The 54,520-nt window shown below is 71.2% G+C and carries 60 protein-coding genes and 1 pseudogene (2 of these 61 only partly in view); 28 read left to right on the forward strand and 33 right to left on the reverse strand.

Features of this window, described 5'->3' with window-relative positions:
- The 3 genes and pseudogenes from orn to EWH70_RS33690 all read right to left on the reverse strand — a co-directional run.
- A protein-coding gene (orn, locus tag EWH70_RS33680; protein ID WP_130479638.1) for an oligoribonuclease crosses the window boundary here: on the reverse strand, window positions 1–103 show its beginning. 506 nt of this gene lie to the left of the window's left edge; the window shows 103 of its 609 coding nt (coding positions 1–103); the start codon lies at window positions 101–103; its stop codon lies beyond the left edge, outside the window.
- A 51-nt stretch (window positions 104–154) separates the two neighbouring features.
- Window positions 155–994: pseudogene (locus EWH70_RS33685) on the reverse strand (S1C family serine protease); the annotation flags it as partial.
- Window positions 995–1,031: 37 nt separating this feature from the next.
- Window positions 1,032–1,880 carry a serine hydrolase gene (locus EWH70_RS33690; protein ID WP_130479640.1) on the reverse strand — a complete coding sequence of 283 codons (849 nt, stop codon included), beginning with the start codon at window positions 1,878–1,880 and terminating at the stop codon, window positions 1,032–1,034.
- A 130-nt stretch (window positions 1,881–2,010) separates the two neighbouring features.
- Between EWH70_RS33690 and EWH70_RS33695 the strand changes: the two genes are divergently transcribed.
- Both EWH70_RS33695 and EWH70_RS33700 read left to right on the forward strand, forming a co-directional pair.
- Window positions 2,011–2,601 carry an RNA polymerase sigma factor gene (locus EWH70_RS33695; protein WP_130479641.1) on the forward strand — a complete coding sequence of 197 codons (591 nt, stop codon included), beginning with the start codon at window positions 2,011–2,013 and terminating at the stop codon, window positions 2,599–2,601.
- Window positions 2,594–3,649 carry a hypothetical protein gene (locus tag EWH70_RS33700; RefSeq protein ID WP_130479642.1) on the forward strand — a complete coding sequence of 352 codons (1,056 nt, stop codon included), beginning with the start codon at window positions 2,594–2,596 and terminating at the stop codon, window positions 3,647–3,649. The genes EWH70_RS33695 and EWH70_RS33700 overlap by 8 nt, the downstream gene beginning before the upstream one ends.
- On the opposite strand, the gene EWH70_RS33705 is transcribed toward EWH70_RS33700, so the two are convergent.
- A complete protein-coding gene (locus tag EWH70_RS33705; protein ID WP_130479643.1) occupies window positions 3,646–4,965 on the reverse strand; it encodes a M20 family metallopeptidase in 1,320 nt (439 codons plus the stop codon). The two genes, EWH70_RS33700 and EWH70_RS33705, sit on opposite strands and share 4 nt — an antisense overlap.
- A gap of 9 nt (window positions 4,966–4,974) precedes the next feature.
- A complete protein-coding gene (locus EWH70_RS33710; protein WP_130479644.1) occupies window positions 4,975–5,895 on the reverse strand; it encodes a TIGR03620 family F420-dependent LLM class oxidoreductase in 921 nt (306 codons plus the stop codon).
- 94 nt (window positions 5,896–5,989) lie between these two features.
- On the opposite strand from EWH70_RS33710, the gene EWH70_RS33715 reads away from it, so the two are divergent.
- Genes EWH70_RS33715 through EWH70_RS33725 form a run of 3 tightly spaced genes read left to right on the forward strand, consistent with a single transcriptional unit; the run spans window position 5,990 to window position 7,753 of the window.
- Window positions 5,990–6,550 carry a TetR/AcrR family transcriptional regulator gene (locus EWH70_RS33715; RefSeq protein WP_130479645.1) on the forward strand — a complete coding sequence of 187 codons (561 nt, stop codon included), beginning with the start codon at window positions 5,990–5,992 and terminating at the stop codon, window positions 6,548–6,550.
- A 55-nt stretch (window positions 6,551–6,605) separates the two neighbouring features.
- Window positions 6,606–7,178 carry a Uma2 family endonuclease gene (locus tag EWH70_RS33720; RefSeq protein ID WP_130479646.1) on the forward strand — a complete coding sequence of 191 codons (573 nt, stop codon included), beginning with the start codon at window positions 6,606–6,608 and terminating at the stop codon, window positions 7,176–7,178.
- Window positions 7,175–7,753 (forward strand): Uma2 family endonuclease, encoded by a 579-nt coding sequence (locus EWH70_RS33725; RefSeq protein WP_130479647.1) that lies wholly within the window; start codon window positions 7,175–7,177, stop codon window positions 7,751–7,753. The genes EWH70_RS33720 and EWH70_RS33725 overlap by 4 nt, the downstream gene beginning before the upstream one ends.
- A gap of 52 nt (window positions 7,754–7,805) precedes the next feature.
- On the opposite strand, the gene EWH70_RS33730 is transcribed toward EWH70_RS33725, so the two are convergent.
- The gene (locus tag EWH70_RS33730; protein ID WP_240687371.1) at window positions 7,806–8,645 is read right to left on the reverse strand and encodes a ribosomal RNA small subunit methyltransferase A; all 840 of its coding nucleotides are present in this window, start codon (window positions 8,643–8,645) and stop codon (window positions 7,806–7,808) included.
- Between the two features lie 282 nt (window positions 8,646–8,927).
- Between EWH70_RS33730 and EWH70_RS33735 the strand changes: the two genes are divergently transcribed.
- Together EWH70_RS33735 and EWH70_RS33740 are read left to right on the forward strand one after the other, a co-directional pair.
- Window positions 8,928–9,638, forward strand: coding sequence for a M50 family metallopeptidase (locus tag EWH70_RS33735; RefSeq protein ID WP_130479648.1), 711 nt, complete (start codon window positions 8,928–8,930; stop codon window positions 9,636–9,638).
- A gap of 41 nt (window positions 9,639–9,679) precedes the next feature.
- A complete protein-coding gene (locus EWH70_RS33740; protein ID WP_130479649.1) occupies window positions 9,680–10,930 on the forward strand; it encodes an aldehyde dehydrogenase family protein in 1,251 nt (416 codons plus the stop codon).
- On the opposite strand, the gene EWH70_RS33745 is transcribed toward EWH70_RS33740, so the two are convergent.
- From EWH70_RS33745 to ccrA, 9 genes are all read right to left on the reverse strand, one after another.
- The gene (locus tag EWH70_RS33745; RefSeq protein ID WP_130479650.1) at window positions 10,927–11,382 is read right to left on the reverse strand and encodes a hypothetical protein; all 456 of its coding nucleotides are present in this window, start codon (window positions 11,380–11,382) and stop codon (window positions 10,927–10,929) included. The two genes, EWH70_RS33740 and EWH70_RS33745, sit on opposite strands and share 4 nt — an antisense overlap.
- Window positions 11,379–12,422, reverse strand: coding sequence for a DNA polymerase III subunit beta family protein (locus EWH70_RS33750; protein ID WP_130479651.1), 1,044 nt, complete (start codon window positions 12,420–12,422; stop codon window positions 11,379–11,381). Before EWH70_RS33750 ends, EWH70_RS33745 begins: the two co-directional genes overlap by 4 nt.
- A 157-nt stretch (window positions 12,423–12,579) precedes the next feature.
- On the reverse strand, window positions 12,580–13,251 hold the full coding sequence (locus EWH70_RS33755) for an HD domain-containing protein (protein ID WP_240687372.1): 672 nt from the start codon (window positions 13,249–13,251) through the stop codon (window positions 12,580–12,582).
- Window positions 13,252–13,324: 73 nt separating this feature from the next.
- The gene (locus tag EWH70_RS33760; protein ID WP_130479652.1) at window positions 13,325–13,963 is read right to left on the reverse strand and encodes a hypothetical protein; all 639 of its coding nucleotides are present in this window, start codon (window positions 13,961–13,963) and stop codon (window positions 13,325–13,327) included.
- Between the two features lie 5 nt (window positions 13,964–13,968).
- Window positions 13,969–14,973, reverse strand: coding sequence for a hypothetical protein (locus EWH70_RS33765; RefSeq protein ID WP_130479653.1), 1,005 nt, complete (start codon window positions 14,971–14,973; stop codon window positions 13,969–13,971).
- 161 nt (window positions 14,974–15,134) lie between these two features.
- Window positions 15,135–16,130, reverse strand: coding sequence for an adenylate/guanylate cyclase domain-containing protein (locus tag EWH70_RS33770; protein WP_130479654.1), 996 nt, complete (start codon window positions 16,128–16,130; stop codon window positions 15,135–15,137).
- 5 nt (window positions 16,131–16,135) lie between these two features.
- Complete coding sequence (locus EWH70_RS33775; protein WP_130479655.1) at window positions 16,136–16,585, reverse strand: universal stress protein; 450 nt, start codon at window positions 16,583–16,585, stop codon at window positions 16,136–16,138.
- A gap of 46 nt (window positions 16,586–16,631) precedes the next feature.
- Window positions 16,632–17,687, reverse strand: a complete 1,056-nt coding sequence (locus EWH70_RS33780) for a coiled-coil domain-containing protein (RefSeq protein ID WP_240687373.1) — start codon at window positions 17,685–17,687, stop codon at window positions 16,632–16,634.
- 44 nt (window positions 17,688–17,731) lie between these two features.
- Complete coding sequence (gene ccrA / locus EWH70_RS33785) at window positions 17,732–19,072, reverse strand: crotonyl-CoA carboxylase/reductase (protein ID WP_130479656.1); 1,341 nt, start codon at window positions 19,070–19,072, stop codon at window positions 17,732–17,734.
- A gap of 185 nt (window positions 19,073–19,257) precedes the next feature.
- Here ccrA and EWH70_RS33790 point away from each other — a divergent pair, with 185 nt between their 5' ends.
- From EWH70_RS33790 to EWH70_RS33805, 4 genes are all read left to right on the forward strand, one after another.
- On the forward strand, window positions 19,258–19,638 hold the full coding sequence (locus tag EWH70_RS33790; protein ID WP_240687374.1) for an SPW repeat protein: 381 nt from the start codon (window positions 19,258–19,260) through the stop codon (window positions 19,636–19,638).
- 179 nt (window positions 19,639–19,817) lie between these two features.
- The gene (locus EWH70_RS33795; protein WP_130479658.1) at window positions 19,818–20,402 is read left to right on the forward strand and encodes a TetR/AcrR family transcriptional regulator; all 585 of its coding nucleotides are present in this window, start codon (window positions 19,818–19,820) and stop codon (window positions 20,400–20,402) included.
- A gap of 59 nt (window positions 20,403–20,461) precedes the next feature.
- Window positions 20,462–21,313, forward strand: coding sequence for a hypothetical protein (locus EWH70_RS33800; RefSeq protein WP_130479659.1), 852 nt, complete (start codon window positions 20,462–20,464; stop codon window positions 21,311–21,313).
- Window positions 21,314–21,409: 96 nt separating this feature from the next.
- Entirely contained in the window at window positions 21,410–21,676 is a 267-nt protein-coding gene (locus EWH70_RS33805) for a PqqD family peptide modification chaperone (RefSeq protein WP_130479660.1), read from the forward strand.
- A gap of 4 nt (window positions 21,677–21,680) precedes the next feature.
- Here EWH70_RS33805 and mce read toward each other — a convergent pair whose 3' ends face one another.
- Entirely contained in the window at window positions 21,681–22,124 is a 444-nt protein-coding gene (mce, locus tag EWH70_RS33810; RefSeq protein ID WP_130479661.1) for a methylmalonyl-CoA epimerase, read from the reverse strand.
- Window positions 22,125–22,241: 117 nt separating this feature from the next.
- Here mce and EWH70_RS33815 point away from each other — a divergent pair, with 117 nt between their 5' ends.
- Both EWH70_RS33815 and meaB read left to right on the forward strand, forming a co-directional pair.
- The gene (locus tag EWH70_RS33815) at window positions 22,242–23,420 is read left to right on the forward strand and encodes an acetyl-CoA C-acetyltransferase (protein WP_130479662.1); all 1,179 of its coding nucleotides are present in this window, start codon (window positions 22,242–22,244) and stop codon (window positions 23,418–23,420) included.
- Window positions 23,420–24,385: a methylmalonyl Co-A mutase-associated GTPase MeaB gene (meaB, locus tag EWH70_RS33820; RefSeq protein WP_205669374.1), complete on the forward strand. Its 966-nt coding sequence runs from the start codon at window positions 23,420–23,422 to the stop codon at window positions 24,383–24,385. The genes EWH70_RS33815 and meaB overlap by 1 nt, the downstream gene beginning before the upstream one ends.
- On the opposite strand, the gene pdxR is transcribed toward meaB, so the two are convergent.
- Window positions 24,372–25,754 (reverse strand): MocR-like pyridoxine biosynthesis transcription factor PdxR, encoded by a 1,383-nt coding sequence (gene pdxR / locus EWH70_RS33825; RefSeq protein WP_130479664.1) that lies wholly within the window; start codon window positions 25,752–25,754, stop codon window positions 24,372–24,374. The genes meaB and pdxR overlap by 14 nt on opposite strands.
- 37 nt (window positions 25,755–25,791) lie before the next feature.
- On the opposite strand from pdxR, the gene EWH70_RS33830 reads away from it, so the two are divergent.
- Entirely contained in the window at window positions 25,792–26,256 is a 465-nt protein-coding gene (locus EWH70_RS33830; RefSeq protein WP_420809117.1) for a carboxymuconolactone decarboxylase family protein, read from the forward strand.
- A complete protein-coding gene (locus tag EWH70_RS33835; protein ID WP_130479665.1) occupies window positions 26,253–26,981 on the forward strand; it encodes an isocitrate lyase/PEP mutase family protein in 729 nt (242 codons plus the stop codon). Before EWH70_RS33830 ends, EWH70_RS33835 begins: the two co-directional genes overlap by 4 nt.
- Before the next feature lie 427 nt (window positions 26,982–27,408).
- Here the strand turns inward: EWH70_RS33835 and EWH70_RS33840 are convergent, their stop codons facing one another.
- The 5 genes from EWH70_RS33840 to EWH70_RS33860 are packed head-to-tail and all read right to left on the reverse strand — an operon-like array spanning window position 27,409 to window position 32,269.
- Window positions 27,409–28,407, reverse strand: coding sequence for an ABC transporter substrate-binding protein (locus EWH70_RS33840; protein WP_130479666.1), 999 nt, complete (start codon window positions 28,405–28,407; stop codon window positions 27,409–27,411).
- A gap of 28 nt (window positions 28,408–28,435) precedes the next feature.
- Window positions 28,436–29,482 (reverse strand): ABC transporter permease, encoded by a 1,047-nt coding sequence (locus tag EWH70_RS33845; protein ID WP_130479667.1) that lies wholly within the window; start codon window positions 29,480–29,482, stop codon window positions 28,436–28,438.
- On the reverse strand, window positions 29,479–30,243 hold the full coding sequence (locus EWH70_RS33850; protein WP_130479668.1) for an ATP-binding cassette domain-containing protein: 765 nt from the start codon (window positions 30,241–30,243) through the stop codon (window positions 29,479–29,481). Before EWH70_RS33850 ends, EWH70_RS33845 begins: the two co-directional genes overlap by 4 nt.
- On the reverse strand, window positions 30,240–31,286 hold the full coding sequence (locus EWH70_RS33855) for a class I mannose-6-phosphate isomerase (RefSeq protein WP_130479669.1): 1,047 nt from the start codon (window positions 31,284–31,286) through the stop codon (window positions 30,240–30,242). Before EWH70_RS33855 ends, EWH70_RS33850 begins: the two co-directional genes overlap by 4 nt.
- Window positions 31,283–32,269, reverse strand: a complete 987-nt coding sequence (locus EWH70_RS33860; protein WP_130479670.1) for a LacI family DNA-binding transcriptional regulator — start codon at window positions 32,267–32,269, stop codon at window positions 31,283–31,285. The genes EWH70_RS33855 and EWH70_RS33860 overlap by 4 nt, the downstream gene beginning before the upstream one ends.
- Window positions 32,270–32,478: 209 nt before the next feature.
- Between EWH70_RS33860 and EWH70_RS33865 the strand changes: the two genes are divergently transcribed.
- From EWH70_RS33865 to EWH70_RS33875, 3 genes are all read left to right on the forward strand, one after another.
- Window positions 32,479–33,387, forward strand: coding sequence for an ABC transporter ATP-binding protein (locus tag EWH70_RS33865; protein ID WP_130479671.1), 909 nt, complete (start codon window positions 32,479–32,481; stop codon window positions 33,385–33,387).
- Entirely contained in the window at window positions 33,384–34,475 is a 1,092-nt protein-coding gene (locus tag EWH70_RS33870) for an ABC transporter permease (protein ID WP_130479672.1), read from the forward strand. Before EWH70_RS33865 ends, EWH70_RS33870 begins: the two co-directional genes overlap by 4 nt.
- Before the next feature lie 128 nt (window positions 34,476–34,603).
- Complete coding sequence (locus EWH70_RS33875; RefSeq protein ID WP_130479673.1) at window positions 34,604–34,960, forward strand: DUF3817 domain-containing protein; 357 nt, start codon at window positions 34,604–34,606, stop codon at window positions 34,958–34,960.
- A 2-nt stretch (window positions 34,961–34,962) separates the two neighbouring features.
- On the opposite strand, the gene EWH70_RS33880 is transcribed toward EWH70_RS33875, so the two are convergent.
- Window positions 34,963–35,463 carry a MarR family winged helix-turn-helix transcriptional regulator gene (locus tag EWH70_RS33880; RefSeq protein ID WP_130479674.1) on the reverse strand — a complete coding sequence of 167 codons (501 nt, stop codon included), beginning with the start codon at window positions 35,461–35,463 and terminating at the stop codon, window positions 34,963–34,965.
- A gap of 80 nt (window positions 35,464–35,543) precedes the next feature.
- Here EWH70_RS33880 and EWH70_RS33885 point away from each other — a divergent pair, with 80 nt between their 5' ends.
- Entirely contained in the window at window positions 35,544–35,837 is a 294-nt protein-coding gene (locus tag EWH70_RS33885) for an MTH1187 family thiamine-binding protein (protein ID WP_130479675.1), read from the forward strand.
- 31 nt (window positions 35,838–35,868) lie between these two features.
- Window positions 35,869–36,840, forward strand: a complete 972-nt coding sequence (locus EWH70_RS33890) for a tetratricopeptide repeat protein (RefSeq protein ID WP_130479676.1) — start codon at window positions 35,869–35,871, stop codon at window positions 36,838–36,840.
- A gap of 334 nt (window positions 36,841–37,174) precedes the next feature.
- Here the strand turns inward: EWH70_RS33890 and EWH70_RS33895 are convergent, their stop codons facing one another.
- Window positions 37,175–38,620 carry a neutral zinc metallopeptidase gene (locus EWH70_RS33895; RefSeq protein WP_130479677.1) on the reverse strand — a complete coding sequence of 482 codons (1,446 nt, stop codon included), beginning with the start codon at window positions 38,618–38,620 and terminating at the stop codon, window positions 37,175–37,177.
- Window positions 38,621–38,741: 121 nt separating this feature from the next.
- Here EWH70_RS33895 and glgP point away from each other — a divergent pair, with 121 nt between their 5' ends.
- A complete protein-coding gene (gene glgP, locus EWH70_RS33900; protein WP_130479678.1) occupies window positions 38,742–41,258 on the forward strand; it encodes an alpha-glucan family phosphorylase in 2,517 nt (838 codons plus the stop codon).
- A 22-nt stretch (window positions 41,259–41,280) separates the two neighbouring features.
- Complete coding sequence (locus EWH70_RS33905; protein WP_130479679.1) at window positions 41,281–42,522, forward strand: SGNH/GDSL hydrolase family protein; 1,242 nt, start codon at window positions 41,281–41,283, stop codon at window positions 42,520–42,522.
- Window positions 42,523–42,526: 4 nt separating this feature from the next.
- Here the strand turns inward: EWH70_RS33905 and EWH70_RS33910 are convergent, their stop codons facing one another.
- Both EWH70_RS33910 and EWH70_RS33915 read right to left on the reverse strand, forming a co-directional pair.
- Window positions 42,527–42,922 (reverse strand): rhodanese-like domain-containing protein, encoded by a 396-nt coding sequence (locus EWH70_RS33910; protein ID WP_130479680.1) that lies wholly within the window; start codon window positions 42,920–42,922, stop codon window positions 42,527–42,529.
- Window positions 42,919–43,452 carry a cysteine dioxygenase gene (locus EWH70_RS33915; RefSeq protein WP_130479681.1) on the reverse strand — a complete coding sequence of 178 codons (534 nt, stop codon included), beginning with the start codon at window positions 43,450–43,452 and terminating at the stop codon, window positions 42,919–42,921. Before EWH70_RS33915 ends, EWH70_RS33910 begins: the two co-directional genes overlap by 4 nt.
- Window positions 43,453–43,802: 350 nt before the next feature.
- Here EWH70_RS33915 and EWH70_RS33920 point away from each other — a divergent pair, with 350 nt between their 5' ends.
- The 4 genes from EWH70_RS33920 to EWH70_RS33935 all read left to right on the forward strand — a co-directional run bounded on the left by EWH70_RS33920 (window position 43,803) and on the right by EWH70_RS33935 (window position 47,725).
- A complete protein-coding gene (locus EWH70_RS33920) occupies window positions 43,803–44,567 on the forward strand; it encodes an ABC transporter ATP-binding protein (protein ID WP_165436535.1) in 765 nt (254 codons plus the stop codon).
- Between the two features lie 57 nt (window positions 44,568–44,624).
- Window positions 44,625–45,404: an enoyl-CoA hydratase/isomerase family protein gene (locus tag EWH70_RS33925; protein WP_130479683.1), complete on the forward strand. Its 780-nt coding sequence runs from the start codon at window positions 44,625–44,627 to the stop codon at window positions 45,402–45,404.
- Complete coding sequence (locus tag EWH70_RS33930; RefSeq protein ID WP_130479684.1) at window positions 45,401–46,366, forward strand: class I SAM-dependent methyltransferase; 966 nt, start codon at window positions 45,401–45,403, stop codon at window positions 46,364–46,366. The genes EWH70_RS33925 and EWH70_RS33930 overlap by 4 nt, the downstream gene beginning before the upstream one ends.
- A gap of 165 nt (window positions 46,367–46,531) precedes the next feature.
- Window positions 46,532–47,725, forward strand: coding sequence for a class I SAM-dependent methyltransferase (locus tag EWH70_RS33935; RefSeq protein WP_130479685.1), 1,194 nt, complete (start codon window positions 46,532–46,534; stop codon window positions 47,723–47,725).
- Between the two features lie 73 nt (window positions 47,726–47,798).
- Here EWH70_RS33935 and EWH70_RS33940 read toward each other — a convergent pair whose 3' ends face one another.
- Entirely contained in the window at window positions 47,799–48,464 is a 666-nt protein-coding gene (locus EWH70_RS33940) for a response regulator (protein ID WP_130479686.1), read from the reverse strand.
- Window positions 48,465–48,481: 17 nt separating this feature from the next.
- Between EWH70_RS33940 and EWH70_RS33945 the strand changes: the two genes are divergently transcribed.
- Window positions 48,482–49,033 (forward strand): copper resistance CopC family protein, encoded by a 552-nt coding sequence (locus EWH70_RS33945; protein ID WP_130479687.1) that lies wholly within the window; start codon window positions 48,482–48,484, stop codon window positions 49,031–49,033.
- On the opposite strand, the gene EWH70_RS33950 is transcribed toward EWH70_RS33945, so the two are convergent.
- Window positions 49,030–49,605, reverse strand: coding sequence for a helix-turn-helix domain-containing protein (locus EWH70_RS33950; protein ID WP_130479688.1), 576 nt, complete (start codon window positions 49,603–49,605; stop codon window positions 49,030–49,032). The two genes, EWH70_RS33945 and EWH70_RS33950, sit on opposite strands and share 4 nt — an antisense overlap.
- Before the next feature lie 82 nt (window positions 49,606–49,687).
- Between EWH70_RS33950 and EWH70_RS33955 the strand changes: the two genes are divergently transcribed.
- Entirely contained in the window at window positions 49,688–50,245 is a 558-nt protein-coding gene (locus EWH70_RS33955) for a dihydrofolate reductase family protein (protein WP_165436532.1), read from the forward strand.
- On the opposite strand, the gene EWH70_RS33960 is transcribed toward EWH70_RS33955, so the two are convergent.
- The 5 genes from EWH70_RS33960 to EWH70_RS33980 form a co-directional block, all read right to left on the reverse strand.
- Entirely contained in the window at window positions 50,220–50,624 is a 405-nt protein-coding gene (locus tag EWH70_RS33960) for an NlpC/P60 family protein (RefSeq protein ID WP_165436533.1), read from the reverse strand. The two genes, EWH70_RS33955 and EWH70_RS33960, sit on opposite strands and share 26 nt — an antisense overlap.
- A 4-nt stretch (window positions 50,625–50,628) precedes the next feature.
- Window positions 50,629–51,630, reverse strand: coding sequence for a hypothetical protein (locus tag EWH70_RS33965; protein WP_130479690.1), 1,002 nt, complete (start codon window positions 51,628–51,630; stop codon window positions 50,629–50,631).
- Window positions 51,631–51,657: 27 nt separating this feature from the next.
- Window positions 51,658–52,899, reverse strand: coding sequence for an MFS transporter (locus EWH70_RS33970; RefSeq protein ID WP_130479691.1), 1,242 nt, complete (start codon window positions 52,897–52,899; stop codon window positions 51,658–51,660).
- A gap of 95 nt (window positions 52,900–52,994) precedes the next feature.
- Window positions 52,995–53,924, reverse strand: a complete 930-nt coding sequence (locus tag EWH70_RS33975) for an asparaginase (protein WP_130479692.1) — start codon at window positions 53,922–53,924, stop codon at window positions 52,995–52,997.
- Window positions 53,921–54,520: the 3' portion of a Clp protease N-terminal domain-containing protein gene (locus EWH70_RS33980; RefSeq protein WP_130479693.1), read on the reverse strand. Its footprint extends 75 nt past the window's final position; 600 of the gene's 675 nt are visible here — the last part of the coding sequence; its start codon lies beyond the right edge, outside the window — the gene reads right to left on this strand; the stop codon is at window positions 53,921–53,923. Before EWH70_RS33980 ends, EWH70_RS33975 begins: the two co-directional genes overlap by 4 nt.

Here is a 54,520-nt window from a genome sequence, read left to right on the forward strand (position 1 = left end):
TCAGCTCGGAGTCGGTCACCAGCGCCGCGATCTCGATGAGGGCGTCCTTCGCCAGGTCCAGCCCGGTCATCTCGCAGTCGATCCACACAAGACGGTCGGTCACCGGAGCACCCTAACCCTTCGCGCCCGGTTTCCCGGGCGCGACCTGCGGGAGTCAGGTGTTCTCGAGTTGCTCGGCGATGGTCTTGGCGTCGTTGATGGGGATGGCGAAGCCGATGCCGATGCTGCCGCCGTCGCCGGGGGAGTAGATCGACGTGTTGATGCCGATGACCTGGCCCGCGGCGTTGACGAGGGGGCCGCCGGAGTTGCCGTGGTTGATGGCGGCGTCGGTCTGGATGGCGGTGTAGCTCGGGCCGCTCCTGGTGCCGGTGCGGTCGTAGGGTGACTGCTGCCGCTGGCCGTTGAGTTCGGCGAGGTCGCGGCCGGTGGCGCTGACGATGCCGGACGTGACGGTGTTCTGCAGGCCGCCGGGCGAGCCGATCGCCACGACCTGTTCACCCACCTTGACCTGCGAGGAGTCCCCGAGGGTGGCGGCCTGCAGGTTCGTGGCGCCCCTGGCCTTGAGCACGGCGATGTCGGCGGCGGTGTCGGCGCCGAGCACGTCGGCCGAGTACCGCGTGCCGTCGGCGAGGGTGACGGTGACCGGCCCGGTCGCGCCCTGGACGACGTGGGCGTTGGTGAGGATTTTGCCGTCCGGGGTGAGGATCACGCCGGAGCCGATGGCCTGGCCGTTTCCGGTGCTGACGCTGATCTGGACGACGCTGGGCAGCACCTTGGCGGCGACGCCACTGACGTCGGTCCCGGTGTTCAGGCTGGCTGTCTGCGCGGTCGCGGTGGTGGACGGCGAGGTGCCGGTGGCCGGCTGACCGGTCCAGTCGACGAGCGCGGCTCCGCCGACACCGCCGACGAGCGCCGCGGTGACTGCCGCGGCTGATGCGATCACGGCCGTGCGGCCGCCCCTGCTTCGTTTCTCGGTCATGGTCCCAGCGTGGGCTTCGTGGCTGGGAACCAGCTGTGAGCTTGGCTGCGAATTACCTGAGAGTCGCCAGCACCGCGCTCGTCAGCTTCGTCGTGCGCCTGCTGGCGGCGGCCCACGCGCTCGTCGCCGGGTGCTGGGTGAGCACCGCGACGAGGTAGCGCTCGCCGACCACGCCGGTGGTGTGCAGGATCTTGCCGGTCCGGCAGCAGGACCAGCCCTGCTTGACGGCCCATGGTTCGTCGCCCGCGGCGTCCGGGATGCCGAAGTACTGGTCGAATCCGTCGGAGGACCCGGTGGGGGTGGCTTCGCGCAGTGCCGCCAGTACGGTCTCCCGGGCGGCCTCGTCGACGTCGTCGTAGAGGTGGCGATAGATCGACACGACGTCCCGGGCGGTGGTCCTGGTGTCGCCCCAGCGGCCCGGGTCGGCGGGCGGCTGAGTGTGGGCCAGGCCCATGCGGTCGGCCCATCGGGTGACGATGCGGACGTCACCGTGCCGCATCCACAGCGCGCTGGCGATCTGGTCGTCGCTGCCGGACAGCATGCGCCGGACCGGGCCGGGCGCGTCGCCCCGTTCGAGTGCTTCGAGCGCGATGAGCAGTTTGACCAGGGAAGCCGACGTGAACTGGCGGTCCGCGGACTCGGTGAGCACCAGGTCGGCGCGTTCGCGGTCATAGACGGCGACGCCGATGGTGGCGTCGCCCGCGGCGGCGGCGAGGTCGGGTGGTTCGACCGGCTCCGGTCGCGGCGTGGACGGTGTCCCGGTGGGTTGTGTCGTCGTCGGCCGGTCCGCGATGGCGTGGGGTGCCCTGGATGCGGCCGGGTCGTCTGCCCCGACAATGAGCATGGCCACGACGGCACCGGTCACGAGCCCGGCGGCGACGGCCCAGCGTGCGGCGATCATGGCCCCTGAATGTGCGTCGCCGTTCCGGCGCTGCCGGTGAGTGATCCATGTCACTGATGGGGGACGCTCGCACGGGCTACGGACAAGTGCGTGCGTGACAGGAACGATCGGCCGGCGTGCGGAGGTGGGGATGACGGTGCCGTCCGTCGGCAGTCCCGCGGACCATCCCGACCTGGCCGGTGCCGACCCGGGCACGGCGTTCGCGCGGCTGTTCGACACCTATGCGCCCCAGCTGCGGGGCTACCTGGCTGGGCGGGTGGGTTCCGACGCGGCCGAGGACCTGGTGGCGGAGACCTTCCTGACCGCGATCCGCCGCAGGGTGACCTACGACCCGGCCGCGGCCTCGGTCCGGGGCTGGCTCTACGGCATCGCCACCAACCTGCTGCGTAACCACGTCCGCCGGGAGATCCGCGGCTACCGGGCGACGGCACGGGCACGTAACCGGCTGGTCGAGCAGGCCGATCCGGCGGACGCCGTCGCGGTGTCCAGAGTGGACGCCGAGACCCAGATGCGCAGCCTGGCCGGCGCGCTGGCGCGGCTGCGGGCCGAGGACCGTGACGTGCTGCTGCTGTCGTCGTGGGCAGGGCTGGAACCCGGTGAGATCGCCGTGGCGCTGGACATTCCGGCGAGCACCGTCCGATCGAGGCTGCACCGGGTCCGGCACAAGCTGCGTGCGCTGCTGCCGACCACTGACGAATTCGGGGATGACCAGAATGGCTGATGAGCTCGACGACGCACTCCGCCGCCTGCGTGCCGAGCACGACGACGGTCCGGACGACCTGTCCGCCGTGCGGGCTCGGGTGCTTGCCGCGGCGGAGCGCGGTGAGCCGGTGCTCGGGCCGCGGCGCAGGCCGCGCTGGGCCGTGGTCGCTGTCGCGGCCGCAGCTGCCGTACTGGTGGCCGGGGGTGCCGTGGTGGTGCTCGCGCCGTCAGAGCCACGACCGGAAGAGGTCCAGCCCGCCGCTCCTCCACAGTGGACAACGGCCTGGCAGGTGCTGGACGCGGCCGCGGTCGCGGCGAGGCGCCCGGCGCCGCCGCGGGTCGCCGGTTACCGCTGGGTGGAACGGCTGCGGCGGGAGATCAAGCTCGAGGGTCCCCGCTGGTCCAGTCCCACCGCCATCGAGTACGCCCAGCGGGAAGAGGTGTGGGTTCCGGACGAGCCGACGGGACTCTGGCGGCTGAAGCGCACGCAGGTGGCACCGCCCCGGCAGGTCGGCGGCGGCCCGCCGGCCACGACACCGGTGGGCGCGGTCCCTGCCACCGGCGAGTGGACCGCACCCTGCGGGCGTTTTCCGCCTGACGGCTCGTTCGACAGCAACTGCGACGTGATGCGGGTGGAGGCCGACCCGCGGTACGACTTCGCCCCGGGCCCGCTGCGGCAGCCGTTCACCAAATGGCTGCACAAAACCACCAGCGTCCTGGGAACCGACCCGGTCGGCCGGTTCCGCGTGGCGGCCGAGGTGCTCACGCGTGGTCTGCTGCCGCACGAGCACCTCGGCGAGCTCTACCTGGCGATCGCCGACATCCCCGGGGTGCGAGTGGCCGACGGTGAGGTTCTGCTCGAGGGCCAGTACGGGGTCGCCGTCGGTATTACGGACGGGCAGGTGGAGCGCCAGATCGTCGTCGACCCGGCGACCGGGCGGTTCCTCGGCGAGCGCAAGGTGGCGATCGGTCCCGAGGCCGCGCCGGGGTTGGCGCCGGGCACCGTGCTGTCGTCGGTCGCGGTACGCACCGGCTCGGTCGATCAGCTCGGCAAACGCCCCGGTTAGTCGAAGAACGCCGGAACGTCGAGTGCGCCGCCTGCCGCGTCGAACTCCGCGTGCACGGCGGCCCGCAGCTCGGCGTCGCCGAGGTAGTCGGCGGCGGTGAGCGCCAGCCCGACCGCGCCGTCGACGACCGCGCGATCACCGGACGGCGAGCCCGCCGCCGCGGCGAAGTCGGTGGTGTGCAGGGCGACCGTCGGCTCCGATACCGCGATCATCGGGTGGATCGCGGGTAGGCGGTAGCTGAGGTTGCCCAGGTCGGTCGAGCCGGTCAGGAACGCCGGGATCACGCCCGGCGGCAGCGGCTTGCGCCCGCACGCCTGCTGGTGCACCGACCAGCGTCCGGCCAGCGCCGTGTTGAAGCGGATCGGCAGGTAAGCGGGCTGGGCGTCCCAGTGCAGCTCGACGCCGCAGCCGGTCAGCCGCGCGGCGCCGTGCGCGATCTCGGTCATCCGCTCGGCCAGTACCTTCAGCGTGGCCGGGTCGGCCGAGCGCAGGTAGAACAGCAGCGCGGCCCGGTCGGGTACCACGTTGGGCCGCGATCCGCCGTCGGTGAACACGCCGTGCACGCGGTCGGTGTCGGGCAGGTGCTGGCGCAGCGCGGCGACGCCCTGGTACGCGGTGACGGCGGCGTCGAGCGCGTTGCGTCCCATGAACGGCTGGGCCGAGGCGTGGGCGGCGACGCCGTGGAACACCATTTCCAGCTGCCGCCTGCCGAGGAACGGGTGCAGGGCGATGTCGTGGCTGAACGGGTGCAGCATCACCACGGCGTCGACGTCGTCGAACACCCCGGCCCTGGCGAGCGTTTCCTTGCCACCACCGCCTTCCTCGGCGGGGGTGCCGATCAGCGACACCCTGCCGCCGAGCCGTTCGGCGACCGTCGCCGCGCCGAGGAAGCCGCCCGCTGCCGTCGCGCAGATGATGTTGTGCCCGCAGCCGTGCCCGATCCCGGGCAGTGCGTCGTACTCGGCCAGCACCGCGATGTGCGGGCCGTCGCCGGGGGTGGACGTGCTCAGCGCCGTGTCCAGCCCGCCGACGCCGATCGTCACCTGGTGGCCGTGTCCGCGCAGCAGCTCGGCCAGCGCCGCGACCGAGCGGTGTTCCGCGAAGCCTTCCTCGGGGTGCGCGTGCAGGTCCTGGCTCAGCTCGACCAGTTCGGCCGCCCGGTCCCGCACCGTGGTCTCGACCTGCTCGCGGGTCTGCTCGTCGACCCCGGCGTGGTCGGAGCCGAGCGGCTCGGCCGCCGCGACGGCCTCGGCGGTGGCTTCGGTGAGGGAACGCAGGAACTCGTCGCTCGGGGGAACCGGGTGAGATGGCGTCATCGCCGCATCCTAGTTCCGGAGCGCGGGCCCCAGTTGCTCGATCACGCGAGCCTGCTCCGCGAGTGACGCGCCGAAGTTGCCGTAGACGATGACGTGGTCGGCTCCGGCGTCCAGGTGCTCACCGATCCTGGCCGCGACGGCTTCGGCGTCGCCGTGGGCGAACGCGGCGTCGACGACCTCGTCGGTGCCGCCGTCGGCGAGGTCGGCCCTGGAGTAGCCGAGGGCGGCGAGGCTGCGTTGCTGTGGCGAGTCCGGCATGGTGAACAGCGGCGAGCTGCGGGCGGTCACGCGGGCGGATTCGGGGTCCGGGTCGAGGATCGCCGAGACGCCGACGACCAGCAGCTTGTCCGGCCCCAGGTGGTCGCGGGTCTGCTTGGTGTGGGCGACCGGGAGGCTGCTGGGCAGCGCGCCGTCGGCGTGGTCACGGGACAGTTCCAGCATCCTCGGGCCGAGCGCGCCGACGATGGTGGGGAACGGGATCTCCGGCCGGACCGTGCTGTCGGCGGAGGCACGCATGGTCTCCAGGTACTCGCGCTGCGCGGTGACGGGGCTGGCCGGGAACGTCTGGCCGCTGGCCTCGACGACGAACCGGTGGCTGACGCCGACGCCGAGCACGAACCGGCCCGGGTGGGCGTCGGCGAGCGTCGCGGCCGCGGCCTGCATCACGGCGGGGTGGCGGGCCCAGATGTTGGCGACGGCGGGCCCGGCGACGATCGTCTCGGTGGCTTCCAGCATCAGGCTCAGCCGGGTGAACGCTTCGCCGCCGCCGATGCCCTCGTTGGTCCAGATCGAGCCGAAGCCGGCCTGCTCGGCGCGGACGGCGGCGTCCCGCCAGGCCGAGGCAGGCGCGGACGGTCCGGCGAAGGCGAAGCCGAGTCCGACACGGCCGAGCCGCTGCCTGGCGTGCTCGACGGCTAGGTTGGCGGTCATGGGTCCTCCTGTCCTAAACGGGGCGGGCGCCCCGCTTAGGACTATACGGAACGATCGCCCCGGTTAGCCACGGGGTGAGGCAGGACTGCGCGCGATGACCGAGCCGAAACCGCTGCGTGCCGATGCCCGGCGCAACCGGGAGCGGGTGCTGGCGGCCGCCCGCGAGGCGTTCGCGTCCGACGGGCTCGCGGTGCCGCTGGACGAGATCGCGCGCAGGGCAGGCGTCGGCGCGGGCACCGTCTACCGGCACTTCCCCACGAAGGAGGCGCTGTTCGAGGCGATCGTGGTGGACAACCTGCGCGTGATGGCGGACCAGGCACGCACGCAACTGGACGCGGCCGACCCGGGCGCGGCGCTCATCGGCGTGCTGCACTACATGGTGGAGCGCGGCTCGGGTAACCGCGCGTTGTTCGAGGCGCTCAACCAGGCGGGCTCCGACAGTACGGCGAGGGTCGGGGCCGAGGTGCTCGACGTGCTCGGCGACCTGCTGGCACGGGCGCAGGCGGCGGGCCGGATCCGGCCGGACCTCACCGCGCGGCAGGTGAAGGCGATGCTGGTCGGGCTGAACGCCGCCGTCGAATGGCTGGGCGACGTCACCGCGGAGGAGCGGCGGCTGCTGGTCGACCTGGTGTGTGACGGCCTCGCCACCCATTGATCACGCTGGATGCGTGGGATACTGCGACGGCAGTTGAGTGAGGAAGGTGGGCGTGATGACCGTGACCTGGCCCGACCACCTGCTGACTATCGACGACTGGGCGGCGCTTCCCGAGGACACGAGGTTCCGGATCGAGGTCGTCGAAGGAGTCCTGGTCGTGGCGCCCCGCCCGATGTCGTTCCACCAGCGGGCCGTGACTCGGTTGAGTTACCTGATCAACGAACAACTTCCGCAGCCCTACTCGGCACTGTCCGAGGTCGATGTCGTTGTCGAGGAGCGGCCGCTGACCGTGCGGGCTCCGGACGTGATCGTGACGACGACGGCGTTGGCGGACACCAACCCCGCTCGTTTCGCTGCCGCCGATGTCCTGCTCGCGCTCGAGGTGCTGTCCGAAGGCAGCGTGCGGACCGACCGGGTGATGAAGTTCGCCGAGTACGCCGAGGCGGGGATTGACCAGTACTGGATCGTGGATCTGGACGCGCCGGTGAGCCTGACGGCGTTCCGGCTGGTTGACGGGGCTTACGAGAACTCCGGCGAGTTCACCGGTGAGGCGGCGCTGCCGTTCGACGAGGTGACGCTCTCGCTGGACCTGGAGGCTCTCACCACCAGTCGCGCGCAGCGTCCGTGACGACCGTGACCTGGCCCGACCACCTGCTGACCCTCGACGACTGGGCGGCGCTTCCCGAGGACACCAGCCGACGGTACGAGCTGGTCGAGGGGGTGCTGCTGGTGTCGCCGAGGCCGGCTGCCCTGCATCAGCGAGCCATGTGGCGCCTGGCGGCGCAGCTGGAGCCCGGGCTCCCCGGTCGCTGGGGTGTGCTGACCGAACCCGAGTTGGTGATCGAGTCGCGCACGCCGGCGTCCGTGCGGGTGCCTGACCTGGTCGTCGTACAGGCCTCCGGCATCAGCGAGGACCGCGTGCGGTGGGAGCCCGACGCCGTCGCGATGGTCGTGGAGATCCTGTCGCCCGGGTCGTTGCGGACCGACCGGGTGATGAAGTTCGCCGAGTACGCCGAGGCGGGGATTGACCAGTACTGGATCGTGGATCTGGACGCGCCGGTGAGCCTGACGGCGTTCCGGCTGGTCGACGGGGCCTACGAGAACTCCGGCGAGTTCACCGGTGAGGCTGTGCTGCCGTTCGACGACGTGACGCTCTCGCTGGACCTGGACGCCCTCACCACCAGCCGCGCGCAGCGTCCGTGAAGGGGGCACTCACGGCATGAGACGCCGTGAGGGCCCCCTTCACGGCAGGGCGTCAGCGGTTCAGGTGCTTCGGCAGCGGCGGCCAGTGCAGGCCGCGGTCCTCGGCCAGCCGCCTGGCCAGGTGCGCCCAGCGGTCCGGCCGGACGGTGCCGGCGGGGGCGGCCGGGTCGATGCCCGCGGCCTTGAGGACGCCGTGGGCCCTGCGGCCGGCGAGCACGGCCGACATCGCCTGACGCGCGGGCAGCCGCGGTGCTCGGTACGCGGCGGACAGCACCGTCCACAGTGCACGTTGCGCGAGACCGGACAGCGGCTCGCCGCGGCGGATGGTCAGGTGTGCCGAGGCGACCTTCGGCGCGGGGCTGAAGCAGCGTGGCGGGATCCGGTCGACGAGGTCCAGCTCGAACCGGGCCGCCCACCAGGCCGCCTCCAGGTCGCGGGGCACGGCCGCGGTCACCCGCTTGGCGAAGCCCCACTCGACGATGATCGCCGCCCGGCTCAGTGCGGTCCTCGGCGGCGTCAGCAGCCGCCGGAACAGCGCCGTCGACACGGCGTAGGGAATGCTCGACACGACAAGAAAAGCCTTACGTGGCAGGGGAAAGGTCCGGACGTCACCGGGGATGACCTTGACGTTGCCGCTGTCCGACATGCGAATGCCGAGGCGGCGGACGAACTCCGGGTCACGCTCGACGGCGATCACCCCGGCACCGGTGCGGGCCAGCGGGGCGGTGATCGCGCCGTGGCCTGCACCGAAGTCGACGACGAGGTCGCGTTCGGTCACCTCCGCCGAGCGGACCAGCCGGTCCGCGACGTGGGCCGCGGCGAGGAAGTGCACGCCGGACGGGTTCGGCGGCGGGTGATTCTTGGCAGGCTGAGATGGCCCGTATGCGGGCATGGGTCGCTCCAGTCATGAATGCGGTGGAGCGCGCGGTTGGTCGGCACGCGCGCGGGACTGCGTCATGACGTAGCGACAGGCAGCACAAATTACGGTGTCAGTGCACCGGAAATCTCAGCGAAGAAAAGCAGACAGCCGCTACGTCAGCGCTCGAAACGAGGCCGGAAGTAGCCGGTCACTGCTGCTGCGAAACATGCCATACCCGGACCGTAACACGGGCGGCAACCGGTTTTCCGGGCTGGCGTCACACCGATCCGACCCCCGGTGTGGTGGGGTGGCCGGGTGGAAGGGTCACAGGTCTGGGAGCTGTTCGACGCGCAACCCGATCCGCCGGGCCCCGTCGCCCTGATCACCGGCGCGGCGGCACTGGTGCTGGTCATCTCCGGGTCGCCGTGGCGGCTGGCCCGCAACCTGGTGACGATCGTGCACGAGGGCGGGCACGCGCTGGTCGCCCTGCTGGCCGGACGGCGGCTGCACGGCATCCGCCTGCACTCGGACACCTCCGGGGTCACCGTCTCCCGGGGCAAGCCGACCGGGCCGGGCATGGTCCTCACCTCGCTGGCCGGCTACCCGGCGCCCGCCCTGCTCGGCCTGGGCTTCGCCGCGCTCGTCGCGGCCAACCGCATCTCGGTGCTGCTCACCGTCGCCGCCGTGCTCCTGCTGGGCGTGCTGGTGATGATCCGCAACGTCTACGGCGCGTTCACAGTCGTGCTCACCGCCATCGCGCTCGGCTGCGTCGCCTTCCTCGCCCCACCCGGCGTGCAGGCCGTCGTCGTGTACTTCATCACGTGGTTCCTGCTGTTCGGCGGCGTACGGCCGGTGTTCGAGCTGCAGGCCAAACGCCGTCGCGGAGCGGCGCGGGACTCCGACGCCGACCAGCTCGGCAGGCTGACCGGCGTACCCGCCCTGCTGTGGGTCGGGATCATGCTCCTGGTCGCGCTGGGCAGCGTGTTCGTCGGTGGAAGCTGGCTGATCGAGCCCGCGCTGAGCTGAGCAATAGACTGGGCCCCTGCCGAGCCGGAAGGTGACCGAGGGTGTCCGAGAACGCTGTTGCCAGTGTCAGCGAAGCCGTCGAACAGTGCGCGCGTGCCGCCAAGCAGGCCGCGCCGAGCCTGGCCACGGCCCCGGACGACGCCATCGACGGCGCCCTGCGCTCCATGGCGGACCGGCTGCTGGCCCACCGCGACGCCGTGCTGGCGGCCAACGAGGCGGACGTCGCCTCGGCGAAGGCCGACGGCATGAGCGCCGGGCTGCTGGACCGGCTCACCATCACCGAGCAGCGGCTCACCGGCATGGCCGACCAGCTGCGGCTGCTCGCCGGCTCGCCGCACCCGGAGCGCTCGATCGACGTGTCCACCTTGGACGGAGGGCTGCGGCTGGTCGAGCGGCGCCGCCCGGTCGGGGTCATCGGCGCCAACTACGAGGCTCGGCCGAACGTGACGGTCGACGTCGCCTCGCAGCTGGTGAAGTCGCGCAACGCGGGCGTGCTGCGGACCGGCTCGGCGGCTCTCGGCTCGGCCACGAGCCTGCTGACCACCGTCGTCGCCCCGGCGCTGACCGAGTTCGGCATCGACGCCGGCGCGATCCAGCTGGTCCCGCGCCCCGAGCGGGAGGCCGCGGCGGCGCTGGTCGCGCAGCCGGACCTGGTGCCGCTGGTCATCCTGCGCGGCAGCGGCGACAGCACCCGGTCGCTGGCACTGGAGGCCGCCCGGCACGGCGTGCGTACCCTCGCCCACGCCGACGGCGGCGGCGTGCTCTACGTCGACGAGGCAGCCGACCTGGAGACCGTGCGCACGCTGGTGACCGGCAGCCTCGACCGCCTGGGCGTCTGCAACCGGCTGAACCTGCTGCTGGTCAACGCGAAGGTGTACGACCGAGTGTGGCCGGTGGTGTCGGCCGCGCTGGCGGAAGCCGGTGTGCGGGCGTCGCTGCCGCCCCACGATCACCCCATCGGGTACGAGTGGGCGCTGGACTCCGACCGGGAGGCCACCGTCACCGTGTCCACTGTGGACTCCCTGGTGGAGGCCGCGCGGGTGGCCAACGAGCAGACCTCCGGACTGGCCGCGGGAATCGCCACCGAGGACGCCGCGGCGGCCGAGGAGTTCTTCGACGCCTACACCGGGACCGGCGTGTTCTGGAACGCGCCGACCCGGCTGCTGGACGGCTTCAAGCTGCTCGGCGTCCCGGAGACCGGGATCAACCTGGACCGGGTGCCCGGCCCGCGCGGCCCGGTCACCTACACCGACCTCTACGTGCGTCAGTACGCGGTGCTGCCCGCTCGTTAGTGGGTCGGCAGGCGTTCGGTCGAGCCGTCGGCCAACGCGGTCGCCACGTGCTCGATCCCGGCGCGGATCAGCTCGCCGTAGTCGCCGTCGGGCAGGTCGGCGACGCGCTCGCGGGCCGCGTCCAGGTGCCGCCGGGCCGGGCCGAACGCGCCCAGCCTGCGGTAGTCGTCGGCCAGGTTCAGGTGTAGTGACGGGTAGAAGCCGCGGACCCGCAGCGCCCCGTCGTGCCGCTGCGCGCGCTCGTCGGTGAGCGTGTCCGCGGCGTCCAGCGCGCGGATGTCCCAGGCCAGCGACTCGGCGGCCTCGTCGTGGACGTCGGCCAGGTAGTGGGCGAGCGTGCAGCGGTGCAGCGGGTCGCCGGCGACGCCGATCCTGTCCCACAGCTCAAGCAGCCGCTGCCGGTCACCGGCCCGCATGGCGGTGGCGATCGCGGTCATCGTGTCGTCGGTCATCCGGCGACCGTCCTTGTCGGGTCGAGGGTGGGCATGGCGAGGGTGGTCAGGTCGCCGTCGGTCGCGGAACGCACGACGACGGGCTGGTCCGGTCCGGTGATGTCGAGCATCACGTCCGGTCCGATGCTGGTGCCGACCGCCGCCCGCAGGATGTGCGGCTGGAACGCGACGCGGACGCGCCTGCCGTCGACGGTCGCGGCGATCCGCCTGGACGGCTCACCGGTGAGGCGGGCGCGCAGGCCGGTGGCGTCGGCGGTGAGCACGACGGTCTCGCCGCCGTGCCGCACGACGTCGAGCAGCGCCTCGCGGCCCACCAGCACCCTGGTCGACGCCGGCGTCAGCGCGTCGAGAACGGCGCGGTAGTCGGGAAAGTCGCCGTCCACGACGCCGCAGTCCCTTGACTCGCCGGACATCGCGGTCAGCGACAGCGCCCCGGCCGCGGGTGCCAGGGTGACCCGGTCCTGCTCCCGCAGCCACGGCACGGTCCGGGCCAGCGCGGCGGCGTCGAGCACAGCCGCGAACTCGCCACCGGCCTGGACGGGGGTGAGCGCGCGGGTCGACAGGCGGTACCGGTCGGTCGCGGTGAGCACGGCGGCGCCTGCGTCGGCTTCGAGGAGAACCCCCGCCAGCACGCCCTCGGCGCCTGCGGCGGGCGTCACCTGCTCGACCGCCGCCGCGAGCACCGGACCGGCCAGCACCAGACCCGGCGGGAGCAGCGAACGCTTGACCACTTCGGCCAGCTCAGCCGCGCGGTCGGCCCGTTCGCGCAACGCGTCCACGTGCCGGTCCAGTAGCTGTGCGGCCCGCGCCGGGTCGGCGTCGAGGATCCGTGTCACGTCCGGCAGCGGAACGTCCAGCTCGCGTAGCCGGCGAATGGCGATGGCACGTTCGCGCTGACTCGCGGAGTAGTACCGGTAGCCGGTCGCGGTGTCGACCGAGGCTGGCGGCAGCAGGCCGCAGTCGGCGTAGAAGCGCAGCGCGCTGGGGGTCAGCCCGCTGGCCCTGGCCAGGACCCCGATGGTGATCAGTTCGTCGCTCACCGGGCCATCATCGGGTCTCAACCAACTCGAAGGTCAAGACACGGCGCGGCGTGTGGGATGCGGCACGCGCGGTACTCGCCCGGGCAGGCCGAGAAGCACGTGAAGGCCACCTTCACCACGTCACACGTAATGAAGGTGGCCTTCACGAACTCGAAGGTCAAGACACGGCGCCGAGCAGTTCCTCCACCGCCGGGTCGTCGACGGCTTCCTTGATGCACTGCCACAGCTCCAGGTTGGCCAGCGCCCACCGGGAGTAGGACTCGGCCGCCTCCGGGTTGTAGAAGTAGTACCCGTCGTCGTGCACCTCGCGCTGCTCGCCGACGATCTTGTGGGCCAGCTCCCGCAGCGTGATCCCGTTCTCCGTCAGGTACCGGTGGGCCAGCATGACGGGCGTGATCGGCAACGCCTTGAACAACGTGTCGGCGTCGCTGAGCGCCTGCGCCTCCAGGCTGATGTCCGGACCGCGGTTGGCCATCTCCGCCTCGTCGACGATGGCGTCGATCCGCCGGGCCACCGCGTCGGGAACCCCGGCTTCGAGCAGGATCTCCATCCGCAGGTCGCGGCCCTCGGCCGCGGCCGAGTTGCGGCGCACCAGGTAGTTGACGTCGTGCACCAGCGCTGCGGCGGCGACCACCCCCTGGTCCGACCCGTTGTGCCGGGCGAACCCGACGGCCTTCTCCCGCACGAAGCTCACGTGGTGCCAGCCGTGGAACGGCAGCTTGGCCGCGTACGCCCGGCACAGGTCGTGGACCCTGGCCTCGATCACCGCCAGGGCACCGGGCGACACCGTGTCGAAGGTTGCCGATATGACGTTGTCTCGGGCGTGCATGAACCCCTCCATCCCGCTGGACGAAAACACACGCGGGTGGAGTGATGGTAAACGCCTGAGAGGCGAAATGCTCCTATAGGGTGGCCAAAAGCTCCCCCAACCGAGTCTCGACCGGGACATGCTTCTGACCCGTTCGGGTGACGGGGTCGTAGGACAGGCTCCATTTGTTCACCGGTCGTGACTTCACCAGAAAAGTCATCGTCCGGTCACTGGCCTTGGGAATCCGGTGGAACTCGTGGGCCAGCAGGGTCCCGCAGGTGCCCGCGGGATAGACGTCGCCGGTGCTGAGCACCGCCGAGGTCACCAGCCCGGAATCCTCGTCCAGCGTCGTGTCGTACCGCTCGTGCAGATAGCTGCCCCGCAGAATCGTCGTGCAGAAGTGGTACCTGTGGTTGTGCACCGAGTCGGCGTAGCCGGGACGCCAGTCCTGCTGGCGCTTGTACTCGTGCAACCAGAACGAGAACGGCTCGGCCGGCTCGTCGCGCAGGCACCACGCGAAATGGGTCGTGGTCTCCCGCGACCTGGCGACCAGTGCCTCCGCCTCCGCGGCTGGCAGGTCACACAGGTGGGTACGTAGCTGCTCACGCAGCCCGGGGCGGCGTACCCAGCGGGTGAACGGTTCGGCGACCGTGCGCCAGTGGTCCGGTAGGGGCGCACCCGTGGCGGTGATGGCGTCAGCCAGCTCCGCCAGGGCGGACGGACGGGTGGGCACGACTATCAGCTCCCCAGTTCGGCAGCGGTGGAGAATTCCTTGCGGAAGGCACGGAATTTGCCCTCCAGTTCGTGGAACTGCTCCTCGGACAGCGGTTCCCCGGTGATCTTGGTGAACAGGCCGAGAAAGTCCTGCCGGGTGGTCTCCGGGGTGATCTGGAAATGCCTCGCGGCACGCGAAACACATGTGCGTAGGAGTTCCGCGCGCTGCATGTTGTAGATGAACGACCCCTCGGAGAAGCGAAGCGTCCGGGGGTACAGGGTGGTGGCCGACCTGGCGTCGCTGTACAGCGTGATCCACACGCTGTCGTCGAAGATCTCCAGCCGGTCCAGCGGCGGGTCGTCGACGACGGTCAGGTCGATCCTCGTGCACCGGCTCCTGGCGTGGTACAGGCCGACCAGGCCCACCCGCACCTCGTCGTGCAGCCGCTGCTGGATGTCGTCGTAGTCGGCTTCGGCTCCCTCCTTACGCAGCAGATACCGTGCCCTGCCGCTGATCGTGGTCGCTTCCCTCGGGTCGGCCAGCACCGCCCGCATCTCCCATTCGGCGTGCGAGTGCAGCAGCCGCGCCGCGGCGTGCCGTCCGGCGAAACCGCGGAACAGGTACTGCCTGCTGCGGGCGAGATCGGCCATCATCAGCTCGTTGAACTTCGGATCCGGCTCGCTCGTCGCCTCGAACACGTGGGTGGGAAAGAACTCGCTGTTCAGCGATCTGTATTCGGCACTGAGTTCGTGTAGTGCCTTCTTGCTTTCCTCGATTACCGGGGCAACCAGCGCCCGCTGGGACGCGGCCGCGGTGATCAGTGTCTGCCCGAAACCGACGACCGCTGAGATCATCGTTCCGGTACCGATGGCCTGGACGAAGTTCTTCCCGTTGCCGGGGTCCATTCCGCCGGCCAGGAACAGGCAGGTTCCCGACACGACGATCAGCACAGCCAGTAGCAGGCTGGTGCGGGTCCAGAAGATCTCCTGGAGCGGGTTGGTGCGGATGCCCCTGGCGTCCGCTGGCACGAGGTCACCTCCTCTACTTATGCCCTGGGTCGCAGAGCTGGGGAGGACGCCCAAACAGGGGGAAGCTGAGAGTGTCCATTCGAGTGCGCGCAGTTACTCTACGCGCGGCGTGCCGTAGGCGAAATCAGATATTTGGGGGATGTGCCTGGGGCCCCAAATCGTCACTCCGGGTAATTACTGGCACGCGGTCGTCGTAGTGCGTAAGGCCTTAACCGACTGTAGCCCCGGACCGACACCGCGCGCCGCGGCCGTAACTCGAACGCCGGATCGCCTGCCAGCTCGTTCGCCAGTTCCCGGTCGACGAGGACCGTGCCGGGCTTGGCCACGGATGTCAAGCGCGCCGCGAGGTTGACAACGGGACCGTAGACGTCGCCGAACCGGCTCAGGATCCGCCCGGCGGCCAGGCCGGCTCGCACGGCGGGCAGCGACTCGTCGTCGGCGGCCCGTTCGGCCAGTGCCAGCCCGATGGCCGCGCCGTCGGCGGCGGCGTCGGCCACGAACAGCACCTCGTCGCCGATCATCTTCACGATGCGGCCGTGGTGCTCGCCGACGACCTCGGTGGCCAGCGACTCGAACGCGTCCAGCACGGAGTCCAGCTCGGCTTCGCCGAGCCGCCGGGTGAGCCGCGTGTAGCCGACCATGTCGACGAACCCGACGACCTCCGTGCGGCCCTCCTGCGTGTCGTCCTGGCCGGCGAACGCCCGCCCGGCGTAGGCCGCGAGGTGGCGGCGCCAGACGAAGTTCTGCACCCGCTCCAGCTCGGGCAGCAGCCGGTCGACGAGCCGGGTGATCCGCCGGTCGTCCGCGGCCAGCTCCGGGTTCTCGGTGACCAGGCTCCACAGCAGGTCGACCTGCCACTCGGCCAGCCTGGACAGGTGCTGCCCGAGCGCGCGGGTCACCGCCGTCTCCATGGCGGCGTCGACGAGGCCGGACCGCACCAGCTCGTCGGCCGTGCGGACGGCCTCGACGTCGGCGTCGGTGAACACCACCTCGTCGTCGGCGACCGTGGCGAACCCCAGCGCACGCCACAGCCTGCTGGCGCGGACCTCCGGCACGCCGGCCTTCTCGAACACCTGCAGGCGGGTGTACTTGCGGCGGCCGCCGAGCAGGGTCCGTTCCAGTCGCTGCTGCAGGGCCGAGCGGTCGGTGTCGGCCACCGGTGTCAGGTCGTGTGCACGATGAGGACGTCGACCCCGGACTTGCGGGCGACCTCCGACGGCACCGAACCCAGGATGCGGCCGGTGAGCGTGTTCAGGCCCCGGTTGCCGACCACCAGCAGGTCGGCCGAGTGGTCCTTGACCACCTTGCGCAGCGACTCCACCGGCTCGCCGCGAACCGGAACCGTCTCGATCTTGGCGGCACCGGCCCTGGCGGCCCGGTCGCGTGCGGTGAGCAGGGTGTCCTCGGCCGGCGCCGAGCCGACCACCTGGTAGGCCTCGTCCCGCAGCACGTCCTGTGCCTTCTCGACGTCGCTCCGGCTGGCCGGGTAGTAGGCACACGCGATGACCAGGGTGGCGCCGGAGTCGGCCGCGACCGCCGCCGCCTTGTCGACGGCGTTGAACGACGAGTCGGAGCCGTCGGTGCCGACGACGACGGTCTGGTATGCGCTCATGGTGTCTCCCGCTTCTGCGAAGGCGGCGAGCTACCGGCCCGCCGGCTCAGTGTGAGGTGGTGTGGGGTTGGGGTGACGGCTTGGCCTTCTTCGCGGGCTCGGCCTCCTCGACGGTCGCGTGCAGGACGCTCTCCGCCTCGGCGAGGACCGACCGGGCCGCCTTGACCTGGTCGGCGATCGTGGCCCGCAGCCTGCGCAGGGCCTCGACGCGCTCGACGGCGTGGTTGATCCGCCGGTTCGCCTCCTCGGTGGCCTCCTTGACCCGGCGGTGGGCCTCGTCGGAAGCTTCGGCCAGCCGCGCGTTGGCCTCGGTGGTGGACGCCTGCTTGCGCTGGTTGGCCTCCTCGATCGACTGGCGGTTGCGCCGGGCGATCTCGTCGTTCGCGCGCTTCTCCTCCTCGGCGACCCGCTTGCGGATGGCGGCCGCTTCCTCGGTCGCCTCCCGCACCCGGCGTTCCGCCTCGGCCTTGCTCGTCGCCTCCTGCTCGGCGAGCGTCCGCATGGCCTCGGTACGCCGCGCGGCCATGGCGATCTCGAAGTCCTCCTCGACCTGGGTCCGGCGCTGCTCGGACTCGCGGTCGAGCCGGTCGCGCTCCTCCTTGGCCTTGCGGGTGATCGCCTCGGCCTCGGCGCGGGCCTTCTCCAGGACGCCGCGGTGCTCGGCCTCCATGGCCTGCCTGCGCTTGTCCAGCTCGGTCAGCTGCTGCTCGTACTCCGAGCGCAGCGCCGCCGCGTCCTGCTCGCCCTTGGCCCGGATGTGGCTGGCCTCCGCCTCGGCCCTGGCCTTGGTGTCCGACGCCTCGTCCTGCGCCAGCCGCAGCATCCGCTGCAGGCGCTCGGACAACCCCTCCAGCGTGGTCGGCGGGAGGGACAGCCGCTCGACCTGGCCACGCAGGTCGGCGATCTCGTTGCGGGCGACCTCCAGCTGCCTGGCCAGGTCGCCCGCCTGTGAGATGGCGGCGTCCCGGTCCGAGGTGAGCATCTTCAGGTCGGCGTCCAGTCGTTCCAGGTGCTCGTCGACCTGGGCACGGCTGTACCCGCGCTTCTCCACGTCGAAGCCGGCTCCCAGTGGGACGAGTTCCCGTTCGTCGCCAAGACTCATCGCTCCACCCTATCGGTGCGTCGGCCGGGCGGGGCAGCAGCACGTCAGGCCCCGCGGTACCGCATGATCTTTTCCAGGTGCTTCTCGCGTAGCTGTCCGTCCCGGACGCCGAGCCCTTCCTCGGGTGCGAGACACAGCACCCCCACCTTGCCCTGGTGTGCGTTGCGGTGCACGTCCAGAGCGGCCTGGCCGGTCTCGGTGAGCGGGTAGCTGCGCGACAGCGTCGGGTGGATCAGACCTTTCGCGATGAGCCGGTTGGCCTCCCAGGATTCGCGGTAGTTGGCGAAATGTGAACCGATGATCCGCTTGAGGTTCATCCACAGGTACCGGTTGTCGAACTGGTGCAGGTAGCCCGACGTCGAGGCGCAGGTGACGATCGTCCCACCCTTGCGGGCGGCGTAGACGGACGCGCCGAACGTCTCCCTGCCCGGGTGCTCGAACACGATGTCCGGGTCCTCCCCGCCGGTCAGCTCCCGGATCCTGGCGCCGAAGCGCTGCCACTCCGACGGGTCCTGGGTGTGCTCGTCCGACCAGAACCGGTAGCCCTCGGCCGAGCGGTCGATGACCAGCTCGGCGCCCATCTTCCGGCAGATCTCGGCCTTCTCCGGGCTGGAGACCACGCAGACCGGGATCGCGCCGCCGTTGAGCGCGTACTGCGTCGCGTAGGACCCCAGGCCGCCGGACGCGCCCCAGATCAGCACGACGTCGCCCTGCTTCATGTCCGCGCCGTTGCGCGAGACGAGCTGCCGGTAGGCGGTGGAATTCACCAGCCCGGGGGATGCTGCCTCCTCCCAGGTGAGGTGGTCAGGCTTCGGCATGAGCTGGTTCGCCTTGACCAGCGCCAGCTCGGCGAGGCCGCCGAAGTTGGTCTCGAAGCCCCAGATGCGCTGCTCGGTGTCGAGCATCGTGTCGTTGTGCCCCTCCGGGCCTTCCAGCTCCACGTTGAGGCAGTGCGCGACGACCTCGTCGCCGGGTTTCCAGCTGTGCACGCCCGCGCCGGTGCGCAGCACGACGCCGGCCAGGTCGGAGCCGACCACGTGGTACGGCAGGTCGTGCCGCTTGGCCAGCGGCGAGAGCTTGCCGTAGCGGCGGAGGAACTTGAACGTCGGCAGCGGCTCGAAGATCGACGTCCACACGGTGTTGTAGTTGATCGCGCTGGCCATCACGGCCACCAGTGCCTCGCCGGGCCCCAGTTCGGGCGTGGGCACCTCGTCGACGTGCAGTGACTTGCGTGGGTCCTTCTCCTGGCTGGGCAGGCCGGCGAACATCTCGACCTCGTCGGCTCGCACCGTGACACCCCGGTAGCCGGCGGGGACCGGTAGCGATCCCAGCGCGTCGAGGTCGTCGGAGAGGATGGCCTGCTGGATCTGCTGGATCTCGCTCATCGGGCGGTACCTCCGCGCTCTCGGTGGCGTAGGGGCAGAAAGCTACTTGCGAGTAACGAGGAACTCCACTGTACGAGACGGGGCGCACGATGTCTTTTCGGACACAGTTTTGACCGGCCGGCCAACCAAGGCGCACCATGGTGGTGGACCGCGAAACACACGGTTCCCTGATGGAGGTGATCAGAATGAGCGAACACCGCGACACGATGGTGCGCCCCTGGGTGAGGCCGCATGACTGGGCCGAGGTCGTACTCGGCGTGCTGGCCGCACTGTCGCCACTCGTCGTGGCCACCGACATGGCCACGGCCTGGACGCTGGTCGTCCTCGGCGTCCTGATCGCGGTGGACGGGCTGGTTTCGCTGGCCATGCCGGGGATGGTGTACGGCGAGGGCATCCAGATCGTGCTGGGTGCGCTGCTGTTCATCGCTCCCTGGGTGATGGGCTACAGCGCGATGACCGGGGCTTCGTGGACCTCCTGGGTGATCGGCGTCCTGACGGTCATCGCAGGCGCGGCCGCGTTCCCGGTGGCCAGCACGGCGCACAACCGCATGGCTGGTTCACACTGAGCCTTCTGTCCTCGCTTCGCCCGGACGCGGTCGGGCCCCCTTGGTCGACGTCTTTCCTCCTCGCCGTCGGCCGCTGAGCGGCCTTGGGGCTCGTCAGTCCAGACGCCGACGGGCCCGACCGTGTGCGGGTCGGCCCGTCGGTGCGGCTTTGGTGGGCTGGAGCCGGTTAGGTTGGGACGGTGGCACGTTCAAAGTACGACTCCTCGGCACGCGAGCGAATCCTCGCCGCGGCCGAGGAGTTGTTCGCGCAGCACGGGTTCGACGCCACTCCGACGTCGCGCATCGCGGCGCTCGCCGAGGTCCCCAAGGGGCTCGTGCACTACTACTTCAAGCGCAAGGCCGACCTGCTGACCGCCCTGGTCGAGCGGCTGCCCGACGAGCGGGTCGAGCCGGCGCGGGTCGTCGTCCCCGGGGACCTCGCCGAGAGCCTGCGCAGGCTCGTCTCCGAACTGGACCGCAGGCTGTCCGCCTCGCGCATGCTGTCGCACCTGCTCTGGCGGGAGGCCGACACGCACGACGCGGTCCGCGACGCGCTGCAGGACCGGTTCCAGGTTCTCGTCCGCCAGGTCCGCGCGGTCATCCTCGCCGCGGGCGTCGGCGGGCTGGCGATGGCCGACGTGGACAGCGCGGCCGGACTGCTCGCGCTGGCGGTCAGCTACCGGCACTCCATGGCGCGGCACGTCGAGGTGAACGGCGCCGACGCGATGGACCGCGAGCTGACGTTCATCGCCGACGCCCTGAAGTCCCGCTCGCGACACGAGTGACCGATCGGCCGCCGATCGGTTGATGCGGTGGCGTGGCCGGTAGCTGTAGACGTTCGGACGTGTACGAATACGCGGAGTACGACAGTGAACCGTCGCCGTGGACCATCGTGGCGATGGCTCAGCTGCTGGTGATCGGGGTGAGCCTGCTGGCCATGGTCGGCGGGTTGGTGGCGGTCTTCGCCGTCGACGGGCCGGTCGGGTGGATCGTCATCGGCGGCAGCCTCGTGATCGTGCTGTGCACGGTATGGCTCGTGGCCAGGCTCGACGTCCCCGGCCGGATGAAAGCCGCCCCGGTCCCACCCGCTCGGGTCAGCGGGCTTGCCGAGGAACACGGTCTCGGTGAGCACGTGATGACCCGGAAGGGCCAAAATCCCTTCGCCATGTTCGCGCTGGTGCCGTTCCTGCTCGTCGCGCCGCTGCTGCTGCTGGTGCTCATGTTGTGGCTGCTCAGCCTGCTCGGGCCGGCGCTGGCGGGCGTGACGACCAAGGCCGCCGCGCTGATCTTCCTGGTGGGCGCGGTGCTGGTGCTCGCGGGACCGGTGCTGTCGCTGGTGGCCCTGATCGTGACTCCCAAGAAGGTGGTGCGTACCCACCTCTACCACGGTGGTTTCGTCCACTGGGTCAACGGCCGTACGCAAGTCGTGCGGTGGGCCGACGTCCGGTCGGTGTCGGCGGTGCTCGGCCGGAGCAACCTGAACCCGCCCGAGCTGGTCGCCTACCGGGTGACCAGGGCCTCCGGCCGCGACATCCGGATTCCCGGACGCCGGGAGGTCATCCGTGACCCGTTCGCGTACCACCTCGCCGCGGTCGCGAGGGAGAACGGTGTCTCGGTGGATCGTGCGGTCGACGCCCGCTGGGCAGGTCACCCCGCTCCCCGGCGCGGGGCCGCGGAGGACGCTGCCCCCGCCTAACCCGAAAGGCGGATTCCCGGCCCGGCGCTGACCGTGAGACTGTCACAACACAGCGTGAGTACGTGGCAACCGGTCACCACCGGGCGGAGGTCGGGAATGACTGTGCGGCTGCGGGCCGGGGTGACCCCGGTGGCCTGCGACCAGGGACTGCTCCTACTGGACACCGACGTCGGGCGGCACTTCCAGCTGAACGAACCCGGCGCGGCCGTGCTGACGGCCATGCTCGCCGGCGACGACGTCGAGGCTGCCGCCTGCAGGCTCGGCGACGGGGACCGCGCACAGCGCGAGGAGGACGTCCGCGCACTGCTCGCGCGGCTGACCACCACCCGCCTCGTCGAGCCCAGGGAGCCGTCCGAGCCCTGAGCCGTCAGTGGCCGGCGGCGGGCTCCACGAGTTCGATCAGCACCCCGCCCGCGTCCTTCGGGTGCACGAAGTTCACCCTGCTGCCCGCGGTGCCCCGGCGCGCCTGCTCGTAGAGCACCCGCAGCCCCTTCGCCCGCAGCGCCGCCGCGGCCGCGTCCACATCGGACACCCGGTAGGCCAGCTGCTGCAGCCCGGGCCCGCTGCGGTCGATGAACTTGGCGATCGTCGACTCGGCGTTCAGCGGCGCGAGCAGTTGCACGGCCGGGCCGTCCGGGTCCCCGGGAGCGTGCAACATGGCCTCTCGCACGCCCTGGTCCTCGTTGGTCTCGGTGTGCGTGGCCCGCAGGCCGAACGTCGTCGCGTAGAACTCGATCGCCGCGTCGAGATCGGGCACGGCGATGCCGACGTGGTCGATGGTGCGGACGAACGGCTCCAGCGCGTCATTCATGCCCGGCAGCGTAACCACCCGGGGCCGTGCGGCGGGTCACACTCATTCGGTTCAGACAGCTGAAACACCGGTATCGTCGATCCGACCGCCGTCGTTCGTCCTTGGAGGCCGCCAGCCATGTCCGCATCCGTCATCCTGGGCGCCGCCCGTACCCCGATCGGGCGACTGCTGGGATCGCTGAAGGACTTCACCGGTGCTCAGCTGGGCGGGGTCGCCATCAAGGCGGCGCTGGAGCGGGCAGGTGTCGACCCGGCAGCCGTGCAGTACACGATCATGGGCCAGGTGCTCACCGCGGGCGCCGGCCAGATCCCGGCCCGTCAGGCCGCCGTCGCCGCCGGAATCCCGATGGACGTACCGGCGCTGACCATCAACAAGGTCTGCCTCTCCGGTCTCGACGCCATCGCGCTGGCCGACCAGCTGATCCGCGCGGGCGAGTTCGACCTCGTGGTGGCCGGCGGCCAGGAGTCGATGACGCAGGCACCGCACCTGCTGCCCAAGTCCCGCTCGGGCTTCAAGTACGGCGACACCACGCTGGTCGACCACATGGCGCACGACGGCCTGTTCTGCGCGTTCGACCAGGTGGCCATGGGCGCCTCGACGGAGAAGTACAACGCCCGCTACGGCCTGACCCGCGAGGAGCAGGACGCCTTCGCCGCCCGCTCGCACCAGCGGGCCGCCGCCGCGATCGCCGACGGCCGGTTCGCCGAGGAGATCGCCGAGGTGTCCATCCCGCAGCGCAAGGGCGACCCGGTCGCGTTCGCCACCGACGAGGGCGTGCGGGCGGACACCACCGCCGAGGGCCTGGCCAAGCTGCGGCCGGCGTTCGCCGCCGACGGCACCATCACCGCGGGCTCGGCCTCGCAGATCTCCGACGGCGCCGCGGCGGTCGTCGTGGCCAGCCGTGCCAAGGCCGAGCAGCTCGGCATCACGCCGCTGGCCGAGATCGGCGCGCACGGCGTGGTCGCCGGCCCGGACGCGAGCCTGCACGAGCAGCCGGCCAACGCCATCAAGGCCGCGCTGAGCAAGGCCGGGGTCGGCGTCGACGCACTGGACCTGGTCGAGATCAACGAGGCGTTCGCCGCGGTGGGCCTGGTCTCGGCCCGTCAGCTCGGCGTGGACGAGGAGAAGGTCAACGTCAACGGCGGCGCCATCGCGCTGGGTCACCCGATCGGCGCCTCCGGCGCGCGGCTGGCCGTGCACCTGGTGCACGAGCTGCGCCGCCGTGGCGGCGGCCTCGGGGCCGCGGCGCTGTGCGGTGGCGGCGGCCAGGGCGACGCGCTGCTGATCCGGGTGTAGTGGCTCCCGTTCTCGACGAGCTCGCCGGCCAGGCGGTCGCGGGCGCGCACCGAGCGATCGCCCGGCTGATCACCCTGGTCGAGGACGAGCGGGCGGACGTCAACGCCGAGGTCGCCGCGGCGCTCACCCCGCACGCCGGGCGCGCCAGGGTGATCGGCCTGACCGGGCCGCCCGGGGTCGGCAAGTCGACAACCACGTCCGCGTTGATCACCGCCCTGCGGGCGGCCGGGCACCGGGTCGGGGTGCTGGCCATCGACCCGTCGTCGCCGTTCTCCGGCGGCGCGCTGCTGGGCGACCGCATCCGGATGACCGAACACGCCGTCGACGACGGCGTGTTCATCCGCTCGATGGCCACCCGCGGCCAGCTCGGCGGGCTCGCCGTCGCCACCCCGCAGGCGGTGAGGGTGCTGGACGCGGCCGGGTTCGACGTCGTCCTCGTCGAGACCGTCGGGGTTGGACAGTCCGAAGTGGACGTCGTGCGGCTCGCGGACACCACCGTCGTGCTGCTGGCCCCCGGGATGGGTGACGGCATCCAGGCGGCCAAGGCCGGGGTGCTGGAGATCGCCGACGTGTTCGTGGTCAACAAGGCCGACCGCGACGGCGCCGAGGTGACCGTACGCGACCTGGAGCAGATGATCGCCATGTCGCGGCGAGGGATCCGCGGGCCGAGCTGGCGTCAGCCGGTGGTCCGCACGGTCGCCGCGGACGGCAGCGGCATCACCGACATGCTCGGCGCACTGGACCGGCACGCCTCCTGGCTGCTCGACACCGGGGAGCTGGAGCGGCGGCGGGCACGCAGGGCGGCCGAGGAGATCCAGGCGATCGCGTTGCGCGGGCTGCGAGCCGAGCTGGGCAGGCTGAGTGGCGGCGACCGCCTCGAGGAACTGGCCCGCGAGGTGGCCGTCGGCAGGACCGACTCGTACGCGGCGGCCGCCCGCCTGGTCGACCTGCTCAAGCGGGCCTGACGTCGTCGAGCGCCTCCACCAGTGCGTCGACGGTGGCGTTGAAGGCGTGCTCGGGCGGCGCGCCGTAGCCGACGACCAGGCCGCCGGGGTGCGGGCCGTCGCCGATCCAGTGCCTGCCGAGGCCCTCCAGCGCCACCGAGTGCCTGCGTAGCGCGGCCAGCACCGTCCGCTCGTCCGGACGGCCGTCGGGCAGTCGCAGCAGCAGGTGCAGCCCGGCCGAGATGCCCATCGGGCGCAGCCAGCCGGGGAGCCGCACCAGCAGCCGGTCCCTGCGCGAGCGGTACGCCGCCCGCCTGCGCCGCACGTGCTGGTCGTAGGCGCCGGAATCGAGCAGGTCCGCGAGGATGAGCTGGTCCAGCGCCGCCGGCCGGGCGCCGTCGGCGTAGAGCGCCGAGCGGACCGGCTCGACCAGTGCGCGGGGCAGCACCAGCCAGCCCAGCCGCAGGCCGGGGCCGAGCGACTTGCTCGCCGTGCCCACGTAGATCACCCGTTCCGTGGCCAGCGGCTGCACGGCGCCGACCTGGCGGCGGTCGAAGCGGAACTCGCCGTCGTAGTCGTCCTCGATCACCAGCCCGCCGGTGCGCTGTGCCCAGCGGATCAGCTCGGTCCTGCGCCCCGAGCTGAGCGTGACACCCATCGGATACTGGTGCGCCGCCGTGACCACCACCGCCGAACTGTCCACAGCGGACACCCGGATGCCGTCGTCGTCGACCGGGACGCCGACGATCCGTTGCCCGGCCGCCGCCGCGATGTCGCGGAACTTGGCCAGCGACGGGTCCTCGAAGGCGAGTTCGCGGTCGCCCCTGGTGTGCAGGACGGTCGCCAGCAACGCGATGGCGTGGGAGAAGCCACCGCACACCACCACGCGTTCCGGGTCGGCCACCACGCCGCGGCTGCGGGCGAGGTAGCGCGCCAGCGCGTCCCGCAGCGGTGCGAGCCCGCCGTACTCGGGGTAACCGAAGACCTGGGGCGGGGCGGTCTGCAGCACCGTCTTCGCCGTGGTGAGCCACGCCTGGCGGGGAAAGCTCGACACGTCGGGCTGGCACGGCAGCAGGTTCCACCTCGCCGCCGCCTCCGGGACGACCGCGGGCGCGGACATCTGCAGGCCCGCGGTCATTGCCACCCGGGTCGGCGCGCCCTGCCTGGTCCGCAGGTAGCCCTCGGCGGCCAGCTGGTCGTACGCCGCGGCGACGGTTCCCCTGGCCACGCCGAAGTCGGCGGCCAGCGCCCTGGTCGACGGCAGCGCCGCCCCCTCCGGCAGCCTGCCGCCGCGGATGGCCGACCGGAGCGCCTCGGCCAGCCCGGCCCGGCCGGTCCCCGGGTCCCAGCCGAGGTGGAGGTCACGCGAACTGGACCATGAACGTTGCACAAAACTGGACCATAGTCGTAGGCCAGTGGCGACTAGCGTGGACACCGTGACGAAGCGAATCCAGCTGTCCGCCGACAAGGCGCTGTACAAGAAAATGTTCGAACTGCACACCGAGGTCGAGAAGGCGGCCGCCGACGCCGGCCTGGACCAGCGGCTCATCGAGCTGGTCAAGATCAGGGCGTCGCAGCTCAACGGCTGTGCGTACTGCCTCGACCTGCACACCCGCGACGCCCGCAAGCTCGGCGAGGACGAGCGGCGGCTCTACCTGCTCGGCGCCTGGTGGGAGACCGAGTTGTACACCGAGCAGGAGCGTGCCGCGCTGGCGCTGACCGACGCGATGACCCGCCTCTCGGTGAATCAGGACGTTCCCGACGACGTCTACGAGCAGGCGACCTCGGTGTTCACCGAGGAGCAGTACCGGGCCGTCGCCTGGGCCGCCATGGTGATCAACGGCTGGAACCGGCTGGGCGTCACCAGCCACAAGCCCCTGCCGGTCCAGTGAGCGCCGCTGGGCGGCTGCGGTCGCTGCACGTGCCGGGCACGCCGCTGCTGCTGCCCAACGCCTGGGACGCCGCGTCGGCGCGGCTGGTCGAGCAGGCGGGATTCCCGGTCGTCGCCACCAGCTCCGCGGCCGTCGCCGAGGCACTCGGGTTCGCCGACGGGCAGCAGGCGCCCGTCGGCGAGATGCTCGCCGCCGCGGCCCGGATCGCGGCCGCGGTCGAGGTGCCGGTGACCGTCGACGCCGAGGCGGGTTACGACCTGCCGCCCGCCGAACTGGCCGAGCGGCTCCTCGGCGCGGGGGCGGCAGGTTGCAACCTGGAGGACACCGTGCCCGGCGCCGGCCTGCGTGACGTCGCCGAGCAGGCCGACTACCTGGCGGCCGTCCGCGCCGCCGCGGGCGACGCGCTCGTGCTGAACGCGCGGGTGGACGTCTTCCTCGGGGCGCAGGACCAGGCCGCGGTGCTCGACGAGGCGGTGACCAGGGCGAGGGCGTACCTGGCGGCCGGTGCGGACTGCGTCTACCCGATCCTGGTGCGCTCGGCGGAAGTGCTGCGGGAGTTCGTCGAGGCGGTCTCGCCCGCGGCGGTCAACGGGAACCTGCGCCCCGGCGGCGACCTGGCCGAACTCGCGGACGCCGGCGTGGCGCGGGTGTCGCTCGGCCCGGGTCTCTGGCGTGCCCAGCAGTCCTGGCTGGCGGACCAGCTGGCTGCTCTCAAGCCCGCCTGAACACGCGGCATCACATCAGAGGTGTCACACGGTGGGGCCCGATGTGGTGGCGTCGATGCCGTGAACGGGCCCTCACGGCGTGAGACGTCAGGGCCCCGGCAAAGTCGGGCGCGTGGTGGTGCGGGAGCGTGGAGTTCGCGTGCCGGAGCGTGGGACTCGCGTGCACGACGGTGGGACTCGCGGCGAGTGGCCCGTTCACGCGGGCGACCGGCACCACGTGAGAACCCGGTCCACATGGTGAGTTCTGCGCTCACGCACGCGAGTTCTGCGTTCCGGCACGCGAGTTCTACGTTCCGGTACACGAGTTCTACGCTCGAGACCAGCCACCTCGCCTGAGCGCGACCCGACTTTGCCGGGGCCCGGGCATGAGACGCCGTGAGGGCCACCCTCATCGCTGAAGGTGGCCCTCACGTGCTGTCCGGCTACGTCAGCACTGCTGCTTGTAGAAGTACTGCGCGTTGGCGTCCATGTCGGCCTTGGTGATCGAGTGCAGGCCGGCGGTGATGTTGCGCTGGGTCGGCTTGCCCTCGATGGCCGCGACCGCCTGCTGCACACCCTGCACGCCGATGGCGGCCGGGTCCTGCGCGATCAGTGCCTGGTACTCGCCCTTGCGCAGCCCCTCGACCTCCGACGGGCTGGCGTCGAAGCCGACCAGGTTGACCTGGCCGATCTTGCCCGCGTTGCGCAGACCGGTCGCCGCGCCCTCACCGGTGTTGAGGTTGGTGGCGAAGATGCCGATGAGGTCCGGGTTCGACGCGAGCGCCGCCGTCACCTTGCCCGCCGCCTGGTCGGGCTCGTTCTGGGTGAACTGCACCCCGGCAGACTTCAGGTTCGGGTGGTTTTTCAGCTCGTCCTCGAAGCCCTTCGCGCGGGCGTTCGTGGTCGACGTCCCGGCGATGGTGTCCAGCACCAGCACCGAACCCTGCTTGCCGCCCACCAGCTTCGCCAGCGTCTGCGCGGCCAGCTTGCCGCCCTCGGCGTTGTTCGACGAGATCGACGACACGGCCACGCCGGTGTCCTTGAGCGCGGTGTCCACCTCGACGATCTTCGCGCCGCGGTTCTTCACCTGCTGGATCGGCGCCAGCATTGCCTGGTCGTCGGTCGGGGCGATGAGCAGGCCGGCCGGGGGAGCCGAACCCAGCGCGTTGACCTTCTCCGTCTGCATGGCGGCGTCGAACTTCTGCGGCGCCGACGTGGTCAGCTCGTAGCCGAGCTTCTTCGCCTCGGCCTCCGCACCACACTGCATGGAGATGTAGAACGGCTCGGCCTGCACACCCGGGATCAGCACCAGCTTCTTGTTGCCCTGCTGGGCGGGCTGGTCCCCGGCGGGTGTCTGGCCGACCTGACCGCCACCGCAGGCGGCCAGCAACGTGACGGCGGCGGCCGCCGCACCGGCGGCGAGCAGCGTCTTACGGGGGAACTTCATCCTGCACCTCTTTGTGCCGTAGGGAAAATTACCTGCTGTTGCGAAGCCGGCGGCGTCGCTGGTCGAACCAGACGGCCGCGATGAGCACGGCACCGACGGCGATCATCTGCCAGAAGTCCTGAACCTCCGTGATGTTGAAGCCCTTCTTCAGCACGGCCGGGATGAACACGCCGATCACCGTGCCGAGCACCGAACCGACACCGCCGAACAGGCTCGTGCCGCCCATGACGGTGGCCGCGATGGCGTTGAGGTTGTCCGTGGTGTGCGCCGAGATCGTCGTCGAGGCGTAGTAGGCCAGCGACATGAACCCGGCGATGCCGGCCAGGAAGCCGGTCAGCGTGTACACCTTCAGCAGGTGGGCGGTCACGCCGATGCCGACGCGGCGCGCGGCCTCGGCGTTCGAGCCGACCGCGTAGGTGTAGCGGCCGAACTTCGTCGTGTGCAGCAGCCAGGCCCCGATCAGGGTGATGACCACCGCGACGATCACCAGGTTGGGCACGCCGAACCAGGTGCCGTAGCCGAGCGTGCTGTTGAGCACGGTCGGCACGCTGCGGATGTCCGAGCCGTTGTTGAGCAGGTACGCCGCGCCCAGCGCGGCACCCATCGTGCCCAGCGTGACGATCAGCGGCGGGATCTTCGCCACCGCGATCAGCAGCCCGTTGATCAAGCCCCACACCGTTCCGGCGACCACACCGGCGATCAGGCCGACCGTGATCACGCCCCAGCCGGCCGCCGTGGCGTTGCCGCCGGGGCTCAGCGCCTCCATCGTCTTCGCCGACACCATCCCGGCGAAGATCAGCACCGAGCCGACGGACAGGTCGATGCCGGAGGTGATGATCACGAACGTCATGCCGACCGAGAGCACCAGCAGCACCGACGTCTCGATCAGCAGCGTCTGGAACGTGAACAGCGTGGCGAACTCACCCGGCGCGGCGATCGTGAACACGATGCACAGGCCGAGCAGCACCAGCGCGATCCAGAAGGTGTTGGCCGAGATCAGCCGGGCACCGAGTGGCCGCTTCTGGAACCCACCGTCTACTTCGGACTGGATTGGCGCCTTGGTCTCCGTGCTCACGCCGCCTCCTCGTCGTTGGTCAGGGCGCCCGTCATCGCGGCGACCAGGTCCTCCAGCTTGGTGTCCTTCGCCTCGAAGCGGGCGACCCGCGTGCCCAGCCGCAGCACCTCGATCCGGTCGGCGACCGACAGCACCTCGGGCATGTTGTGGCTGATCAGCACGACCGCGATGCCCTGGTCGCGCACCTTCTTGATGACGTCCAGCACGCGCTCGCGCTGCACGACACCGAGCGCGGCGGTCGGCTCGTCCATGAACACGACCTTGCTGGCCCACACCACCGAGCGCACCACCGCGACACTCTGCCGCTGCCCACCGGACAGCGACCCGATCGGCACCTCGGTGCTCTGCAGCGTGACGCCGAGCCGCTGGAACTGCTCGACGGCCTGCCTGCGCATTTCCGCCTTGTCGATCATGCCGAGCTTGCCGAGGATGCCCTTGCGGTGGATCTCCCTGCCCAGGAACAGGTTCGCGGCCGGGTCCAGCTCCGGTGCCACCGCGAGATCCTGGTACACGGTCTCGATGCCGAGCCGCCTGGCGACGGTCGGCGACTCGAGGGTGATCTCCTTGCCGTCGAGCAGGATTTTACCCGACGTCGGCTGCTCCGCGCCGGACAGGCATTTGACCAATGTGGACTTTCCGGCGCCGTTGTCACCGATCAGCGCGGTGACCTCGCCGGCCCTGGCCTGGAACGACGCGCCACGGAGCGCCTCGACCGAGCCGTATCGTTTCGTCAGGTGCTGGGCGTCCAGCAGGATGCTCATCGGGGGGACCTCTTCTCCGGTGCGGGCGGACGGCAGCGGATCACCGTCACGTCCCCGGTCAGTTCCGCCTCGCCCGCGCCGTACGGGACCACGAGGGTCTCGCCACGGGTGAGGCCGTGCTCGCCGCCGTGCTCGGTGCGCAGGGTGCCGGAGCCGCCCAGCACCACCAGCACGGCGAACGAGGGGTCCAGGGCCAGCGCCGGCGCGGGCCGGAGCTGGTCGGCGCGGAAGAACCCGGCCGAGTCCTCGGCCAGCAGGTCCACAGTGGACCCTTCGGTGCCCGCGGTGTGCCGGATGATCGAGCCCAGCCGCTCAGCGTCCCAGCCCGAGGTGTCCAGCGTCCGCAGTGCCGTGTCGAACCCGACCCCGAGGTGCCCCTTCTCCGGCGAGTCCAGGAAGTCCCGCCACTCCAGGGTGAGCGAGAAGTCCGTCGGCTGCTGCAGTTCGACGACGAACACGCCCTCGCCGATGGCGTGCGGCAGACCCGCCGGGATGTAGACGGTGTCTCCGGCGCTGACCGGCGTGCTGTTCAGCGCGCCCAGCATCGCGGGCGCGTCCTGGTCGCGGACCCACTCTGACACGGTGGTCTTGCTGACCGTCTCGGCGAAGCCGGCATGCACGCGCGGGTCGTCGCCGTAGGTGCCGACCACGATCCAGGCCTCGGTCTTGCCGAAGTGGGAGTCGAAGTGCTCGCGGGCGAACTCGTCGGTGGGGTGGAAGTGCACCGGCAGTCGTTGCCCGGCGTCGAGCAGCTTGACCAGCAGGCCCGTGGACTCGCCGAACACCTCGACGTGCTTGGCGCCCAGCCAGCCCTCCGGATCGGCCCGCACGGCGTCGCGCAGCCAGGTGCCGTCGGGCAGGCGGGTCAGGCCGTTGGTGTCCTGGCCGAACAGCGTCGTGGTGGACGCGACCCAGTCCTCGGGGCCGAACGACGACGCGGACGACCGCTGTCCGGTGCGTAGTTCGGCGATCGCGTCGCCGCCCCGGTAGAACTGCGGCGGCTGGTTGGCTGCCAGCCGGATCGGCGACAGTGGCCTGCTCATGCGGGGGCCACCTCACCGGAGCCGCGGGGTACAAGACGCACGGGGAGCACTACCTTTCTCGGGGCGGACTGATCTCCTTGGATCCGGGCGAACAGCAGGTTCGCCGCGGCTTCACCCAGCCCGCCGACGTCGTGTGCGACGACGGTGACCGGGGGATCGAGCAGGTCGGCGAGTTCGAAGTCGTCGAAGCCGACCAGTGCGGGCCTGCGCGGCGCGTGCGCCAGCGCACGCAGCAGGTGGACGGTGACCCGGTTGTTGCCCGCCACCACGGCGGTCGGCGGCTCGGCGCCGGCCATCAGCCTGCGCACCGCGTCGCCGACGCCTTCCTCGGTGGGCGTGCGCATCACCACCAGGCCCTCGTCGTAGCGGATTCCGGCTCGCGCGCAGCCCTCCCGGAAGCCGCGCAGGCGTTCGCCCGCGGTGTAGATCTCCACGTTGTCACCGAGGAACGCGATGCGCCGGTGGCCGTGCGCCGCGAGGTGGGTGACCGCCTCGACGGTGCCGCCGATGTTGTCGACCAGCACGGTGTCGGCGACGATGTCGCCAGCCGGGCGGTCGATGAACACCACCGGCGTGCCCGCCCGCATCTCCGGCACCAGGTACCCGTGCTGCATTCCGGCCGGGACGATCAGCAGGCCGTCCACCCGGCGCGAGCAGAACTCCAGCGCCAGTTCGCGTTCGCGGTCCCTGTCCTCGTCCGACGACCCGGTCAGCACCTGCCTGTCGTGTGAGCTGGCGATGCGCTCGATGGCACGGTTGAGTTCGGAGTAGAACGGGTTCCCGACGTCCTCCACGACCAGGCCGATGGTTCCGGTGGTCGATCCGCGGCGCAGGTTGCGGGCACCGAGGTTGCGCCGGAAGCCCAGCTGCTCGATGGCCGCCATGACGCGCTCGGCGGTGTCCGGATGGACCGCCGGCTCGTCGTTGACGACACGCGAGACGGTCTTGATGCTCACGCCGGCCAGTCGAGCCACATCGCTCATGGTGGCCCGACGCGTGTTACCCCGACCGGAGGGCGACAACGTTGTCATAGTGGCCGCGATTGGACACCGATCCCGGCGGGCTGTCAATGGGCTGATCGCTTCAGCGCGGGACTACGTTGCCGTTTCGTTACCGGAAGACAAGGTTGTCAGCCAATCGATGGGTGATTTCCCTGAGGCCGGAAACCGTTTACCGGGCTAGGTTCCCGCACATGACCACAGCACGGGCGCTCGTGGTGGACGACATCCACATGAGCTACGGCGACTTCAAGGCCGTCGACGGCGTGTCCTTCGAGGTCGCCGAGGGGGAGTTCTTCGGCATCCTCGGGCCGAACGGCGCGGGCAAGACCACCACCATGGAGATCGCGGAAGGCTTGCGGGAGCCGGACTCCGGCAGCATCGAACTGCTCGGCGAGTCGCCGTTCCCGCGCAACCTCGCACTGCTGCCGCGCATGGGAGTTCAGCTGCAGGCGTCCGCCTTCTTCGAGAAGCTGACCGCGCGTGAGCAGCTGGAGACCTTCGGATCCCTCTACGGCGTCCGCTCCGCGCGGATCGACGAGATGCTGGAGCTGGTCGGCCTCGCCGACAAGGCCGGGACGCAGGAGGCGAAGCTGTCCGGTGGCCAGCGGCAGCGGCTGTCCATCGCCTGCGCGCTGGTGCACGACCCGGACATCGTGTTCCTCGACGAGCCGACGGCCGCGCTGGATCCGCAGTCGCGGCGCAACCTGTGGGACGTGCTGCGGGCCATCCAGGACCGGGGGAAGACGATCGTCTACACGACCCACTACCTCGACGAGGCCGAGGTCCTCTGTGACCGCGTGGCGATCATGGACCACGGCCGCATCCTCGCGCTGGACACGCCGGCCCGCCTGGTCCGTGACCTCGACGCCGCGACACACGTGATCCTGGAGCCAACGTCGATGCCGGTCACCGAGGCCAGGGCGCTGCCCGGCGCGGACAACGTCGCCGTCGACGAGACCTCGCTGACCATCGCCACCCGCCGTCCCGCGCCGCTGCTCGCCGCGCTCGCCGAACGCGGCACGCTCGACGGGCTGCAGGTGCGCACCGCCACCCTCGAGGACGTCTTCCTCCAGCTCACCGGACGGGAGTACCGCGCGTGACCACCATCCAGGCCCCCGAGACGCCAGGCCGGACCGGACAGGCCGGCACGCCGTTCCAGGCGCTGGCGAAGGCCATGTTCAAAGGTTTCGTCCGGGACAAGGCGACGTTGTTCTTCACGTTCCTGTTCCCGCTGATGTTCCTGGTGATCTTCGGGTTGATCTTCGGCGACCGCGGGTCGTCCAAGATGGAGGTCGGCGTCGTCGGGGAGGGGCCGGTGATCGTCGCGCTGGAGCAGTCCGGCGCCGTCGAGCTGAAGCGGATCGGAGACCTCGCCGACGCCGAGCGGCAGGTCCGGGACGGTGACCTGCCCGCCGTCGTCGCGCAGAGCGGCGACACGGTGACCCTGCGCTTCGCCGCCAGCGACCAGGCCAGGGCGGGCACCGTGCTCGGACTCGTCGGCGGTGTGGTCGGTCAGCAGAACCTCGCGGCCACCGGGCAGGTGCCGCGGTACACGCTGAACGCCCAGCAGGTCGAGGACGAGTCGCTGAAGCCGATCCAGTTCATGGCGCCGGGCATCCTGTCCTGGGCGATGTCGATCGCGGCCGTCTTCGGTGCCGCGCTGACGTTCGTCAACTGGCGCAAGAAGCAGGTGCTGCGGCGGTTGCGGCTCGCACCCGTCCGGCCACTGACCGTGCTGGGTTCGCGGGTGGTGGTGTCGCTCGGTGTGTCGGTCGTGCAGTTCGCCGTGTTCCTCGGAATCGCGTCGCTGCCGTTGTTCGGGTTGCAGCTGTCCGGGCAGTGGTGGCTTGCCCTGCCGCTGCTGCTGCTCGGCACGCTGGCGTTCTTCGCCATCGGGATGCTCGTCGGCGCGTTCAGCAAGACCGAGGAGGCCGCGAGTGGCGCGGCGAACCTGGTCGTGCTGCCGATGGCGTTCCTTTCCGGATCGTTCATCCCGATTGGTGAGACACCGGCGTGGGTCCAGGCCATCTCGAAGGTGCTGCCGCTGCGGCATCTCAACGACGGAATGGTCGACGTCATGGTGCGCGGGAAGGGGATCGAGGCACTGGCGCTGCCCGCGGTGATCCTCGTCGGCTTCACCGTCGTGATCGGACTGATCGCCGCGAAGGTCTTCCGCTGGGAGGAGTGATCTGCCCTACCCCGGTGTTCCGGTGACGGCCATCACGGCTCACACTGGCATCACAACGTCCGACGGCGTGGTTGACGTTAGTAGTCACCTACGCCGTCGGACTTTTTTGCGACCTTCTAGGAGGAACCGTGGCCAGCAGGGCCGCTCTGATCTTTCGCGTTGCCGCCGTCGCCGAGGCGCTGTCCTGGGCAGCGCTGCTGATCGGGATGTTCACGCGGGACGTGCTCGAGGCGGGCAACCCGGTCCCGGTGGTCGGGATGACCCACGGCATCGTCTTCGTCGTCTACGTGCTGGTGACGCTCGCCGTGGCCAAGCCGCTCGGCTGGAAGTTCGGCACCGTGTTCTGGGCGCTGGTCGCCAGCGTGCCGCCGCTGTTCACCTGGTTCTTCGAGAAGTGGGCCCTGCGCCGCGGCAAGCTGGACGGTCCGCAGCGCCTCACCCACGGCGGCACCGGCCTGTTCGTCCGGCAGCCCGTTTCCGTCTAGTACTACTCCGTGAAGTCGCCGGTCGCCTTGCGGACCTTCGTCAGCAGCTCGGTCAGCTGAGCTGTCTGGCGGGGGGTCAGGCCGGTCAGTCCGAAGTCGATCGCCGTGACGGCGGCCGTCGCCTGCTCCCGGCGGGCGCGGCCGTCGTCGGTGATCTCCACCAGCGTCGTGCGCCGGTCCGTCGGGTGCGGTACGCGCTTGACCAGGCCGTCCTTCTCCAGCCGGTCGACGATGTTCGTCACGCTGGTCGGGTGCAGCTGGAGGCGCTCGCCCATCACCCGCATCGGCAGGCTGGCGCGCTTGGCGAAGGTGAGCAGCACGAGTGCCTCGTAACGGGCGAACGTCAGCCCGTGTGGCTTGAGCGCACCGTCCACGGCGGACTGGATGATCTGCTGCACCCGCATCACACCGGTCACCGCCGCCATCGTCCCGGACGGGCCGATGCGCTCCTCCCACAGCTGTGCCGCGCGGGCGATGGGGTCGAACGGCAACGGACGGTTCATGGTCGTCGAAGTTACCAGCGGGTACCGGCTGTGTCCGGCAGGGTGGTCACATTCCCCACCGATCGCAGGAGGCCAGTGTCATGATTGTCGCGTTCAGTGTCAGTCCGCTCGGGGGCGAGTCCGACGGTGTCGCCGAGGCCGTCGCCAAGGCGGTCCAGGTGGTCAGGGACTCCGGACTGCCCAACGAGACCAATGCCATGTTCACCCTCGTCGAGGGCGAGTGGGACGAGGTGATGGACGTCGTGCGGCGCGCCACCGAGGCGGTGCAGGCGGAGGCGTCGCGGGTGTCGCTGGTCCTCAAGGCCGACATCCGGCCGGGCCACACCGGGCAGCTGCGGGGCAAGGTCGAGCGGCTGGAGGAGCACCTGCGATGAGCGTGTCCGCGAGTCGTGTCAGGATGGAACCGTGACACAGCCACGCCGACCTTCCGCCAAGTCAGCAGCCCTTTCCGCCGCGCTGTCCGGTGCGGTGGACCTGTCCGCGCTCAAGGCGCGGGCCGACGCGGCCCGGCGCCAGCCGGCAGCGCCCGCCCAGCAGCCTTCCGGGCCCCCGGCCCAGCCGCCCGCCGGTGCCGGGACGGCCGTGCTCGACGTCACCGAGGCCACCTTCCAGGCCGACGTCGTCGAGCGTTCGCTCAAGCAGCTCGTGGTCGTCGACCTGTGGGCCGAGTGGTGTGGCCCGTGCAAGCAGCTGAGCCCGGTGCTCGAACGGCTGGCCGGCGAGTCCGGCGGCGCGTGGGTGCTGGCGAAGGTGGACGTCGACGCCAACCCGCGGATCTCGCAGCTGTTCGGCGTGCAGTCGATCCCCACGGTCGTCGCCATCGCCGGTGGTCAGCCGGTCGACGCGTTCTCCGGTGCGCTGCCCGAGCTGCAGATCCGCCAGTGGCTGAAGTCCCTGCTCGACGCGTTGCGGGACAAGCTGCCCGGCATCAAGGACGCCGAGCAGAATGGCGCCGCCGAGGAGCCGGAGGACCCGCGGTTCACCGAGGCCGAGGAGGCGTTCGAGCGGGGCGACTTCGCCGCCGCGAAGGCCGCCTACCAGCGCATCCTCGACGCGGAGCCGGGCAACGACCAGGCCAAGGCCGCGCTGGTGCAGGTGTCGTTCGCGGAGCGGGCAGGCCAGGCCGACCCGTCGGCCGTCGCGCGTGCCGACGCCGACCCCGACGACATCGACGCCCAGCTCGCGGCGGCGGACTTCGAGGTCGCCCAGCAGCTGGCCGAGGAGGGCTTCGCGCGGCTGGTGGCGGTCGTGCGCCGCACCGCGGGCGAGGAGCGCAACCGGGTGCGCGAGCACCTGGTCGGGCTGTTCGACCTGTTCGACCCCGCGGACCCGCGCGTCGCCAAGGCCCGCCGCGACCTGGCTTCCGCGCTGTTCTGATGCCGTGAAGGGGGCCCTCACGGCATCAGACGCCGTGAGGGCCCCCTTCACGGCATGCCCCGGTGAAGTCCGGGCGGGCGATCGTGCGCGAGTGTGGAACTCGCGTGCCGGAGCGTAGAACTCGCGTGCGTGAGCGTGGAGTTCATACCGTGAGACACGGCTCCCGTCCGGCGGACGTCGCGAGTCCCACCTTCGTGCACGCGAGTCCCACGCTCCCGCACGCGAACTCCACCGTCACGCACACCACCCGACTCCAGCCTCTAGCCCCCAAGCACGTGAAGGCCACCTTCATCACGTGAGACGTAATGAAGGTGGCCTTCACGTGCCCTGACGGTCAGCCGTACTGCTGCGTACAGGCGGTCGAGCCCTCCATGTAGCCCTTGCGCAGCGACTCGACGCGCTCGAAACCGTTCTCCACCTGCTTGCCGTTGACGTCGGCGGCGATCACGCTCTTCGGCATCAGCAGCTCGGCGATGGCCTCGTCCAGGTCGCCCGAGGACAGCCGCAGGTTCGCACCCGGCCGGTTGGACGCCGCCGCCCACGCGCCCACCAGGCACGAGGTCCGCAGCCCGGCGTTGTCGTTGTCCAGGGACGCGCCGACGCCCTTCTGGATGCCCATCGTGTAGCGCGACGCCACCTCGGCCAGCGCGGCGAAGTCACCGAGACCACCGGGGTCCTCGCCCTGGAACTCGGCCTTGCGATCGCCGGTCCGCCCGATCTGGGACAGGGCGTTCAGATCGATGCTGACCGTGTTGGAGTCCGGGCAGTACGACGCGGGCGGAGTCTGCGGCCCGCCCGGGCACACGCCGCCCTCGTCGACGATCTTCGGCGCCTGGGCGCCCGCGCCCTCGAACGCCTTGTCCAGGCTGGTCTGCAGGTGCCCGATCAGCTTCATGTCCAGCCGTTCGTCACCCTTGCCCTTGTCGCCCTTGTGGAACGGCTGCTCGGTGATCCGGGCGTCGATGTTCTGCTGGTTGATCCCGGCGCACTCCTTGGCGCCCTTCTCGAACCCGAGCTGGAAGGCGTAGGTGCGGTCGAACGCGGTGCCGTGCGCACCCTTCTCCTTCGACGACTGGCCTGCCTGGTCGCGGATGAAGAACAGCGAGGCCAGCACCTGGTTGAGGCCCTCCGAGGTGGACACCCGGAAGTACTTGCTCTTCTCCTCGGCCATCCAGCGGAAGTAGCCGCCGGTGAAGCAGTCGGCCTGCTGCTCCTTCACGATCGTGGCCACGTTCTTCGACATCCCGGCCTTCTCGCCGAGGCGGTACTGCACGGCGTGGCCGAACTCGTGGCCGAGCACGGTGACGATGGCCATCGGGCCGAACTCGGTACGCAGCATCGGCAGCAGCTGACCGCGGTCCCACGCCACCAGGTCCTCCGGCGGGCAGTAGAAGGCGTTCATCGCCGCCTCCTTGACCGAGGTGCCGCACGCCTCGTCGGTGTCCGTGCTCGGGTCGTAGGACATGAGTTCCTTGACCGGCTCGAACGGCATGCCGAAGTGCGCGGGCAGCTCCTGGGTCCAGTACTCGCTCACGTCGGCGATCGACGCGATGGCGATCTTGTCCTCTTCGCTGTCCGTGGCGTTGCGGACGTTGAGCTGCGGCTTGGGCGCGTCCGGCTTCAGGCCGCTCTCGAAGTGCGTCACCGGCAGCCCCGCGACGTCACCGACGCTCGTCTTCGCCTCACCGCTGTTCTTGCTGTCGTCGCCGCACGCTCCGGCGAGCAAGGCGACCACGGCCACCATTCCGACCAGGGAGGGACGCCCCCACTTTGTGCTCATCTGCCACTCCGTGTCTGTGTGGATGGCACGCACCCTACTAAGCGCCGTCCCGGCCCGGGCACGGATCACCCAGATCGGGCCGTGGAGGCGCCGCGGTGATCGTCGCGTTATCGTCGCTGGAATGAGAGCAGTCCGCCGGTTCACCGTGCGTGCCAGCCTGCCGGAGCCGCTGTCCGGGCTGCGGGCACTGGCCACCAATCTGCGCTGGACCTGGCATCCGCCGACGCGTGACCTGTTCGCGTCGATCGACGCCGGGCTGTTCAACCGGTTCAAGGACCCGTTGCGGCTGATCACCGCACTGCCGCCGGAGCGGCTGGAGGAGCTGGCCGACGACGAGGACTTCCTCGCCCGCTTCCGCGCGGCCACCGACGACCTGCAGCGCTACCTCACCGAGCCTCGCTGGTACCAGCGCCAGGGCAGGCTGCCTGCCGCGGTGGCCTACTTCTCCATGGAGTTCGGCGTCACCGAGGCGCTGCCGAACTACTCCGGCGGCCTCGGCGTGCTCGCCGCCGACCACCTCAAGGCGGCGTCCGACCTCGGCGCACCCATGATCGGCGTGGGACTGCTGTACCGGGCGGGCTACTTCCGGCAGGCGCTGTCGCTGGACGGCTGGCAGGTCGAGCACTACCCGGTGATCGACCCCATCGGCCTGCCGCTGGAACTGCTGACCGACGAGAGCGGCGAGCCGCTGCGGGTCAGCGTCGCGGTGCCCGGTGGCCGTGACCTGCACGCCCAGATCTGGCGTGCCTGGGTCGGGCGGATCCCGCTGCTGTTGATGGACTCCGACACCGAGGGCAACGACGAGGACCTGCGCGGCGTCACCGACCGCCTCTACGGCGGCGACGCCAACCACCGCATCCGCCAGCAGATCCTCGCCGGCGTCGGCGGGGTCCGGGCCGTGCGCCGGTACTGCGCCCTGACCGGGCACCCCGAGCCCGAGGTGTTCCACACCAACGAGGGCCACGCCGGGTTCCTCGGGCTGGAACGCGCCCGCGAGATCGTCACCGCGGGCGGGCTGGAGTTCGACGAGGCACTGGTGCCGGTGCGGGCCGGCACCGTCTACACCACCCACACCCCCGTTCCCGCCGGGCTGGACCGGTTCCCGGTCGACCTGGTGCAGCACTACTTCGGCGACGGCAGGCTGCTGCCCGGCATCGACGTGCGCACGGTGCTGGCGCTCGGCGCCGAGGACAACCCGGGCATGTTCAACATGGCCCACATGGGCCTGCGGCTCTCCCAGCGCGCCAACGGTGTCTCGGCGCTGCACGGGCGGGTGTCGCGGACGATGTTCCACCGGCTGTGGTCCGACTTCGACATCGACGAGGTGCCGATCTCGGCGGTGACCAATGGCGTCCACGGCCCGACCTGGGTGGCCAGGGAACTGAGCGCGCTGCTCGACGGCGACGGCGACGAGCACGCCGGCTCGCGCGAGACGGTGTCCGACGCACAGCTCTGGGCACTGCGCCGGGACCTGCGGGAGAAGCTGGTCAGCGAGGTCCGCAGGCGGGTGCGCGACGCGTGGCTGCAGCGTGGCGCCGCCGGGCTGGAGCTGGGCTGGACCGACTCCGTGTTCGACCCCGACGTGCTGACCGTCGGCTTCGCCCGCAGGGTGCCGACGTACAAGCGGCTCACGCTGATGCTGCGCGATCCCGAGCGGCTGCGGGCGTTGCTGCTGGACGAGCGGCGGCCGATCCAGATCGTCGTGGCAGGCAAGTCGCATCCGGCCGACGAGGGCGGCAAGGCGCTGATCCAGCAGATCGTCCGGTTCGTCGACGACCCGGCCGTGCGGCACCGGATCGTCTACCTGCCCGACTACGACATGGCGATGGCGCGTTACCTCTACCGCGGCTGCGACGTCTGGCTCAACAACCCGACCCGGCCGCTGGAGGCGTGCGGGACGTCGGGAATGAAGTCGGCGCTCAACGGCGGGCTGAACCTGTCCATCCGGGACGGCTGGTGGGACGAGCACTACCACCCGGACTTCGGCTGGGCCATCCCGACCGCGGACGGCGTCGCCGACCCGCTGCGCCGCGACGACCTGGAGTCCAAGGCGCTCTACGACCTGCTGGAGATGCAGATCGCGCCGCTGTTCTACGACCGCGGCCCGGACGGGACACCGGCCGGCTGGCTGTCCCGCGTCTGGGAGACGCTGGAGCGGCTGGGACCGAAGCTGCAGGCGTCGCGGATGGTGCGCGAGTACGTCGAGCACTACTACCGGCCCGCCGCGGAGACGGTCGCCGCGGCCGCCGCCGACGGCTACGCGGGTGCCCGTTCGCTCGCCGGGTACCGGACGCGGATCGACACGGCCTGGCGGCGGGTCATCATCCACGACACCGACCTGCGGGTCGAGGCGCCGGACGAACTGGTCGTCGGCACCGACGTGCGGGTGTCCGCGCGGGTGGACCTCGCCGGACTCGAACCGTCCGATGTGGACGTTCAGGCGGTCGTCGGCAGGGTGGGCGACTCGGACGACCTGCTCGATCCGGTCACCGTGCCGATGCAGCCGGCGGGCATTGGCTTGTTCGAGGCCACCCTGCGGCTGCCTCACGCCGGGTCGCTCGGCTACACGGTGCGGGTGCTGCCGAGGCATCCGTTGCTGGCCAGCCCCGCGGAGCTGGGAAGGGTCGTTTTCGCCTGACTTTGCCGCTAGTTTCATCCCCATGAGACGCAGGATTGTGGCGGTAGCGGCCGGTGTGCTGCTGGCTTTGACGGGTGTGGCCGCTCCGGCGACCGCGGCGGGGCATGGGCCGTGGGTGGCGAGCTGGGCGACGGCGGCACAGGAGGCTGCCACGGAGTTCGGGCCGAACTGGTCCGTGGAGGGTTTCGAGCGGCAGTCGCTGCGGCAGGTGGTGCGGGCCAGCGCGGGCGGCTTGGTGACGCGCGTGCGGCTGACCAACGTCTACGGGACCAAGCCGCTGCGTGTCGCCAAGGCGACGATCGCGCGGACGGCCGAGGGAGCGGCGGTGCGGCCGGACTCGGTGCGGCCGCTGACGTTCGGCCACCGGAGGTCGGTGGAGATCCCGGTCGGCGAGGAGACCAGCAGCGACCTGACGGTGTTCCGGGTGGCACCGCTGGAGCGGGTGACGATCACCCTGTACCTGGCCGAGGCGACCGGTCCGGCCACGATGCACCTGGCTGCCAACACGACCAGCTACCGCGCGGCAGGCGACCACGTCGCCGACGCGGACGGCGCGGCCTTCACCGAGACGTCGCAGTCGTGGTACCTGCTGGCCGGGCTGGACGTCGCCGGGCAGGCGAGCCGGGGATCCGGCGTCGTGACGTTCGGCGACTCGATCACCGACGGCGCGGGCGCCACGTTCGGCGAGTACGACCGGTACCCGGACGACCTCGCCGAGGCGCTGACGCCGCGGCCGGTGCTCAACACCGGCATCGGCGGCAACCGGGTACTCAACGACGCGCGGTGCGCGGGGGAGCGGGCGGCCGCGCGGTTCGAGCGCGACGTGCTGGACCAGCCGAGGGCGGGCACGGTGATCGTGCTGGAGGGCATCAACGACATCGGAATGCCGGAGCTCCCCGGCGAGTTCCCGTGTGTGGGGCAGCGGCCGGTGGTGACCGCCGAGCAGTTGATCGCGGGGCACCGGCAGCTGATCCGGATGGCGAAGGCCGACGGGATGAAGATCATCGGCGCGACGATGCTGCCGTACCAGGGGACGTTCTACTACAGCGAGCGCGGCGAGGCGGTGCGGGACGCGGTCAACGCGTGGATCCGTACGTCCGGCGAGTACGACGCGGTCGCGGACTTCGACCGGATCACCGCCGATCCGGCGCATCCGGACGCGTTGCTGCCCGCCTACGACAGCGGCGACAAGCTGCACCCCAGCGACGCCGGCTACGCCGTGATGGCCACCGAGGCGGCGAAGGCGGTGCGGTCCCTGCGCTGACCGGTCAGGGGACCGCCGGCGTTCCGCCGGGGCGGACCGGCAGGCCTGCCGCGCGCCAGGCGCGGAAGCCACCGGCCAGGTCGGTCGCCTTCGGCAGGCCGAGGGCGCGCAGGTCGGCCGCGGCCAGGCTGGAGGCGTAGCTCTCGTTGCACACGACGATCACCGCCCGCCCGGGGTCCACCTCGGGCAGGCGGTGATCACCCCCAGGGTCGAGCCGCCATTCCAGGTGGATGCGTTCCACGATCACCGACCCGGGGATCTCCCCCTCCTCGGCGCGGTTGGCGTGCGGGCGGATGTCGACCACCAGCGCCCCCTCGTCCAGCAGCTCGGCCGCCCGCGCCGGGGACACCCGGTCCAGCCCGGCCCGGGCGGCGGCCAGCCGGTCGTCGACGGCGCTCATCGGGTCACCGGGATCGGCGGGATCTCCGCCGGGATGTCCGCCAGCGAGGCGTACTGCCTGGTCGCCACCAGCGGCGGCGAGTAGGCGTGGACGCTGGCCGACGGCGTCGCACCGGCCCCGGTGACCTGGTGTGCCCGTCCGGCGCCGAACCCGATCCCGTCGCCGACGACGTGGGTGCGCTGCCGTACCGGCCCGCCCGGATAGCGGTACTCCTCGGCCAGCTCGCCCTGCAGCACGGTGAACGAGCCGGACGCCCCGCCGTGGTCGTGCGGCGCCGTCCGCTGGCCGGGCAGCCAGGACAGCAGCCACAGTTCGACGCCGTCGGTCAACGCGAGCCGGGCCCACCAGCGCCGGTCGGCGTCGAACCGCAGGATGCGGCGCAGGCCGCCGGTCAGTTCGGTGGCGACGGTGCGGGTCAGCTCGGCCAGCTCCCTCGGCGTCCACAGCAGGCGCTCGGGGTGCAGCAGGTCGATCAGCAGCGGGTCGGTCAGCTCGGGGTGGGTCTCGGGTCGGACGACAGACTGGGTCATCTCACGCTCCTCGGCGATGCGAACGGACGGACGTGGGCCGCGCGACGCGAGGAGCGACGGCACCGAGGACGGTGCCGGCTCGAAAGGACTCAGCGTCGCGCGCGACTACACCCGCACGACGCCGTGAGGACCAGATCAAGCGTGAAATCGCGCCACAGAACGCCCGCCCCGGGCGGGTTCTGCAGCACGGACCTGATCACGAAAGCCATGTTGCCACAGCGCAACGCGGGGTGGCACTCGTCTCACCAGGTGACCAGCGACCACGTCGCCGTCCGCGCGGCACCGCCCGGCACAATGGCCCCGTGACCGAGCTGACGCGGCCGAACGAACTCGACGATCTCGTGGTGCGGATGTCCGGTGTCGGGGTCCGACGCGGGCAGAACCACCTGCTCGCAGACCTCGACTGGGCGGTTGAACTGGACGAACGCTGGGTGGTGCTCGGGGCCAACGGGGCAGGCAAGACCACCCTGCTTCGGCTGGCCGCGGCCGAGCTGTACCCGACGACGGGCGAGGTGGATCTTCTCGGCGACCGGCTCGGCAAGGTCAACATCTTCGACCTGCGCCCCCGCATCGGCTTCACCTCCGCCGCGCTGGCCGGCCGGATCCCGGGCGAGGAGCTGGTGCGTGACGTCGTCGTTAGCGCGGGCTACGCGGTGCTCGGCCGCTGGCGCGAGGTCTACGACACGCTGGACACCGAGCGGGCCGAGGAACTGCTCGGCGCGATGGGTATCAAGCACCTGGCCGAGCGCACGTTCGGCACGCTGTCCGAGGGCGAGCGCAAGCGGGCGCTGATCGCACGGTCGCTGATGACCGACCCGGAGATGCTGCTGCTCGACGAGCCAGCGGCGGGCCTGGACCTCGGCGGGCGGGAGGACCTCGTCGCCAGGCTGTCCGAGCTGGCGATGGACCCCGACGCCCCGGCCATGGTGCTGGTCACCCACCACGTCGAGGAGATCCCGCCCGGCTTCACCCACGCGCTGCTGCTGCGCGAGGGCCGGGCGGTGGCGTCCGGGCTGATGGACGACGTGCTGACCAGCGAGAACCTTTCCGCCACGTTCGCGCAGGACCTGCTGCTGGAGCGGTGGGGCGACCGGTTCGTCGCGCGTCGCAGGTGAGGCTGCTTCTTACTTACGGGTAACCTGCTGGACACCGATGAGTTGGAGGAGGATCGCGTGGGAGAGTTCGTCAGCCTCGAGGTCGACGGCGGCGTCGGCACCATCCGGCTGGACCGGCCCCCGGTCAACGCCCTGAACAACCAGGTCCAGAGCGAACTGGCGGACGCGGCCAGGGAGGCGACCGACCGCGACGACGTCCGCGCGGTGATCATCTACGGCGGCGAGAAGACGTTCGCGGGCGGCGCCGACATCAAGGAGATGGCCACCCGGTCCTACGCGGAGATGCTCCGCTTCGGCACGGCGCTGACCAACTCGCTCAGCCTGCTGGCAGGCATCCCGAAGCCCACGGTCGCGGCCATCACCGGCTACGCGCTGGGCGGCGGCCTCGAACTGGCCCTCACCGCCGACCGCAGGGTCGCGGGCGACAACGTCAAGGTGGGCCAGCCGGAGATCCAGCTCGGCATCATTCCCGGCGCGGGCGGGACGCAGCGGCTGGCGCGGCTGATCGGCCCGAGCAAGGCGAAGGACCTCGTCTACACCGGACGGTTCGTCAAGGCCGACGAGGCGCTGGCACTGGGCATCCTCGACGAGGTGGTGGCACCCGACGACGTGTACTCGGCCGCGCACAAGTGGGCCGCGCAGTTCGCCAACGGCCCGGCCGTCGCACTCCGCGCCGCGAAGGCGGCCATCGACGGTGGCCTCGACCTCGACCTCGCCAACGGCCTCAAGCTGGAGACCCAGCTGTTCACCGGGCTCTGGGCCACCGAGGACCAGCGCAGCGGCATGCGGTCGTTCATCGAGAACGGCCCCGGCAAGGCCACCTTCGAGGGGAAGTGAGCGACGTGGCGGACCCCGCTCCGCACCCCCACCCCACCGCCGACGAGGTGCGTGCGGCGTTCGACGACCCCAAGCTCGCCAACGTCCTCTACCACGACTGGGAGGCGGGCACCTACGACGAGAAGTGGTCGATCTCCTACGACGAGCGCTGCATCTCCTACGCCACCGACGTGTTCAACGCCGTCGCGGGGGACACCGAGCAGCCGTACCCGACGGCCATGGAACTGGGCAGCGGCACCGGCTTCTTCCTGCTGAACCTGATGCAGGGCGGCGTGATCAAGAAGGGCTCGGTCACCGACCTGTCGCCGGGCATGGTCCAGGTCGCGCTGCGCAACGCCGAGCAGCTCGGGCTCGACGTGGACGGCAGGGTCGCCGACGCGGAGCGCATCCCGTACCCGGACAACAGCTTCGACCTCGTCGTCGGGCACGCCGTGCTGCACCACATCCCGGACGTGCGGGCCGCGTTCGGCGAGGTGCTGCGGGTGCTCAAGCCGGGCGGGCGGTTCGTCTTCGCCGGCGAGCCGACGAAGATCGGCGACTTCTACGCCCGCAGGCTTGGGCAGCTCACCTGGTGGCTGACCACCAACGTCACCAAGCTGCCCGCGTTGCGTGCGTGGCGGCGGCCGCAGGCGGAACTGGACGAGTCGTCGCGGGCGGCGGCGCTGGAGGCCGTCGTCGACCTGCACACCTTCGACCCGTCCGAGCTGGAACGCACCGCACGTGCCGCGGGCGCGACCGGTGTCAAGGCGGTGACCGAGGAGTTCGCCGCGGCCCTGGCCGGCTGGCCGATCCGTACGTTCGAGGCCGCGGTACCGCAGGAGAAGCTGACCGTGCGCTGGCGCCTGTTCGCCTACCACCTCTGGCTGCGACTGTCCGCTGTGGACCGCAAGCTGCTGGCCAGGATCCTGCCAAGGGAGCTGTTCTACAACGTCATGATCACCGGGACGAAGCCGGGACAGTAGTGTCGTGAGTCAGGAGTTGCTGCGCGGATCGGCGGATCCAGGTTTCCGCCGGCAAGGCGCCGGATCGCCCTCGTACTGGACCGTACTCGGGCGGTCCGGCAACGCCGTCGGCGGGAAGCTGGGCCGTCGAGGCGCACAGCGTATTTCTGACTCAGGACACTAACGGTGCCGTACGCCTTCACCGCGGTCGACGTCGCGTTCCTTCGTTCGGCGGTGGGGCAGGCCGCGGTGGCGGCGTGCGCGGAACTGCCGCTGACCCCGGCGAGCCGGATCGCCGACGTGACGGCCGCGCGTTCCGCGGCGGGCGAGCGGTTCGCCGCGGTGCTGGAAACGGTGCTGCTGCGCCGCAAAGCCGAGTCCAAACTGGACTCGGCGGGTGGCTGGCTGTTCACCGGCGACGCGTTGCAGCAGGCCAGTGCGACGGCGGTGGCGCGGCACCGCGCGGCCCGGCTGGCCGGGCGGGACGTGCACGACGTCACCTGCTCGGTGGGCGCCGACCTGGTCGAGCTGGCCGCCGTGGCGGCGCGGTGCGCCGGATCGGACCTCGACCCGGTGCGGCTTGCCATGGCGGCCCACAACTGCGCCGAGGCCGGCGTCGCGCCGGCCCTGGTGCGGGCCGACGCCCTGGCCCCGGTCAGCAGGGACACGGTGGTCGTCGCGGACCCGGCCCGCCGCGACTCGGCGGGCAGGCGGACCTGGCGGCCTGCCGACTTCGCGCCCCCGCTGGACGGTCTCGCGGAGGCCTACGCGGGCCGTCCGCTGGCCGTGAAGTGTGCACCCGGCCTGGACTTCCGGGAGACGGCGCCGTGGGCCGACGAGGTCGAGCTGGTCTCGCTGGACGGGCAGGTGCGGGAGGCGTGCCTGTGGACCGGTGAGCTGGCCACCGCGCGCCGCCGGGCCAGCGTGCTGCGTTCCGGCGGCACCGGGTGGACACTCACCGACGCCGAGCCCGACGACGTGCCGGTCGCAGACGTGGGGCAGTGGATCGTCGATCCGGACGGCGCCGTCGTGCGTGCCGGCCTGGTGCGGCACTACGGCGCGCGCCACGGGCTGTGGCAGCTCGACGAGCGGATCGCCTACCTGACCGGGGACACGCCACCGCCCGGTGTGCGGGCGTTCCGCGTGCTCGACCACGGCCCGTACCGGGAGAAGTCGCTGCGGGCGACGCTGCGGGCACACGACGTCGGCAGCCTGGAGATCCTGGTGCGCGGCGTCGACGTCGACCCGGACGCGTTGCGCAGGCGGCTCAAGCCGCGGGGCGCGACGCCGGCGACCGTCGTGCTGACCAGGGTGGGCCGCTCGCCCATGGCCTACCTCTGTCGAGCCGAACTGAAGGATTACTTCAGCACGTCGATCTAATGTCGGCCCCCTTCGCCGGTGGAAGGGGGTGATCCGCATGTCCGCCAGGGACTGGTGATGAGACCCGGCCTGGTCAGCGCCTACTGGGGGTGACCAGGCCGGCTTCATAGGCGGCGATCACCAGCTGGGCCCGGTCCCGCGCGTGCAGCTTGGCCAGCAGCCTGCCGATGTGGGTCTTCACCGTGGCCGGGCTCAGGTGCAGCTGCTCGGCCAGTTCGGCGTTGGACAGCCCGCGGGCGATCAGCGTGAGCACCTCGCGTTCGCGTTCGGTGACGCCCGCCAGGTCGGCGGCAGGGCGGTTCGCCGGTTCGGGACGGCTGGCGAACTCCTCGATCAGCCTGCGGGTGATCCTCGGCGACAGCAGCGCCTCGCCGCCCGCGACGACCTCGACGGCGGCGAGCAGCTCGCGGGGCGGGGTGTCCTTGAGCAGGAACCCGCTGGCACCGGCCCGCAGTGCCGAGTAGACGTAGGAGTCGAGGTCGAACGTGGTGAGGATGAGGACCCGCACGCCCGCCGTCGCCGGGTCGCCGCAGATGCGCCGGGTGGCCTCGATGCCGTCCATCTCGGGCATGCGCACGTCCATCAGCACCAGGTCCGGGGACAGCGTGCCGGCGAGCTCGACGGCCTCGGCGCCGGTGGCGGCCTCGCCGACCACCGTCAGCCCGGGCGCGCTGTCGACGAGCATGCGGAAGCTGCCGCGCAGGAGGGCCTGGTCGTCGGCCACCAGAACTCGGATCACGCCGGTATTGTGCCCGCATGAGGCGGATCGTGGCGGCACTCGCACTCGGTTTCCTCGCGTTGCCGGCGCTGGCCGGCACCGCGGCGGCACACACCACCCTGGCAGGCAGCGATCCCGCCGAGGGCGCGGCGCTCGACAAGGCACCCACGCAGCTCAAGCTCAAGTTCAGCGGACAGGTCCAGTCCGGCGGGGCGTCGATCACCGTCACCGGGCCGGACGGCTCGGCCTGGCAGGTCGGCGAGCTCGGCTTCGCCGGGACCGAGGTGATCGCGCCGGTCACGCCGAGCGGCCCGGCCGGGCTGTACCAGGCGAAGTACGTGGTCACGGCCGCCGATGGGCACGAGGTGGACGGCATCATCCGGTTCACCCTGACGGTCCCGGCGGCCGCTCCGGTCCCGGCTCCGGCGAGCGCCCCCGCCACACCGCCACCGCCGCCCAGCCCGGCCCCGGCGGCGCAGGCGCCCGCCACCGACACTGGGTCACCGGCCTGGCCGTGGATCGTCGGCGGCGTCGCGCTCGTCGTGGTGGCCGTGGTCGTCGCCCTGCGGCTGCTCAGGCGTCGCGGTTAGCTCTTCGTCCTGGCGCGGATGTGCATCTGCTCGCCCTGCTTGCCGAACAGGCTGAGGATCTCGACCGGCTGGTCGTCGGCGGGCCCGAACCAGTGCGGGGTGCGGGTGTCGAACTCGGCGGCCTCGCCCTGCCGCAGCACGACGTCGTGCTCGCCCAGGACCAGCCGCAGCCGTCCGGACAACACGTACATCCACTCGTAGCCCTCGTGTACCCGCGGGTCGGGCTCGCCGCGCGGCGGGATGACCATCTTGTACGCCTGCAGCCTGCCCGGCTGGGCGGTCAGCGGCAGGATCGTCATTCCGTTGCGCCGCAACGGTTTCACTCGTACCCGGGGATCGCCGACCGGCGGCGCGTCGATCAGCTCGTCGAGCGGGACGCCGAAGGCCTGCGCGATCGGCAGCAGCAGCTCCAGGCTGGGTTTGCGCTGACCGGACTCCAGCCGGGACAGCGTGCTCTTCGAGATCCCGGTGGCCTCGGACAGCTCGGTCAGGGTCATCTTGCCGTGGCGGTCGCGGATGTGCCGCAGCCGCGGGCCGACGCCGTCGAGTACCTCGCGCAGCGATGTGGGCATACGTCCATTCCACTTTCGGCAACACGGGTTGTCAAATGCGGGAACCGCGATGAGTTGCCCGCCGTGTGCCGGTCTGTCCCGTATGCGCAAACTCTTCCTTTCGATTCAGGTGACCCTCGACGGCTACGCGTGCGGCCCGGGCGGCGAGCTGGACTGGAGCGACACCGGCGACGTCGAGCTGGAGCGGTACTTCAGCGAGATGCTGACGACCATCGACGGCATGTTCTTCGGCCGGAGGGCCTATCAGGAGCTGGCCGGGTTCTGGCCGCGCGCCGGGAGCGAGCCGGGTGAGCTCGCCGTGCAGGCCGGGCCGATGAACAAGCTGCCGAAGTACGTCGTGTCCGGCGATCCGGGGCTGGCACTGGACTGGACGCCGGCGGTCAGGGTCGGCGACGACCTGGCCGCCGAGGTGGCCGGGCTGAAGCGGCAGCCAGGGCGCGATCTCGCGGTGTTCGCCGGCCCGTCGACCACCGCGCGGTTCGTCGAACTCGGGCTGGTCGACGAGATCCGGCTGATCGTGTTCCCGGTGGTGCTCGGCGACGGCCGTCCGCCGCTGCCGCCCGGCGTGAGGCTGTCACTGGTGGATTCGACGACGTTCGCGAAGTCCGGCGTGGTCATCCTGCGTTACGTGCCCGCTTGATCCCGACCAGGACGCGGTAGCGGGGCCGGGCGGCGAACTCCGCCAGGCTCCAGACCGCCGGCCGCCCGACCTCGGCACACAGGTGCAGCACCTGGTCCGGGCCTGCCCAGACCCCCACGTGTGCGCCGAACGCGCGGTCGTCGGCGTTGAACAGCAGCAGGTCCAGCGGTCGCGGGGTGCTCACCCGCACGGTGTGGACGGTGTCGGCCCACAGCTCGCTCGACCGCACCGGCGGCACGGTGAGCCCGTGGTGGGCGAGTACGGCGTAGGCGTAGAGCTGGCAGTTGGCGCCGCCCGCGAGCCCGCGTGCCGAGCCAGGATGACGTGCGCCGGCGTAGCGGACGTCGTGGAACTCCGGCGGCAGGCTGAACTCCGGCACCCGGTCAGGTTGCCATCCGGGCCCGGCGGTAGGCGAACAGGATCAATCCGAGCACGGCCAGCAGCGTGATGGCGTTCGACGTGTACTTCAGCACCGCCGACTCGTCGGCGGGCAGGGCGAACGCGACGAGTGCGTACACCAGCAGGGCGGGGCTCGCCGCCGCGAGGACGTGCGCGGACGACCAGCCGGGCCGCAGCGACCAGTGGAGCAGGAGGGCGCCGAGCGCGGCCAGCACCACGACCGACAACGTGACACCGGGCCAGGCCCAGCCGCCGGGGCCGGGCTCACGCAGCAGGATGTGCCCGAGCAGGCCGATGGCCGTGGCGCAGGCGACGATGACCGGTTTCGGCGCCCGGCCGTCCGGCGCGGCCGTCAGCCTGGTGGTGAGCAGACCGGCGGCGCCGAGCAGGACGACCGCGGCCGCGGTGGCGAGCAGTTGCCAGGCGGTGGCGTGGAAACCGGGCTTGATGACCAGCTCGTACAGGTAGTACGCGGCCCCGGCGAGGTAGAGCACGGTGACGACGGTGAGCCCGGCGCGGCCCAGCCACGGTTCGTCCGCCCGGTCCGGCACGCACGCCTCGACGACGGCGATCGGGGCCGCGAAGCTCACCACCATGTGGCCACCGACGAACACCAGCAGCTGGCTGACGTCGAGGCCGAGGCCCGGCACGAAGGTCGGCAGTTCCTGCCAGTACGGGCCACCGCCGAAGGCCGAGTGGTTGAACAGCATCTGGTCGATGAGGCCGGCCTGGATCAGCCCGAACGCCGCGCCGAGCGCGAGGATCGTCGGCCAGCCCCGGCCCGTGCGCCGGGTGATCTCCCGGATCAGCAGCGCGGCCGTGCCGTACAGCGGGGCGGTCAGCAGCAGGCCGAGTAGTGCCTTGAGGGGATCGGTGATCGGCCCCTGGTACTGGCTCAGCAGCTCGGCGCAGAACGGGGCCAGCAGGAAGAGTCCGGCCACGGGTGCCAGGCGGGTCACCCGGCGGGTTGCCGTCAGTTCGCTCACGCCCCCGGATACCCGCCGCTCTGTCGATCACACCCGGGCCTGTTCGGTGGGAAGATCGCGGAGCCGCGCGAGCGGTGACAGCAGGAGGAACGCGGCCGACAGCAGCACACCGCCGGACGCCACCCACAGCGTCGCTCTCGTTCCGGCGAACTCGGCGAGCACACCGCCGAGCAGACTGCCGACGGGGATGGCACCCCAGATGGCCACCCGCATCGTGGCGTTAACCCTGGCCAGCATGTGATCGGGGCACAACTGCTGCTGGAAGCTCACCTCCAGGATGCTGGTCACGATCACACCGAAGCTGCCGACGAACGTCGCGACGACGTAACACACCAGTCCCCACCCCGGGGTGGTCAGCGGGTAGAGCAGGAACGCGAGTCCGCTGATCAGCGCCATCAGCCACAGCAGCCGGGCCGTACCCACGCGGTCGCCGAGCCGGCGGGTGACCGCGGCCGCGAGCAGTGCGCCGGTGAGGCCGACGGTGCCGAGCAGCCCGATCACGCCGGGGGACAACCCGACGTCTCGTACCAGGAACACCACGACGACCGCCATGTGGATGGCCTGGGTCAGCGAACGGCTCGCCCCGTAAGCCGCGGTCGCGCGCAGCAGCGGATGCCGCACGACGAACCGCAGCCCGTCGGCCACGTCGGCGCGGATACCGGTGTCTCCCGTCCGTTCTGGACGGGCCTCGCTTCGGCGGATCGTTCCCAGCCACAGTGCCGACCACAGGTAGGTGAGCGAATCCACCAGTAACGCGAGCGGTGCGGTGAACCACTGCACGAGGTAGCCGGCCAGTCCTGGTCCGGCGACGGCCGCCGCCGAGCGGTTGAGCTGCAGCAGGGAGTTGCCTTCGATGAGCCGGTCCCGGCCGACCACGGCGGGCAGGTAGGTGGTCGCGCTGACCTCGAACGCGACAGTGAGCACGCCCGACACGGCCACCACGGCGAGCAGGTGGGCGAGGGTGAGCACGTCGAACAACGCGGCAAGCGGAATTGACGCGAGCGCGACTGTCCTGCCCAGGTCGGCGGCGACCAGCACCGGCCGGCTACGTCTGCGTGCACACCAGGCGCCCGCCTGCAGGCCTAGCAGCAGGTAGCCGGCTGTCTCGGCGATGCGAACCAGTGCCACTTCGAATGCCGAGGCGTTCAGTTCGGTCACGGCCAGCAGCGGTACGGCGAGCACGCTGATCTTGCTGCCCACCTGGCTCAGCGCGTCGGCGGCCCAGAGGTGGCGGAAGTCGCGGTGCCGTAACAGTCCCCAGAACGTCACCTGGCCATGGTGGCCTGATTGACAAGCCAAAAGCAATAAACTTGAGTTAACTTGACTCAAGTTCTTCGCGCTGCTGATCGTCGCCGAGCGGGCCGTCAGAGCCGGCTGAACCACTCGCGGACGGCCGCCACACCACCGCCGCCGAGCGCGACCATCAGCGCGCTGCGGGCCTGCGGCGGGGGCAGGTCGCGGGCGCTGATCGCGCCGAGCCGGTACACCAGCCCGGTCCCGCAGGGTTGCCGCCCCGGCACGGCGGCGGTGACCACCACCGGGATGTCCCACTCCAGCAGCTCGCCGATGGTGGCGAACAGCTCGACCGGGACGTTGCCCGCTCCCGTTCCGGCGAGCACGATGCCCCGCGCGCCGGCGTCGGCCGCCGCGGTCAGCAGGGTCGCCGGCATGTCCGGGTAGACGCTCAGCAACGCCACATCGGCCGCCGGTTCCTCCGGGACACGCGGTGTCGCGGGCGGTGACGCGACCCCGGTCGGCACCACGCGACCGTCCCGGACGCGGCCGACCGGGCCGTGCGGCGCGGAGGTGAACCCGGCCTCGGCGGTCAGCCGCGCCCAGCGGGCGGCGTGCAACTCGCCGCCGGAACACACCACGGCTCCAGGCGCGTGTCCCGCAGCGAGCAACGCCGCCACCAGGTTGCCGGGACCTTCGCTGCCCGGTTCGTCCAGGCACCGGGACGAACCGGTGAACACCAGCGGCCCGTCCGCGTGCAACCCGGCCAGGTACGCCGTCTCGGCCAGGGTGTCGACGCCACCGGTGACGACCACGGCGCCGAACCCCTCGGCCAGTGCGTCGCGGCACCGCCGCGCCAGTGCCAGCTGCGTGGCGGTCGAGACGTCCCAGCCGGGCTCGGCGGAAAGGTCCTCCACCACGACGTCCACAGTGGACAACCGTGGCTCGGCGTCCAGTGCCAGCTTCAGCAGGGCGGCTCCGTCGACGACCTCGTCGCGGCCTGAGTGCTGGCGGTAGGCGATCGCGTCCCCGGTGGCCAGCAGCAGTACGGGTCCGGTCACGCCTGCTGCTCCAGCCGCTCGATCCGCTCGATGATCGGCTTCAGCTCCTCCCGGACGACGGCGGCGATCGGGTCGGCCTGCTGAGCACGCAGGTGGACGTACCCGCTCAGCGCGGCGACGACCGCCCGGCGAACGCTGCGCAGGTCCGCCCCCAGTGCCCGCAGCACCATGCCCGCCCGGCCGTCCGGCTCGGCCAGCAGCCCGAGCAGCAGATGCTCGCAGCCGACGTAGTTGTGCCCCAGCGAAAGGGCCTCGGTCACGGCCAGTTCCAGCGCCGCGGCGGCGTGCTGGTCGAACCGCCTGGGGCCATCGTCTCCCATCTCCGGCTCGAGCTTGCGGGCGACCAGGTCCGGCTCGATCTCGACGGCCCGCAGGACGTGCAGTGCCAGGTTCGTGCCCTCGTCCAGCAGCGCGGCGAGCAGGTGCTCGGTGCCGATCTCCGACCGGGCCCGCTCGATGGCCGTCCGCAGTACCGTCCGGGTGCGCTCGGTGAAGTGCGTCAGCGACGCCGTTGGGTCCTCGCCCAGCTCGCCGAACGTCGCGGCGCGGATCGCGGTCACCCGCCGCACCGACTGTTCGAGGGCGCGCTGGCAGAT

Origin of the sequence: Amycolatopsis suaedae (genome assembly GCF_004214935.1) — a bacterium.
Taxonomy (GTDB): domain Bacteria; phylum Actinomycetota; class Actinomycetes; order Mycobacteriales; family Pseudonocardiaceae; genus Amycolatopsis; species Amycolatopsis suaedae.

What these genes read in the sequence shown, in the direction of transcription:
- EWH70_RS33690 (WP_130479640.1), bottom strand. Translation starts at nt 1,880, where the DNA reads ATGATCGCCGCACGCTGGGCCGTCGCCGCCGGGCTCGTGACCGGTGCC.
- EWH70_RS33695 (WP_130479641.1), top strand. Translation starts at nt 2,011, where the DNA reads ATGACGGTGCCGTCCGTCGGCAGTCCCGCGGACCATCCCGACCTGGCC.
- EWH70_RS33700 (WP_130479642.1), top strand. Translation starts at nt 2,594, where the DNA reads ATGGCTGATGAGCTCGACGACGCACTCCGCCGCCTGCGTGCCGAGCAC.
- EWH70_RS33705 (WP_130479643.1), bottom strand. Translation starts at nt 4,965, where the DNA reads ATGACGCCATCTCACCCGGTTCCCCCGAGCGACGAGTTCCTGCGTTCC.
- EWH70_RS33710 (WP_130479644.1), bottom strand. Translation starts at nt 5,895, where the DNA reads ATGACCGCCAACCTAGCCGTCGAGCACGCCAGGCAGCGGCTCGGCCGT.
- EWH70_RS33715 (WP_130479645.1), top strand. Translation starts at nt 5,990, where the DNA reads ATGACCGAGCCGAAACCGCTGCGTGCCGATGCCCGGCGCAACCGGGAG.
- EWH70_RS33720 (WP_130479646.1), top strand. Translation starts at nt 6,606, where the DNA reads ATGACCGTGACCTGGCCCGACCACCTGCTGACTATCGACGACTGGGCG.
- EWH70_RS33730 (WP_240687371.1), bottom strand. Translation starts at nt 8,645, where the DNA reads ATGCCCGCATACGGGCCATCTCAGCCTGCCAAGAATCACCCGCCGCCG.
- EWH70_RS33745 (WP_130479650.1), bottom strand. Translation starts at nt 11,382, where the DNA reads ATGACCGACGACACGATGACCGCGATCGCCACCGCCATGCGGGCCGGT.
- EWH70_RS33755 (WP_240687372.1), bottom strand. Translation starts at nt 13,251, where the DNA reads ATGCACGCCCGAGACAACGTCATATCGGCAACCTTCGACACGGTGTCG.
- EWH70_RS33775 (WP_130479655.1), bottom strand. Translation starts at nt 16,585, where the DNA reads ATGAGCGCATACCAGACCGTCGTCGTCGGCACCGACGGCTCCGACTCG.
- EWH70_RS33780 (WP_240687373.1), bottom strand. Translation starts at nt 17,687, where the DNA reads ATGAGTCTTGGCGACGAACGGGAACTCGTCCCACTGGGAGCCGGCTTC.
- ccrA (WP_130479656.1), bottom strand. Translation starts at nt 19,072, where the DNA reads ATGAGCGAGATCCAGCAGATCCAGCAGGCCATCCTCTCCGACGACCTC.
- EWH70_RS33790 (WP_240687374.1), top strand. Translation starts at nt 19,258, where the DNA reads ATGAGCGAACACCGCGACACGATGGTGCGCCCCTGGGTGAGGCCGCAT.
- EWH70_RS33805 (WP_130479660.1), top strand. Translation starts at nt 21,410, where the DNA reads ATGACTGTGCGGCTGCGGGCCGGGGTGACCCCGGTGGCCTGCGACCAG.
- mce (WP_130479661.1), bottom strand. Translation starts at nt 22,124, where the DNA reads ATGAATGACGCGCTGGAGCCGTTCGTCCGCACCATCGACCACGTCGGC.
- EWH70_RS33815 (WP_130479662.1), top strand. Translation starts at nt 22,242, where the DNA reads ATGTCCGCATCCGTCATCCTGGGCGCCGCCCGTACCCCGATCGGGCGA.
- EWH70_RS33840 (WP_130479666.1), bottom strand. Translation starts at nt 28,407, where the DNA reads ATGAAGTTCCCCCGTAAGACGCTGCTCGCCGCCGGTGCGGCGGCCGCC.
- EWH70_RS33850 (WP_130479668.1), bottom strand. Translation starts at nt 30,243, where the DNA reads ATGAGCATCCTGCTGGACGCCCAGCACCTGACGAAACGATACGGCTCG.
- EWH70_RS33855 (WP_130479669.1), bottom strand. Translation starts at nt 31,286, where the DNA reads ATGAGCAGGCCACTGTCGCCGATCCGGCTGGCAGCCAACCAGCCGCCG.
- EWH70_RS33860 (WP_130479670.1), bottom strand. Translation starts at nt 32,269, where the DNA reads ATGAGCGATGTGGCTCGACTGGCCGGCGTGAGCATCAAGACCGTCTCG.
- EWH70_RS33865 (WP_130479671.1), top strand. Translation starts at nt 32,479, where the DNA reads ATGACCACAGCACGGGCGCTCGTGGTGGACGACATCCACATGAGCTAC.
- EWH70_RS33880 (WP_130479674.1), bottom strand. Translation starts at nt 35,463, where the DNA reads ATGAACCGTCCGTTGCCGTTCGACCCCATCGCCCGCGCGGCACAGCTG.
- EWH70_RS33885 (WP_130479675.1), top strand. Translation starts at nt 35,544, where the DNA reads ATGATTGTCGCGTTCAGTGTCAGTCCGCTCGGGGGCGAGTCCGACGGT.
- EWH70_RS33895 (WP_130479677.1), bottom strand. Translation starts at nt 38,620, where the DNA reads ATGAGCACAAAGTGGGGGCGTCCCTCCCTGGTCGGAATGGTGGCCGTG.
- glgP (WP_130479678.1), top strand. Translation starts at nt 38,742, where the DNA reads ATGAGAGCAGTCCGCCGGTTCACCGTGCGTGCCAGCCTGCCGGAGCCG.
- EWH70_RS33905 (WP_130479679.1), top strand. Translation starts at nt 41,281, where the DNA reads ATGAGACGCAGGATTGTGGCGGTAGCGGCCGGTGTGCTGCTGGCTTTG.
- EWH70_RS33910 (WP_130479680.1), bottom strand. Translation starts at nt 42,922, where the DNA reads ATGAGCGCCGTCGACGACCGGCTGGCCGCCGCCCGGGCCGGGCTGGAC.
- EWH70_RS33915 (WP_130479681.1), bottom strand. Translation starts at nt 43,452, where the DNA reads ATGACCCAGTCTGTCGTCCGACCCGAGACCCACCCCGAGCTGACCGAC.
- EWH70_RS33920 (WP_165436535.1), top strand. Translation starts at nt 43,803, where the DNA reads ATGTCCGGTGTCGGGGTCCGACGCGGGCAGAACCACCTGCTCGCAGAC.
- EWH70_RS33945 (WP_130479687.1), top strand. Translation starts at nt 48,482, where the DNA reads ATGAGGCGGATCGTGGCGGCACTCGCACTCGGTTTCCTCGCGTTGCCG.
- EWH70_RS33950 (WP_130479688.1), bottom strand. Translation starts at nt 49,605, where the DNA reads ATGCCCACATCGCTGCGCGAGGTACTCGACGGCGTCGGCCCGCGGCTG.
- EWH70_RS33955 (WP_165436532.1), top strand. Translation starts at nt 49,688, where the DNA reads ATGCGCAAACTCTTCCTTTCGATTCAGGTGACCCTCGACGGCTACGCG.